Source organism: Paeniroseomonas aquatica (assembly GCF_030409335.1).
GTDB classification, from domain to species: domain Bacteria; phylum Pseudomonadota; class Alphaproteobacteria; order Acetobacterales; family Acetobacteraceae; genus Belnapia; species Belnapia aquatica.
In genome coordinates this window covers 1-55,296 of record NZ_JAUFPN010000020.1, presented here as the reverse complement: position 1 = coordinate 55,296, position 55,296 = coordinate 1, and the positions used below count along the sequence as shown (strand labels likewise).

Sequence of the window (55,296 nt, the reverse complement as noted above, 5' to 3'; positions counted from 1 at the left end):
GCGGTCGAGGCGATGGCGATGCGGGCGCCGGAATCGGCCAGGATGTGGCGGTGGTCGGCCACCGTATTGGTCGTGTAGGTCGGCACGGTGACGGCGCCGATCGCCATCAGCGCGCAATCCGCGATGTTGAATTCCGGCCGGCTCTCGCTGACCAGCAGCACCCGGTCGCCGGGGCTGACCCCGGCGGCGCGCAGCCAGGCGGCAGCGCTGGCGACCGCGAGGGCGAAGTCGCCCCAGCTCAGCCGCTGCCAGGCGCCGTCCCGCCAGTGCCGCAGCATCGGCCGGGCCGGGCGCTTCCGGGCGATGTCCAGCAGCATCCAGGGCAGGCTGCCCCAGGGCGTTCCGCTCCGGCTGCCGGCGGTGATCCGTCCCGACGTCCGCGCAAGCCCCGCCTGCGGCCCCGTTCGGCCTCCGCGTTCCGCCATTCTGCACGCTTCCCCGTCTCTGCCGCTGTTGCCTCGCCCCGGCGGCTTGGCCACGGCCCTTGACGCCATATATGCAGGGACGTGACCCGAGCCGAGCCCCAATCGATCCCCGCATCGAGCCCGTCCCGTGCCGCCGCGGATTCCGCGGCGGCCGGACGACCTGCCGCAGCCCCCTCAGGGCTGTCCTTCTCCCCCCTGGATGCCGGCGCCGGTGAGGCGACCGGGCCGCTGCCCGAATGGGACCTGTCGGATCTCTACGCCTCGCTGGAGGATCCGAAGCTCACCGCCGACCTCGACCAGGCGGAACTCGACGGCAAGGCCCTGGCGGCGCGCTACGCCGGCAAGCTCGGCGGCCTCCCGGGCGACGGGCTGGCCGAGGCGATCGCCGCGCTGGAGCGGATCGAGGAGGTGCTCGGCCGTGCCATGAGCTACGGCCAGCTGGTCTTCGCCGGCGATGCGACCGACCCGGCCAACGGCCGCTTCTACCAGACCCTGCAGGAGCGGGTGACCGCGATCAGCAGCCACCTGATCTTCTTCACCCTCGAGCTGAACCGGCTGGAGGATGCCGAGATCGAGCGCAAGCTCGCCGGCAGCCGGGCGCTGGAGCGCTGGCGCCCCTGGCTGCGCGACCTCCGGGTGTTCCGCCCGCACCAGCTCTCGGACGAGCTGGAGAGGCTGCTGCACGAGAAGGAGGTCACCGGCCGCTCCGCCTGGAACCGGCTGTTCGACGAGACCATCGCCGGGATGACGGTGAAGGTCGGCCCAGCGGGGCAGGAGGAGGAGCTGACCGTCTCCGCCGCGCTGAACCGCCTCTCGGACCGCGACCGCGCGGTGCGCGCCGCCGCCGCCGAGGGCATCTCGGCCGCCTTCGGCAGCCGGGTGCGGCTGTTCTCGCTGATCACCAACACCCTGGCCAAGGACAAGGAGATCATCGACAGCTGGCGGCAGTACCCGCGCCCCGGCTCCTCCCGCAACCGGGCCAACATGGTCGAGGACGAGGTGGTCGACGCGCTGGTGACGGCGGTCCGGGCCAGCTTCCCCAGGCTGTCGCATCGCTACTACGCGATGAAGGCGAAGTGGCTCGGCCTCGAGAAGCTGCAGCACTGGGACCGCAACGCGCCGCTGCCGGACGAGCAGGACCGCAGCATCCCCTGGCCGCAGGCGGTCAAGACCGTGCTCGACAGCTACCGCGCCTTCAGCCCGGAGCTGGCCGAGATCGGCGCCCGCTTCTTCAGCGCCCCCTGGATCGACGCGGCGCTGCGCCCGGGCAAGTCGGGCGGCGCCTTCGCCCACCCGACGGTGCCCTCGGCGCATCCCTACCTGCTGCTGAACTACCACGGCAAGGCGCGGGACGTGATGACCCTGGCGCATGAGCTGGGCCATGGCGTCCACCAGGTGCTGGCGGGACGCCAGGGCTACCTGCTGTCGGGCACGCCGCTCACCCTGGCCGAGACCGCCTCGGTCTTCGGCGAGATGCTGACCTTCCGCGGGCTGCTCGATGCCGAGGGCGACCCCGCCCGCCGCCGCCTCATGCTGGCCGGCAAGGTCGAGGACATGCTGAACACGGTGGTGCGGCAGATCGCCTTCTACCGCTTCGAGACCCTGCTGCACGAGGAGCGCCGCCAGGGGGAGCTGAGCAGCGACCGGATCGCCGAGCTCTGGATGCAGGTGCAGCACGAGAGCCTCGGCCCTGCCTTCGACTTCACCGAGGACTACGGGGTCTACTGGGCCTATATCCCGCATTTCGTGCATTCGCCCTTCTACGTCTATGCCTATGCCTTCGGCGACTGCCTGGTGAATGCGCTCTACGGCGTCTACCGGGATGGCGTGGTGCCGGACTTCCAGCAGAAATACCTCGAGCTGTTGAAGGCCGGCGGCACGCTGCGGCACAAGGATCTGCTGGCGCCCTTCGGCCTCGATGCCTCCGACCCCGGATTCTGGCAGCGCGGCCTCGACGTGATCGCCGGCTTCATCGATGAGTTGGAACAGGATGTCTGAGCGCAATCCCGACAGCACGCTCTTCGGCGAGCTTCGCCGGATGGCGCGGACCTCGGGCGCCGTGGGCGGCATCGCCGCCCGCGTCGCCGGGGAACGCATCTTCGGCGTCAAGACCGACAAGGCGGCGCATGCGGAGGATCTGAAGGCCATCCTCGGCGGGCTGAAAGGCCCGCTGATGAAGGTGGCGCAATTCCTGTCCACCGTGCCGGATGCCCTGCCCGACGAATACGCCGAGGAACTGGCGACGCTGCAGGCCAATGCCCCGCCGATGGGCTGGCCCTTCGTCCGCCGCCGCATGGGCTCCGAGCTCGGCCCGGCCTGGGAGAGCCGCTTCCGGACCTTCGGGCGGGAGGCGGCGGCCGCCGCCTCGCTCGGCCAGGTCCACCGCGCCACCCTGCCGGATGGCCGCGAGGTCGCCTGCAAGCTGCAGTACCCGGACATGCCGAGCGTGGTGGAGGCCGACCTCCGCCAGCTCAAGCTGGCGATGAGCGTCTACCGCCGGATGGACAGCGCCCTCGACAACGGCGAGGTCTACCAGGAGATGTGCGACCGGCTGCGCGAGGAGCTCGACTACCTCCGCGAGGCCGCGCAGATGCGCCTCTATGGCCTGATGATGCGCGGCGCGTCCGATGTCACCATCCCCGCCCCGGTCGAGGAGCTCTGCACCCGGCGGCTGCTGACCATGAACTGGCTGGAGGGGAGGGCCATCGTCAAGCGGCTGGAGGAGGACCCGCCGCTCGAGGAGCGCAATGCCTATGCCAAGTCGCTGTTCCGCGCCTGGTACAAGCCCTTCTACCAGTACGGCGTCATTCACGGCGACCCGCATCTCGGCAATTACCAGGTGCGGCCGGACCGCGCCGGCATCAACCTGCTCGACTTCGGCACGATCCGGGTCTTCCCGCCGAGCTTCGTCGGCGGCGTGATCCTGCTGTACGAGGCGGTGCGCGACAACGACCAGGAGAAGGCGGCCGAGGCCTACCGGATCTGGGGCTTCCGCAACCTGTCGAAGGAGACCATGGAGGTGCTGAGCCTCTGGGCCACCTTCCTCTACGAGCCGCTGGTGCAGGACAAGGTGCGGCCGATCCAGTACTCGGACGACGTGGGCTATGGCCGCAAGATCGCGCAGAAGGTGCACGAGGGGCTGAAGCGGACCGGCGGGGTGAAGATCCCGCGCGAATTCCCGTTGATGGACCGCGCCGCGATCGGCCTCGGCAGCGTCTTCCTGCGGCTGCGGGCGGACATCAACTGGCACCGCGCCTTCATGGAGCTGGTCGAGGAGCATACCGAGACCTCGCTGGCCGAACGCCAGGCGGCGGCGCTGGCCGAGGCCCGGGTCCCGGCCGCGGTGGTCAGGCCGCTCGCGCCCTGACGCCGGGCCGGCCGCCGCGCCCCGGCGCGGCGGCCGGCGTTATGGTCTTGCCTCACCGCTCACGTTTCAGCATGTTCCGGCGCCAAAGGGGGATCCCTGCATGCGCCTAGCAGTCCTGAAGGAACGCCGTCCGGCCGAGACGCGGGTCGCGGCGACGCCCGAGACGGTCAAGAAGTTCATCGCCCTCGGCCTGACCGTTGCGGTCGAGGCCGGGGCTGGGGCCGGTGCCGGCATACCGGACGCCGAATTCACCGCCGCCGGGGCCGAGCTGGCGCCGGATGCGGCGGCCGCCCTGAAGGACGCCGGGATCGTGCTGAAGATCCGCGCCCCGCTCGCCGCCGGCGAGGGCGCGCTCGACGAGCTGGCGCTGATCCCGCGCGGCGCGCTCATGCTGGGCCAGCTGCAGGCGACGCCGGAGATGGCCGCCGCCTATGCCGCCGCCGGTATCGACGCCGGGGCGATGGAGCTGCTGCCGCGCATCACCCGGGCGCAGTCGATGGACATCCTCTCCTCCCAGGCGAACCTCGCCGGCTACCGCGCCGTCATCGAGGCCGCCAGCACCTTCGACCGCGGCTTCCCCATGCTGATGACCGCGGCCGGCACCATCCCCGCCGCCAATGTCTTCGTCATGGGCGCCGGCGTCGCCGGGCTGCAGGCGATCGCCACCGCCCGCCGGCTCGGCGGCCGGGTCTCGGCGACCGACGTCCGGCCGGCGGCGAAGGAGGAGATCAAGTCGCTCGGCGCCAGCTTCGTCGGCCACGAGGACGAGGAAAGCCGCGCCGCCCAGACCGCCGGCGGCTATGCCAAGCCGATGAGCGCCGGCTTCATGCAGAAGCAGGGCGAGGTCGTCGCCGCCCATCTGGCCAAGCAGGACATCGTCATCACCACCGCCCTGGTGCAGGGCCGCAAGGCCCCCACGCTGGTGACCGCGGCGATGGTCGAGAGCATGAAGCCGGGCAGCGTCATCGTCGACATCGCCTCGGACGCCGGCGGCAACGTCGCGCTGACCAAGCCGGGCGAGGCCTTCACCACCCCGGGCGGCGTGACCATCCTCGGCTTCAACAACTGGCCCGGCCGCATCCCGGCGGCCTCCTCGCAGCTCTTCGCGCGGAACCTGCTGACCCTGCTGACCACCTTCTGGGACAAGGAGGCGAAGGTCCCGAAGCTGCCGGCCGAGGACGACATCGTCAAAGGCGTCATGCTGACCCGCGGCGGCGCCGTGGTGCACCCGAGCTTCGCGCCCGCCCAGGCCGCCTGAGGAGATCCGCCCCATGAACCCCACAGACCTGGCCAATCAGGCCAGCGCCACGGCCAACCGCGCCCTCGAGCTGGCCGCCCAGGCGCGGCTGCTGGCCGAGCAGCACGTGGCGCCGGTGGCCGCCGCCGCCGAGCCCTTCCTGCTGCTGCTGACGATCTTCCTGCTCGCCTGCTTCGTCGGCTACTACGTGGTCTGGAACGTGACGCCAGCGCTGCACAGCCCGCTGATGGGCGTGACCAACGCCATCTCCTCGGTCATCGTCGTCGGCGCCATCCTGGCCGCCGGCCTCGGCGAGAGCACCGCGGCGCAGGTCTTCGGCTTCATCGCGGTGACCTTGGCTTCGGTGAACATCTTCGGCGGCTTCCTGGTCTCCCGGCGCATGCTCTCGATGTTCAAGAAGAAGGGGAGCTAGGCCGTGGGGCAGACATTCTCGACCCTGGCCTATCTGGTCGCCTCGGTCCTCTTCATCATGGCGCTGCGCGGCCTCTCGCATCCCGAGACCAGCCGCCAGGGCAATATCTTCGGCATGGTCGGCATGGGCATCGCGGTGGTCGCCACCCTGCTGAAGCCGGGCATGGGTGCGGGCGGCATCGCGCTCGTCATCGCCGGCATCGCCGTCGGCGGGACCATCGGCGCGGTGGTCGCCAACCGCATCCAGATGACCTCGCTGCCGCAGCTGGTCGCCGCCTTCCACTCGCTGGTCGGCCTCGCCGCGGTCTTCGTCGCGGCCGCCGCCTTCTACGCGCCGGAGAGCTTCGGCATCGGCCATGCCGGCGACATCCACGGCAGCTCGCTGGTCGAGATGTCGCTCGGCCTCGCGATCGGCGCCATCACCTTCTCCGGCTCGGTCATCGCCTTCGCCAAGCTCGACGGCCGGATGTCGGGCGCGCCCATCCTGTTCAAGGGGCAGCACTGGCTGAACCTGGCGCTCGGCATCCTCATGCTGGTGCTGGTCATCGCCTTCGTCTCCTCCGGCAGCCCGCTGCTCTTCTGGCTGATCGCGATCCTGGCCTTCGCCCTCGGCTTCCTGCTGATCATCCCGATCGGCGGCGCCGACATGCCGGTCGTGGTCTCCATGCTGAACAGCTATTCCGGCTGGGCGGCGGCGGGCATCGGCTTCACCATCGGCAACCTGCTGCTGATCGTGACCGGCGCGCTGGTCGGTGCCTCCGGCGCCATCCTGTCCTACATCATGTGCAAGGGCATGAACCGCAGCATCGTCAACGTGCTGCTCGGCGGCTTCGGCACCACCGGCGGCGGCGAGGCCGGGCCTGGCGCCGGCGGCGGCGACCGCGCCCCGGTGAAGGCCGGCAGCCCGGAGGATGCCGCCTACATCATGAAGAACGCCCAGAAGATCATCGTCGTGCCCGGCTACGGCATGGCGGTGGCGCAGGCCCAGCAGGTGCTGCGCGAGATGGGCGAGCTGCTGAAGAAGGAGGGCGTGGAGGTCACCTACGCCATCCACCCGGTCGCCGGCCGCATGCCCGGCCACATGAACGTCCTGCTCGCCGAGGCGAATGTCCCCTACGACGACGTCAAGGAGCTCGAGGAGATCAACCCCGAATTCGCCGAGGCCGACGTCGCCTTCGTCATCGGCGCCAACGACGTGACCAATCCGGCGGCCAAGACCGACAAGTCCTCGGCCATCTACGGCATGCCCATCCTGGATGTGGAGCGCGCCAAGACGGTGTTCTTCATCAAGCGCGGCATGGCCAGCGGCTATGCCGGCGTCGACAACGAGCTGTTCTTCCGCCCGAACACCATGATGCTCTTCGGCGACGCGAAGAAGGTGACGCAGGAGATCGTGCAGGCGCTGCAGCGGTAGCGCCGCGGCGCAGGCAGGGGTGAGGGGGGCGGGGGATCGCATCCCCCGGCCCTTTTTCAGGCGTTGCCCAGCAGCGCCGCCCGCAGCTCGGCCCCGGTGGTCAGCCAGCCGAAGAAGGCCTGGACGTTGAATTCCGTCGCCTCCTGCGCCCCCGGCCCGGCCGCCATGGTGGCGTCGGTGATCATCACGGGGAAGAACTCGCGGTGATAGGCGTCGCGGATGGTGCTCTCGACGCAGACGTTGGTGGCGACGCCGGCGACCAGCACCGTGCGCACCCGCCGCGCCGCCAGCAGCTGCTCCAGCCCGGTCCCGGCGAAGCCGCTGTAGCGCGCCTTCGGCACCAGCAGGTCGCCCGGCTGCGGCGCCAGCCCATCGACGATGGCATGGTCCCAGGTGCCATGGGTGATGAGCTTTCCGGCATAGGCCTCGTTCGCCCGCATGAATTTCAGCGCATTCGACTTGTGCCAGACCGGCGCCGCCGGCCCCGGCGCCTCCCGCAGATCGGCCGAGAAGCCGTTCTGCAGGAAGATGACCGGGATGCCCGCCGCCCGGCAGGCGGCGACCACCTGCCGGGTCTCCTCGATGACCGGCGCGGCGCCCGAGACGTCGAAGCCGCAGAGGTCGAGGTAGCCGCCCTTCGAGCAATAGGCGTTCTGCATGTCGACCACGATCAGCGCGGTTTCCTCCGGGACCACGCGGATGGGCTCGGGCCGGGCGGCGATCTCGATGCTGCGGGACATGGCGGGCTCCTTGCGCGGGGTGGCTGTCGGCGAAGCACGCGGCATGCCAATACCGCGGTGTAACCGACCCCGGGCCGGGTCTGCCCTGCCGCCATGGCACCCCCGACCGACCGCTTCCGGACCGAGCCGACCGAGGCACCGCTCGCCCGGCTCGGCGCCACCGCCCGGGGCCTCGACACCCGGGGGAGGCCGCCCGCCGCCTCGCCGCCACCGGCGCCGGTGCGGTGGGCGAGCCGCCGGGCCGCCGCCTGCTGCGCAAGCTCGGCCGGCGGCTGGCGGAGCCGCTGGTCGACATCCTGCTGGTCGCCGGGCTGGTCTCCGGCCTGTCCGGGGACTGGCCGGGCTTCGTTATCATCTCCTTCGATGCGGTGGACGAGGCCGACCCGGCCCGCCCGCACGCCTGGGACATGCGGGCGGTGCTGCGCTTCACCCTGGTGATGCGGCCGCTCTCCCCGGTCGTCGACCTCGCCACCTCGCTAGGCTTGGCGCTTGGCCCGCTGGCGCCGCTGCTCGGCTTCCCCCCGCTGCCGGGGGCGCTGCCCGGGGCCATCCTGCTGCTGGTGCTGGCCTACCTCGGCATGGCCAAGAGGCTGAGGCGCCTGACGGCCTCAGAAACAAAAATGTAACGATCTGTGGCTGCAACACATTCACATCCGCGTTGCCTACCTAGTCGTTTAATGACGTCCAGGCGTCTGAATAGTATTGAAATTGGGACACCGCGTCAAAAGCAGGTCCCCGATGCCTCTTGAACCTCTACGGCAGGACCCTGCCGTGGCTACAGGATTGCTGCGCCCAGGCCTGCCCGCGGTCGACCTCGCAACCGGGCCGGGCGGCGGCGGCAACCCCGTCTGGGCGATCGGGCTGGCGGCCCTCCTGCTGACCTGGCCGGCGATGTGGAACGGCTATCCCCTGGTCTTCGCCGATACCGGCACCTACCTCGGCCAGGCCCTGCTGGTCTATGTGGCTGGGACCGGCCGCCCTTCTACAGCCTCTTCCTGCATGCGGTGCACTGGCGCCTGTCGCTCTGGCCGGTGGTCGCGGCGCAGGGGCTGCTGGTCGCGCATCTGCTGCATCTGGTGCTGCGGGCGCAGGGCCATGCCGGGACGGCGCCGCTGCTGCTGACCGCGCTGGCGCTGGCGATGCTGACCGGCCTGCCCTTCATCGTCGCGCAGCTGCAGCCGGACCTCTTCACCGGCGTCGTCGTGCTCTGCGCCTGGCTCATCGGCTTCCGCAACGCCGCCCTGTCCCGCATCGAGCGCTGGTACGTCCTCGGACTCGCCTGCCTCGCCGTCGTCGTCCACCAGAGCCACGTGCCGCTGGCGCTGGGCCTGGCGATGGTCGGCTTCCTGCTGGCCCTCGGGCAGGGGCTGCGGCCGGCGCTGCGGGTCCTCGGCCGCATGGCGGCGCCGCCGCTGCTGGCGGCGCTGGCGCTGCTCGCGGTCAATGCCGCCGTCCACCGCGCCCCGGCGGTCTCGCCCTACGGCTCGGTCTTCCTCGCCACCCGCATGCTCTTCGACGCCTCCGGCCAGGCCTGGCTGGACCGGCATTGCCCCTCGGAGGAATTCCGGATCTGCGCCGTGCGCTGGGAGCTCGGCATTGGTCACAACCACTTCCTCTGGGACCCGTCGGGGCCGCTGCACACCCGGCTCGGTGGGCCCAAGGCCTGGGCGGCGGAGGCCTCGAGCATCATCCGCGACGTGATCAGGGAGGATCCGCTCGGCGTGCTGCACGCCGCCATCGGCAACACGCTGCTGCAGCTCACCCAGATCGACACCGGCGACGGGCTTGGCCCCTGGCTCGGCACGCCGGGGCCGGAGCCGCTGATCGAGCGCTTCTTCCCGGCCGAGCATGCCGCCTTCCTGGCCGCCCGGCAGCAGCGCGGCACCCTGCTGCCGATGGTGGAGCGGCTGGCCACCCTGCATGCCGCCATCTTCTACGGCACGCTGGTGCTGCTGCTGGTGGCACTGGCCTGGCCGCGCGCCGAGCAGCCGGGGGCGACCGCCGAGGCAACTTCGGCCCCCGGGCGGCCGGGACAGGGGCGCCGGCACGGGCCGCGCGGCGTGGTGCTGACCGCGCTGGTGCTGGCGGCGCTGCTCGGCAATGCCGCCATCACCGGCGCGCTCTCGGGCCCGGCCGGCCGCTACCAGGCCCGCATCACCTGGCTCGGCCTGATCGCCGTCGTCGCCGTGCTGCTGCCGCGGCGGCCGGCGCTGGTGCCGGCCGCGGCCCGGCCCGGCGGCCAGGTCACCCGCTAGGGCGGGGCCCCCGCCTCAGAGGTGCTTGCCGCCATCCACCAGGATGACGCTGCCGGTGGTGAGCCGCAGATGCGTCACCGCCGCCATGATGGCCAGGGCCACGTCGTCCGCCTCCGTCACCGTCCGCAGCGGCGAGGCGCCGGCCGCCTTCTCCACCGCCGCCCGGCTGCGGCCGGGAACGAAATCCGTGGCGACCGCCGAGGGCGAGATCGAGACCACGCGGATCTCGGGCGCCAGCACCCGCGCCAGCGACAGCCCCATGGTGTCCAGCGCCGCCTTGGAGGCGCCGTAGATGATGCTGCTGCCGGTGCCGGTGATGGCGGCGAGCGAGGAGATGTTGACGATGACGCCGTCGCCGCCGCGCTTCAGCAGCGGCGCGAAGGCGCGGACGGTGGCGAAGGGGCCGCGCACGTTGGTGACCAGCACCCGGTCGATCAGCGCATCGTCCAGCGCCTCGAGGTCGGCATGCGGCACCGCCCGGGTGGTGGCGGCGGAGTTCACCAGCACGTCGCAGCGTCCGAGCCTGGCCTCCACCTCGGCGGCGGCGGCGCGCAGCGCGGCGCTGTCCTCCATCGGCATGCGCAGCGCGAGATGCCCGCGCCCGGGCAGTTCGGCGGCCAGCGCGGCGGCGCGCTCCGCGCCGGTATTGTAGCCGATGCCGAGGATTGCACCCGCCGCGGCCAGCCGCCGGGCGGTGGCGGCGCCGATGCCGTTGCTGCCGCCGGCGATGACCGCGACCTTCCCGGCCAGGGCATACTCGCCCAGGTTGCCTGCTCTGACGTCGCTCACCGGCCTACTCCCCCGCGGTCCATCCGGCGGGGGGCGATCGCGTCGCCTCCCGCAGGAGCGGGACACTAGACCAGGATCGGCCCGGCGGAAGGCCTCCTTCGCGGGGCCGGCAGCCGGGTGGCGTCAGTCCTCCAGCGCATGCGGCAGGGCGGGCATGCCCTCGCCGCCGTGCCGGCGCTGCGCGGCGATGCCGACGCCGGCCGCGGTGGCGCCAAGCAGAGCCAGCGTCAGCACGGTGCCGACCGGCATGGCGAAGGACAGGGCGAAGGCGGCGAGGATGGTCGCCGCCTGGGGCGCCCAGGAGAGCGGCATGCGATCGGCCTCGGGGATGAGGGTCGAGGTGATGGTGGTCATGGTGCGGGTCGCTTCCACGAATGTTGCAAAGCAGCATGTCGGTGCGCCGCAGCATAAATCTCATGTAATTTCCACGGGTCCTGCCGGCATCGCCATGCACGTCCCGCATGGCCTAGGGCCTTGTCCCACCGTGGCGCATGGCCGGGCCCGGAAGCCCGGCCCCGGAGGCCCGGCGGTGACGATCGCGCCAGCCCTGCGCCCGGCGGGAACGGGGCTCGGCGTTCCGGCGTTCGGCCCGGGAAATGACCCCTTTCGATGCGGCGAGCGCCGCCTTGCCGCAGGCTGCTGCGCCCCGCGCCATCATCGCCATCCCGGCCCATGACGAGGCGGCGCGGCTGCCCGCCTGCCTCGGCGCCCTCGGTGCCCAGCACCAGCTGGGCGGCTACGGCGAGACCGCGGTCCTGGTGCTGGCCAACAACTGCAGCGACGACACCGCCGGCATCGCCCGGTCCCTGGCGCCCACCCTGCCGTTCCGGCTGCTGGTCCAGGAATGCCGCCTGCCGCCCGCGCTGGCCCATGCCGGCGGCGCCCGCCGCACCGCCATGGAGGCGGCCGCCGCCCTGGCCGGGCCCCGCACCACCCTGCTCTGCACCGATGCCGACGCGCGGCCGGAGCCCGGCTGGCTCGCCGCCAACCTGGCCGGGCTGGCGGCCGGGGCGGATGCGGTCGCCGGCACGATCCGGCTGGACCCGGCCGAAGCGGCGCTGCTGCCGCCGACCCTGCGGCGGCGGGAGGCGCTGGAGGCCAGCTACACCGCCCGGCTCGAGGCCCTGGCGGCCCTGCTCGACCCCCTGGCGCACGACCCCTGGCCCCGCCACGGCACCCATTCCGGCGCTTCCATCGCCCTGACCCTCGACGCCTACCGCGCCATCGGCGGCGTCCCCGCGGTGCCGGTGGGGGAGGACCGGGCGCTGTTCGCCGCGCTCGCCCGGCTCGATGCCCGCATCCGCCACTGCCCCGCCGCCCGGGTCGTGGTGTCCTGCCGGCTCGACGGCCGCGCGGCGGGGGGCATGGCCGAGACCATGCGGCGCCGCCTCGACGATCCCGAGGCGCCGCTCGACGCCCGGCTGGAGGCGGCGGTCCCGGCGCTGCTCCGGCTGCGCTGCCGCCGGCTGCTGCGCCGGCTGCGCTCGGGCGAGGCGCCGCTGCGCGGCACCGGCTGGCTGGCCATGGCCCTCGGGATCATGCCGCAGGCGCTAAGGGCGGCGCTCGAGGCACCGGGCTTCGGCCTCGCCTGGGACGCGCTCGAGGCGGCGGCGCCGCTGCTGCGCCGCCGGCCGCTGCGGCCGGCGGCGCTGCCGCAGGAGATCGCCCGCGCCGAGGCGATGCTGCGGCTCTACGGCCCGGCGATCAGCCCGGAGCCGCCGGCCGATGCAGGATGTCGAGCCGGTATGCCGCAGCTCGCTCCTGCCGGGTGAGGTCGAGCCGGCCGGCGCTGCCGGCGATCACCAACTCGGCTGCGGCGTCGCCGCTCAGCGGGTAGTCGGTCTCCCCGGTCCAGTGCACCAGCACCAGGTCGCCTCCCGGGGCGAGGGCGGCGTCGAGCCGCGCCACCAGCCGGGCGACGTCGGCGCGGTCGAGGTAGTAGACCACCTCCGACAGCATGATCAGGTCGAACCGCCCCTCGGGCCAGGCGCCCGGCACCGCCATGCGGCGGAACTCGACGCCCTCCAGGCCACGGCAGCGGGCGCGGGCGGTCGCCAGCGCCGCCTCCGCCACGTCCAGCGAGAGCAGCCGGTCGCAGCGCGGCGCCAGCAGCGCCGTCAGCACGCCGATGGAGCAGCCGACCTCCAGCGCCCGGGCATAGCGGGGCTGCGGCAGAGCGGCGAGGGTGGCGGCGTACTTGCCGCGCTCGTAGTCGCTGCCCTCGAAGTCCCAGGGGTCCGGGGCGGCGGCATAGAGCGCCTCGAAGTAGCCGGCGGGCAGGGATCCCGGCTCGGTCATGGCGCGCACTCCAGCAGGATCTCGAAGGGGCGGTCGGCGAGGGCGAGGGCTTCCGGCGGCAGGGTGAAGCCGCCGGCGAGCTGCCCGGTCTGCGAGGCATGCGCGGCGATGGCCGCCCGCTTGGCCGGCAGCCAGTGCGCCATGGCGAAGCGGTGGCCGCGCGGCGGCACCGGCAGCCAGGGCGGCGGCGGCAGCGGGAAGCCCGGGATCGGATAGGCATGCGCCCAGCCCCAGACCGGATAGGCCAGCAGCCGCGCCCCGGTCGCCCGGGCCAGCGCCGCGGCGATGGCGAAGGTGGCGGTATGGTCGCCGTGCGGGTCGTGCTCCCAGGTGGCGAGGATGGTCGAGGGCGCGCCCTCGGCCAGCAGCGTCGCCACTGCCGCCGCCAGCCCGGCGCCGCTGCCCGGCACCGCCTGGTCCGGCAGGCCGAGGAAGCCGAGGGCGGCCGGCGGCAGCCCCAGCGCGGCGACCGCGGCCCGGGTCTCCGCCGCCCGCAGGCTCCGCAGCACGTCCCGCGGCAGCCGCGGGTGGGAGCCGGCGCCGTCGCTGACCACCCGCACCCGCAGCGGCAGCCGCGCCTCGGCCGCCGCCGCGATCAGCCCGCCGCAGCCGAGCGATTCATCGTCCGGGTGCGGCGCCAGCACCAGGCTGGGCCCGTCGCCCAGGACCACCCGCGGGTCCCCGGTCTCCGGCAGCGCCTCGGCTGCCCGCAGCCAGTCGCCGGCGTACATGCCGCTCACCGGCCCGCACCGGTGGCGGCCCAGAGGTCGCCGAAGGCGCCGGGCGCGGCCAGCACATGCGCCGCGGCCGAGGCCAGGGCGCGGTCCGGCCCCGGCTGGCGCAGGTAGGTCGCCAGGTCGCGCGACAGCCGCTCGGCCGGGTGGGGCCGCAGGAAGGCGGTGAGGCCGATGGAACGCTGCACCAGCGTCAGCGCCTCCAGCGCCGCCCGCTCGACCGCCAGCCGGGCGAGGTTGACGAAGGCCACGCTGTCCTCCGCCCCGGCCTCGGCACGCACCGCGGCGGCCTCGACCCAGAGCCGGGCGCCGGCGGCGGCGGTCGCCACCTCGCCCAGCCGGGCGGCCTGGTAGGGGTCGCCACCGCGCTCGGTGCGGCGGAGGTGGTCGCGCAGCGCCTCGGCCAGGGCCTCGATGCCGCCGGCCTGCACCGCGGCGAAGCGCCAGGCGCCAGCGGAGAAGTCGGGCTGGGCCTCATAGGCGCCGGCCGGGCCGATCAGCGCCGTGGCGGGCAGGTCGAGGCCGGTGAAATCGACCGCGCCGGTGGCCGAGGCGCGCATGCCCTGCGCCGTCCAGCGCGCGAGGTCCGCCCGCTCCCCGGGCGGCAGAGGCACCAGCACCATCTGCGGCAGGTCGCCGGGCCGGGCGCGGGCGGTGACCAGGGCGCGGTCCACCCGCCCGGCCCCGGAGCAGAGGATCTTGCGCCCCTGCAGCCGGATGCCGCCGGCGCGGGGCTCGAGCCCCAGGATCTCGCCGGGGACGTCGGTGTTCCAGACGCCGAAGAAGGCGCCGTCCCGGGCATCGGCGGCGGCGGCGGCGGCCTGGGCCGCGTCGCCGTGCCGGAGCACCAGCCGCAGCGCGTTCACATGGCCTTCGTAGAGCCGGCCGAGCGGCAGGCTGGCGCGGCCGACCAGCCGCAGCGCCTCGGCCAGCGCCGCCGGGTCGGTGCCGAGGCCGGCGCCGCCGTGCTCCGGCGGCAGCGGCGCCGCCAGCAGGCCCGCCTCGCCGAGCGCGGCGACATCCTCCGCCGGGAAGGCGCCGTCGACGTCGAGCGCCGGGGCGCGGGCGGCGATCGCCGGCAGGATGCGGCGGAGGGCGTCGAGGCAGCGGGAGGCATCGTGGCTGGGGGGCATGGGGGGTTCCGGCGTTTCGCCACTGGAACACCCCCGGCCAGCCGGGGTTGCCGCTAGCCCGCGGTGATGCCGCGGGTCTTGATCACCGCCGCCAGCGCCGCCGTCTCCCGCGCGATGCTGGCGGTGAAGGCCTCCGGGCTGGTCACGTCGGGGACCATGTCCGGGGTCATGCGGGCGGTCACCGCCTCGCTGGCGATGGCGGCGGCGAAGGCGGCATGCAGCCGGGCGACGACCGGCGCCGGGGTGCCGGCCGGCACCGCCAGCCCGTGGCAGTAGAGGAAGGTCAGCGCCGGCACGCCCAGCTCGGCGAAGCTCGGCACCTCCGGCAGGGCGGCGATGCGCCGCGCCGTGCTGATCGCCAGGATCCGGATGCCGCCCGCCCGGTGCTGCTCCAGCGCCGGCATCAGGCTGCCCATGAAGCCGGGAATGGCGCCGCCGAGCATGTCCTGCACCACGGTCGCCTCGGTGCGGTAGACCGCGTTCTCGAAGCGGCCGCCGGTCTCCCCGGCCAGCATCTCCATGAGGATATGCCCCGGCCCGCCGCGGCCGACCGTGCCGTAGGCGACCGGCCGGTCCCGCGACAGCGCCACCAGCTCCGCCAGGCTCCGCGCCGGCACGTCCCGGGCCACCGCCAGCACCTGCGCCGCGCGGAAGATGGCGGTCAGCAGCTGGAAGTCCTCGATCCGGTAGTTCAGCGCCTGGCCCAGCGCCGGGCCGGTGACCAGCGAGCCATAGGCCATGTAGCCGACCGTATAGCCGTCCCGGGCCGCGCGGGCGACGTGCTCGGTGGCGATGACGCCGTTCGAGCCGGGACGCGGGTCGATCACCACGCTCTGGCCCAGCAGCGGCCGGGCCTGCTCGGCGATGAGCCGGGCCAGGGTGTCGGAGACGCCGCCGGGGCCGAAGGGCAGCACCAGCCGCAGCGGGCGGTTGGGGAACGCCTCCTGCGCCCGGCCCAGGCGGGGCGCGGCCAGGCCGGCGAGAAGCGCGCCGCGCCGTGTCATCCGGTACCGCATGGCGGATCGGCCTCCCCCGTTGGTCTTGCCCGATCGAAACGGCTGCCGGGCGGCAGCGTCAAGCGGAATCGCCGTCCTGGTTGACCCGGCGCCGCCGACCGCGCAGCATTTGCGCAAGCCCGGCCGAGCCCGGGCAGGAGGATGACGGGATGCTGCAAAGCCCGGCGGTCGGCCCGATCGACGTCGACCTGCACCCGGCCTTGCCCGGCTGCATGACCCTGCTGCCGCACCTCGACGCGCATTGGCGGGAGGTGATCACCGGCCGCGGCCTCGATGACCTCGACCTCGCGCTCTATCCGCGCGGCGCGCCGCTGACGGCGCGGGCGGACTGGCGGCCGGCGACGGGCCATCCCGGCGGCACGGTCGAGGCGATGCGGCGCGAGGCCCTCGACCCCTTCGGCACCGCCATCGGCATCTGCAACCCGCTGTTCGGGGCGCCGGCGCTGCACAACGTCGACCTCGCCGCCGCCTTGTGCCGGGCGGCGAACGACTGGATGGCGGCGAATTGGCTCGACCAGGACCCGCGGCTACGGGCCGGCATCCTGGTGCCGGTCGAGAACCCGGAGCTGGCGGTGGCGGAGATCGAGCGCCGCGCCCCCGACCGCCGCTTCGTCCAGGTGCTGCTGTTTGGCGCCGGCGAGACGCTGCTGGGCCGGCGGGTGAACTGGCCGATCCTGGCGGCGGCCGAGCGCCACGGCCTGCCCATCGCCCTCCATGCCGGCAGCGCCACCCGCCACTCGCCGACCGCCAACGGCTGGCCCACCTACCTCATCGAGGACCACGTCACCTTCGCCCAGACCTTCCAGAGCCAGCTGCTGAGCCTGATCGGCGAGGGCGCCTTCACCAAATACCCGGCGCTGAAGGTCGTGCTGCTCGAGAGCGGCTTCGGCTGGGTGCCGAATTTCCTCTGGCGCGGCGTCAAGATGTGGCGGGCGATGCGCAAGGAGATCCCCTGGGTCGACCGTTCCCCGGCGGAGATCTTCCGCGAGAACGTGCGCATCTCGATCCAGCCCGGCGATGCGCCGGAGGATGCGGAGGGGATGGAGGCGCTGCTCGAGATGATCGGCTGCGACGCGCTGCTGCTGTTCGCCACCGACTACCCGCATGCCCGCTTCGAGGGCACCGACGCGCTGCCGCCCGGCCTGCCGGCGCGGCTGCACCGGCGGGTGCTGCGGGACAATGCCCTGGCCTTGTATCCGCGTCTGAGGGAGACCGTCCAATGAGCGCCTCCACGCTGCCGCGCCCCGAGGTCCGGGCGACATCGCGCCTCAAGCTGATCGATTGCGACATCCATCCGGCGCCGCGCGACATGGCGGTGCTGGACCGCTACCTGCCGGAACGCTGGCGCCGGCACCGCCGCGAATACGGGCTGCGGCTGCGCCAGCCCTTCACCAATACCTATCCCTATCCGAAGGCGACGCCGGCGCTGTCGCGCTTCGACAGCTGGCCGCCGGGCGGGGGCCCGCCGGGCTCCGACCTCGCCTTCGTGCAGCAGCAGCACCTCGACCCGCTCGAGATCGAATACGGCATGCTGCAGCCGCTGGCCGCGCGCGGGATGGACGAGCGCAACCCCGGCTATGCCGCCGCCGTCAGCACCGCGGTGAACGCGTGGATGCGCGAGGACTGGACCGCGAAGGAGCCGCGGCTGAAGGCGACCATCGCCATCCCCGGCGAGGATGCGGCGGCCTCCGTGAAGGAGATCGCACGCTGGGCCGGGCAGGGGGACTTCGTGCAATTGGCGATGGTGACGCGGGCGCTGGAGCCGCTGGGCCGGCAGCGCTACTGGCCGATCTACGAGGCGGCCGAGCATTACGGCCTGCCGCTCGGCCTGCACAGCCTCGGCACCAGCGGCCATAGCGTCACCGGCGGCGGCTGGCCGAGCTTCTACTTCGAGGAGCACCAGGCGGTCGGGATGAGCATGGCCGCGCTCTGCGCCAGCTTCATCCTGGAAGGCACCTTCGAGCGCTTCCCCAAGCTCAAGGTCGTCATCATCGAGGGCGGCTTCGGCTGGGTGCCGGCGCTGGGCTGGCGGATGGACGGGATGTGGAAATCCCTGAAATCCGAGGTGCCGCATCTCCGCCGCAAGCCCTCCGAGTACCTGAAGTCCAATATCTGGTTCACGACCCAGCCGGTGGAGGAGCCGGAGAGGCCCGAGCACCTCCGCCAGCTGATCGACTGGATCGGCTGGGACCGGCTGCTGTTTGCCACAGACTACCCGCACTGGGACAGCGACGACCCGCGCTACGCCTTCAAGTTCCAGATGAGCGAGGCCGAGCGCCGCATGATCTTTGCCGAGAACGCCCGGGCGGTGTACGGCTTGGCCTGAGACTTTGAGGGAGTAGACGGCGCATGCCCGGACCGCTCGCGGGCATCCGCGTTCTCGACCTGACCACCGTGCTGGTCGGCCCCTACTGCACCCAGATCCTCGCCGAGATGGGCGCCGAAGTGACCAAGGTCGAGGCGCCCGAGGGCGACGTGGTGCGCCTGATCGGCCCCGGCCGCCATCCCGGCATGGGCTGCATGTACCTCACCATCAACCGCGGCAAGCGCAGCCTGGCGCTCGACCTCAAGCGCCCCGAGGGGCGGGCGGTGCTGCTGCGGCTGGCGGCGACGGCGGATGTGCTGGTCACCAACATCCGGCCGCAGGCGATGGCCCGGCTCGGCCTCGGCTACGCGGCGCTGCGCGAGGCCAATCCGCGCATCGTCTATGCCAGCGTGCTCGGCTACGCCCAGGGCGGCCCCTATGCCCCGCGCCCGGCCTATGACGACCTGATGCAGGGCGGCGCGCTGGTCGCCTCGCTCAATGCGCGCGTGGGCAACGGCGAGCCGCGCTACGTGCCGCTGGCGATGGTCGACCGCATCACCGGCCTCGCCGCGGTCGGCGCCATCAACGCCGCGCTGGTCCACCGCGAGCGCCACGGCGAGGGCCAGCAGGTCGAGATCCCGATGTTCGAGACCATGCTGACCTTCGTGCTCGGCGACCACCTCGGTGGCCGCGTCTTCGACCCGGCGCTGGATGCCGGCGGCTACGGCCGGCTGCTCTCGCCCGACCGCAAGCCCTACCGTACCAGCGACGGGCACGTCTGCACCATGATCTACAACGACCGGCAGTGGCGCTCCTTCTGCGCCGCGGTCGGCTGGCCCGACCTGGTCTCGACCGACCCGCGCTTCGCCAGCCACGCGACCCGCACCACGCACATCGACGCGGTGCTGGCGATGCTGTCGGCGGAGTTCGTCAAGCGCAGCACCGCCGAATGGCTGACCCTGCTGGCCGCGGCCGACCTGCCGGTGACCCCGGTGCATAGCCTCGAGAGCATCTTCGAGGACCCGCACCTGCTGGCGACGGAGTTCTTCACCACCGAGGAGCATCCGACCGAAGGCCCACTGACCCGCATGGCGGTGCCCACCCGCTTCTCCGCCAGCCCGGCCGGTGAGCGCATCCCGGCGCCGCGGCTCGGCGAGCACAGCGCCGAGATCCTGGTCGAGGCCGGCTACGGCGCCGCCGAGATCGCCGCGCTGCTCGAGGGCGGCGCGGTGCGCGCCGCCTAGACCGGCGCCTCGCCGACGATCTGCACCCGCCGCATCACCCGCCGGTAGGGCCCGGCGTCGTGCAGCGCCAGGTGCTTCACCGCCCTGTTGTCCCAGAAGGCGACCGAGCCCGGCCGCCAGCGGAAGCGGCAGGTGAATTCCGGGCGGTGGCCATGCTCCAGCAGGAACCCGAGCAGCGGCCGGCTTTCGGCCTCGGTCATGCCCTCGAGACCGATGGTGTAGCTGTGGTTGACGAAGAGCATCCGCCGTCCGGTCTCCGGATGGGTGCGGACCACGGGATGCAGGCTGGTCGTCTCCTGCCACGCCGCATCCTCGCGCACCTTGGTGGCGCGGCGGGCATTCATCCCCGAGGCCGGCCCGGCCACCCTGCGGTCCGAATGCACCGCGCGCAGCCCGCCGATCAGCCGCTGCATCCCCGGCGACAGCGCCTCATAGGCGGCGCCCTGGCTGGCGAAGAGGGTGTCGCCGCCGAAGGGCGGCACCTCCTCGCCGTAGAGGATCGCGCCCATCGGCGGCGCCGCGCACATGGTGGTGTCCGCATGCCATTCCTCGCCGACGATCGAGGCGTCGCCCGGCTCGCGGCGGATCACAACCACCTCCGGATCGGCGCCGCTGCCCTTGAAATTCGGGTGGACGAAGATCGGGCCGAAGCGCCGCGCCAGCGCCTTGTGCTGCGCGGCATCGAAGCGCTGCTCGTGGAAGAAGACCACGCCATGCGCCAGCAGCGCGGCGCGGATCTCGGCGATGGTCCCGTCGTCGAGCGGCCCGGCCAGGTCGACGCCGCCGATCTCCGCGCCGACCGCGCCGGCGATCCGCTCCACCCGGATGCGGCTGTCGCGCATGCTGTCCCTCCCGCCGTTCCTGCCTGCGGGAATGCTCCGCCCGGCGTCCCGCCCTGTCAAACCGCGGCCGGCGGGGGCGAACCGCAGCGTTGCGCCGGCGTTGCGGACGGCATGACCCGTATCCTTCCCGCTGGCCTGCTCGGCTCCCTCCTGCTGCTCGCGGCCTGCGGCAGCGAAGCCGCGCTCCGCAGCCCCGCCACCACCCCGCCGCCGGCGCCGAATACCGGCCTGCTGCGCCCGTCGCTGGAACTCGACCCGGGCATCCGCGCCCCGGTGCCGAACGACGCCCCGGCCACCACGCCGGTCATCCCGCCCAACCCGCGCCTCGACGCTCGCTGATCCGCCCGCCGGCCCGGCGGATTGACCTGCCCCGGCAGCGGCCGATGATGCCGCAGCAGGGGAGGCCGGGATGGACGCTTTGGCAGGCCGGTCGGGCCGCGCGGGGATCGCTCAGGACGAGGTGGGGCTGGTGCTGCTGAACCGGGACCGCGGCGGCCGGCGCGCCTGCTTCCCCGTGGCGGAGTGCGCCACATGACCCGGGGGCCGCTCTCGGGTGTCAAGGTGCTCGACCTCACCGCGGTCGTGGTCGGGCCGAGCTGCACCCTGACGCTCGCCGAGCAGGGCGCCGAGGTCATCAAGCTCGAGGCGCCCGAGGGCGACCTGCTGCGCAGGCTCGGCGGCCCGGCGCCCTCGCCGGACATGTCACCGAAATTCATCCACTTCAACCGCGGCAAGCGCAGCATCGCGGTCGACCTCAAGTCCGAGGCGGGCCGGGCAGTGCTGGCGCGGCTGGCCGCGCAGGCCGACGTGCTGGTGACCAACATGCGCGGCGCCGCCCTGGCCCGGCTCGGCATCACCTGGGAGGCGCTGCGGCCGCGCAACCCGCGCCTGGTCCTGTGCGTGATCGCCGGCTTCGGCAGCCGCGGCCGCTACCACGACAGCCCGGCCTACGACACCATCATCCAGGGCATGTCGGGCTTCGCCGCGGCGCTCGGCAAGGTCACCGGGGAGCCGCGCTACGCCCCCTTCGTGCTGTGCGACCACATCACCGGCATCATCGCCAGCCAGGCCATCACCGCCGCCCTCTACGCGCGGGAGCGGTCGGGCGAGGGCCAGGCGATCGAGGTGCCGATGTACGAGAGCATGGCCCATTTCGTCCTGACCGAGCACATGTTCCGCCGCACCTTCGACCCGGAAGGCCCGACCGGCGACCCGCGGGTGATGAACCCCGATGCCAAGCCGATCCCGACCGCCGACGGCTACATCGCGGTCTCCGCCAATACCGATGCCCAGGCCTTCGCCTTCTTCGACTGCATCGGCCGGCCGGAGCTCAAAACCGACCCGCGCTTCGACAGCGTCGCCGCCCGCTTCCGCAACGTCGACGCCTATTTCACCCTGCGCGCCGAGGCGCTCCGCGCCCGCCCCACCGCCGAATGGGCGACGATCTTCCGCCGGGCGGACATCCCCGCCATGCCCTTCGCCACAATCGACGCGCTGCTCGACGACCCGCACCTCCGGGAGGTCGGGCTGCTGCGCCAGGAAGTCCACCCGACCGAAGGCGCCATGACCGGCCTCGGCCGCCCCGTCACCTTCTCCGCCGCCGGCCCGGACGAGCTGCCCCTGGCGCCGCGGCTCTCGGCGGATGCGCGGGCGGTGCTGGCGGGGGCGGGCTACACCGCGGCGGAGATCGAGGCGCTGCTGGGCCGGGGGGTGTCGGCGCCGCCGCAGGGCTGAGCGGCCCTCACCGCCGCCCCGCCCGGAAGCACGGGTTGGCTTCGGCGAAGGCGCGCAGCCGCGGCGGCAGGGGCGCCACCTCGTCCCGCTCGGCCAGCGTCCGCCGCCCCGCCGCCGACCACTGCGCCGGCCGGATGCTCGGACTGGCGAAGGACCCGCTGACCCGCACCGGGATATCGAGCGCGAAGGTATCCGTCGTCTCCCGCAGGCTGCCGATCACCAGATCCACCTGCCGGCGGTTGAGGTCGAAGCTGCCCAGCCCGCCGATGGTCCCGGTGGCGGCGCGGATCCGCAGCGGCGCCAGCGTGCCGACCCCGCCCCGCATGTCGAGCACCCCGAGCAGGCAGCTCACCGGCGTGGTGCCGCGGGCGTCGCGGAACAGCAGCCGCAGGTCGAGCGAGGCCATCTCCACCACCTCCCGCGCGATGCGGCCCTGGCGCATCGCCACCACCGCCGAGACCCGCGCCTCCCGCGCCGCGGCATTCAGGCTGCGTCCCTCGGTCGCCACCGAGACCTCCCCGGTCAGCCGCCCCGACAGCGGCAGGTCGCGCAGCCCGAGGTCGCGGCGCAGCGCGTCGAGGTCGGCATCCTCCATCGTCACCTCGGCGCCGATGCGGGCGCCGCCGGCATGGTCGAGCGCCATGCCGGCGGCGCTGACCCGGGCGCCGGAGGTGGTCAGCGCCAGCTCGTCCAGCGCGATCCGCCCGGGCTGCAGCGCGACCGCCAGCCGCACGTCGGTGGCGCGCAGCCGGGCATAGGCCAGGGTGCCGAAGGCGAGCTTCGCCGAGATCTCCGGGTCGGGCGCCGGGTCGAGCTGCAGCGGGATGTCGGCGTCGCCGCCACGCCCCGGCCGCTGCGCCCCCAGCACCTTGTTGAGGTCGGCCCGTTCCAGCCCGAGGTCGGCGGTGATGGCATCCGGCCGGCCCCCGCCGCCCTCGACCAGCCGCAGCAGCGCGGCGGTCAGCGGGATGCCGTCGAGCAGCCCGGTCGCGTCCCGCCATTCCCAGCGGTCGCCCCGCCGCTCGAAGGGGCCGGCCAGCTCCAGCGAGGCATCCCACTCCGCCCGGGTCCCGGCGATGGCCAGGATCGCCGCCGGGTCGGGCGCCCGCAGCGCCAGCCGCCCGGCGGCGCCGTCGACGTCGAGCGGCGCGGTCATGCCGCCGCTGAAGTCGAGCCGCGTCTCGCCAGCCTTAAAGTGCAGGTCGGTGGGGAAGGGGTGGCCGGCCTGGCGCAGCGCGGCGATGCTGCCGAGCGTGGCCTCGAGGGTGAGCGCCATGCCGTTGTAGCTGGCCGCCGCCTCCAGCCGGAGCGGCGCCTCGGCGCCGGTGGCGGTCAGCTGGCCGGCCTCGATCCGGCTCCGCAGCAGCTTGCCGCCGGTGGTGCGGAAGACCAGCTCGCTGTGGCTGACGCGGGTCTCGAGCAGGGTCGGGAGCCAGGCGCGGTCGGCCGGCGCCTCCGGCCGCTCCGCCGGCGCGGCCGGGCCGAAGCGCCAGTTCGGCCGCCGCCCCGGCGCCCGCTCGAGCAGCACCTGCAGCCCGTCCACCGAGAGCCGGCGCACCACCACCGGCCCGCGCAGCAGCGAGAGGAGATCCACCTCCGCCTCCAGCCGGCCCAGCTCGGCCATGGCCGGCGCGGTGCCGCCGTCGATGTTGCCCAGCCAGCCGCCCTCGAGCTGGAGGCCGATCCAGCGCCCGGGGGTCACGCGCAGGCTGGCGAGCCGCACCTCCCGCCCCAGCGCGGCGCTGGCGCGGGCCGCGGCGAAGCCGCCGAGGTCGACCCGGCCGAGCAGCAGGATGCCGGCGGGCACCGCCACGGCCAGCAGCGCGAGCAGCACCACCAGGGCCTGCCGGAGGCGGATGAGCATGCGGTGATCCCCGGATGGAAGCCCGCCATATGGCCGCTGCCGCCGCCGCGGCATAGCCGGGCGGCCGCTCGTTCCGGCAGGAGGCCCGCCTGCCGGTCCGCGGCCTTGGCTTTACCCGGATATCGGCCAAGGCTGGGGCCCCGCCCGCCAGGAGGCACCATGTCCCCGCTCACCCTCACCCCGATCGGCCATCTCGAGACGCCCTGGCCGACGCCGGAGGATTGCCCCCGCAACGGCCGCCAGCCCGACCCCCGCCCGCTCTGCCGCGCCGTGGTCCTGCCGGAGTACCGCGCCGGGCTCGACCAGCTCGACAGCTTCTCCCACCTCATCCTGCTCTACTGGATGCACCTGTCCGGGCCGGCGCCGCTGGTCATCGCCCCGCGCTTCGCCGCCGGGCCGCGCGGCGTCTTCGCCACCCGCGCCCCGGTGCGGCCCAATCCGATCGCCCTCTCGGTGGTCGCCTTCGCGGGCTTCGCCGCGCCGGGCGTGCTGCTGGTCCGCAACCTCGACTGCGCCAGCGGCACGCCGCTGCTCGACATCAAGCCCTACCTGCCGACGGTCGATGCCGAGCCGGGCGCGACCATGGGCTGGCTGGCGCCGCGCTGAGCGCCGGCCCGGCAACCCTGTGCCCGGGCATGCGCTAGGGCTGGATGACGCCGGTCATCCTGGTCTTCGCAGCGCATGCGGCCGTGGGCTTCGTTCTGGCCTCGGGCCTGGTCGCCGCGGTGCTGCTGGCCGACCCGGGCGGGCTCGGCACCCTGCTGCGGCTACCCTCCAGCGGCCCGCTGCCGCTGGTCCTGCTCTGGGGCTTCAGCGGCCTGACCTTCGGCGCGGTGCAGTTCGGCGCCGCCCTCTGGCTGGCCGCCGAGGATTGAGCGCCGGCGGTGCGGGGCGAGGGGGCTCAGGCCCCGCCGCAGCCCTTGGCCCGCAGCGCCGCCACCACCCAGTCGCGCTCCCAGCGGCCGCTGTCGATCGCCGCCTGGGCCTCGACCTCCTTTGCATTGTGCGCCTCGCCCGCCGCCACCGCCGCGGCGGCATCGGCGGCCGGCAGCACCACCACCCCATCCTCGTCGGCCATGATCAGGTCGCCCGGCATCACCACCTGGCCGCCGCAGGAGACCGGGTAGCCGATCTCGCCCGGCCCGTCCTTGTAGGGGCCGGAGGGCGTCACGCCGCAGGCCCAGACGCCGAGGTGCATGGCGCCGAGCTGCGCCACGTCGCGCACCGCGCCGTCGACGACGACGGCGGCGATGCCACGCTTCGCCGCCCAGCCCATCATCAGCTCGCCGGTGATGGCGATGGCGAGGTCGCCGCCGGCATCCACCACGATGACGTCGCCCGGCTCGGCCATGTCGATCGCCCGGTGCAGCATGAGGTTGTCGCCCGAGCGCGCCCGCACGGTGAAGGCCGGCCCCGCCACCTGCCTCCGGCCGCCGAAGGCGCGGAAGCCGCCGCGCATGGTCTGGATGCGGTTCACCACGTCGCCGAGGTTGGCCGCCGGGACGCGGGCGGCGCGGGCGCAGAGCGCCGGATCGACGCGGGTGGTCACCGGCCGGATGCGGAAGCCGAGTGTCATGGTCTGTTCCCCCTGGAGTGCCGGCGCATCATGCCCGCGCCGGCGGCGGTGTCGAGGCTTCCCCGGGCGGCGCGCACAGGATGCGGCGCCCTGCGCAGCACAACCCAGGGTCGCAGCAAGACGAAATGTATACCGGCCAAGAACACAACTGGAGGTTTTGGGAACGATCTTTTAACAAATCCTATTGTTCCTTAACGGCATCGTGTCCCCATCGCCGCGAATCAGGTATTGTGCGGCGTCAGGGACAAAGTATTCATCCAATAGGTTGAAAACTCGCGCCTATGCCAGCAACCGAGTGGACAGCCCGCAGCAGTTCTCCCCCCGACCGGAGGCCCCATGTCCACCCCCCGCCCCATCCTGATCATCGAGGACGATCCCGATCTGCGTGTCACCCTGGCCGAGCAGCTTGCCCTCGGCGGTGACTTCACGGCCGACGTGGCCGCGAGCGCAGGGGCGGCGGAGGCCATGCTTGCCGCGGCCAATGCCCGCTACGACGCCATCATCCTCGACATCGGCCTGCCCGATGCCGACGGCCGCGACTTCTGCGCAAAATTGCGGCGGGACGGGCGCCGGATGCCGGTCATCATGTTGACCGGCGCCGATGCCGAGGAAGACGTGGTCCGCGGCCTCGATGCCGGGGCGAACGACTACATCGCCAAGCCCTTCCGGCTGTCGGAACTACTGGCGCGGGTCCGGGCGCAACTTCGCATCTACGACAATTCCGAGGATGCGGTCTTCGCCGTCGGCCCCTACATGTTCCGCCCCAGCGTCCGGCTGCTCCAGGAGCCGGCCCGCAACCGCAAGGTCCGGCTGACCGACAAGGAATGCTCGATCCTGAAATTCCTCTACCGCGCCGGCGGCAAGCCGGTGCCGCGGCAGATCCTGCTGAACGAGGTCTGGGGCTACAACAGCGCCGTCACCACCCACACGCTGGAGACCCATGTCTACCGCCTGCGGCAGAAGATCGAGCCGGACCCGAGCCATGCCCGGCTGCTGCTGACCGAGACCGGCGGCTACAAGCTCGCCGCCCAGGCCCTGGTCGCCGCCCACGCCTGACCCACGCCATGGCCGCCTGCCTCCCCCGGGGAGGCGGCCATTCGGGCTACCGGACCATGGCCGCCCCACTCCCCCCCGGGGCGGCCCGGCCCGGTAGCCCACCCCCTTCGGTCAGGAGGCGGTCAGCGGGCGGCGGCGGCGGCCACCGCCCGCACCAGCGCATGCGGGTCGTCGTGCAGCGCCGCGACGCCCACCTCGGCCAGCGCCGCCGCGGCCTCGGCCATCGAGTAGCCGCGCAGCGCCGCGTGGCCGGCGGCGATGCCGGCGAGGAAGGGCTTCTGCGGCGGCCGGGCCCGCAGCGCCGCCGCCAGCGCCGCAACCCGCGCCTGCAGCCCGCGCGAGGCGAGGGTGGTGAAGAACATCACCGCCTTCACCTCCGGCCGCTCGGCCAGCTCGAAGGCCAGGGCCAGCCGGTCCGGCATGGTCTCGGCCGGCCCGCCGTTGGCGTTGTCCATGAAGCAGGCGGCAGGGCAGCCGGCATCGGCCAGCAGGTCGAGCATCAGCATCCCGAGCCCGGCCCCGGCGGTGATCATCGCCACCGTGCCGCCCGGCAGCTCCACCAGCTGGAAGCCCAGCGCCCGCGCCCGCCGCTCCAGCGGCGTCAGCGCCGCCGCCTCCAGCCCGGCCGAGAGCGCCGGGGCGGCATGGCGGAAGCCGGCGCTGTCGTCCCGCACCGCCTTCGCGTCCAAGGCCAGCAGCCGGCCGTCCGGCAGCACCGCCAGCGGGTTGATCTCGAGCAGGTCGAGATCCTCGGCCCGCATCACCCGCGCCAGCCGCACCGCCAGCCGGGCCAGCCGCGCCGCCAGCGCCGGCGGGAAGCCCGGCCGCAGGATGATGGCATGGGCATCCTCCAGCGCCCCGGCGGCCTCCGGCTCCAGCGGCCCGCGCAGCAGGCTCCCGGCCGCCTCCACCTCGACGCCGCCGTCGGGGGAGCAGAGCAGCTCGATTCCCTGGGCGGTGCCGTCGATCCGCAGCGCCAGGTAGACCTCCCGCGCCGGGGCCACCGCCTCCTCGAGCAGCAGTGGCGCCGCGGCGTCGCCCAGGATCTCCCGCATCGCCGCCGCCGCCGCCGGCGCATCCCCGGTCGCCACCCGGCGGACCAGCCCGCGCTTGCCGCGGCCGCCGGCTAGCAGCTGCGCCTTCAGGACGCCATCCGCCGCCGCCTCCGGCAGGCCGGTGAGCAGCCGGCCCGCGGGCGTGGCGATGCCGTGTTGGCGCAGCAGCGTCTTGCCATCATGCTCTGCCAGCCGCACCGTGCTCTCCTCATGATGATCCCGTTCCTCGCCAGCTTCCCCCGCCGCGTCGCGGTGTTCAACCCGACCGGCCGCTACGCCGCCGCCCAGGTCGCCGCGATGCGGGAGGCCGGCACCCGGCTGGTCGGCGGCATCGCCCTCGGCCGCGGCGGCGAGGCGCTGGACGGGCTGCCGCTGTTCGACGACGTGCGGGCGCTGCCCGAGCCGGCCGATGCGGCGGTGATCTACACCCCGCCCGAAGGCGTGCTCGACGCCGTGCGCGCCGCCGCCGGCATCCCGAGCATCGTCGTCGCCGCCGAATACGTGCCGGTGCACGACACGCTGCTGGCCGCCCGCGCCGCGCGGGCGGCGGGGTCCTGGATGGTCGGGCCGAACACGCTCGGCCTCTGCGTCCCGGGGGAGGGGCTGCTCGGCTCCATCGCCCCCGCCTTCTGCACCCCCGGCCGGGTCGCCGTGCTCTGCCGCAGCGGCACCCTGACGCTGACCATGGCCCGGCTGCTGACCGCCGCCGGCATCGGCCAGCGCGCGGTGATGCACATCGGCGGCGACAGCATCTGCGGCCGCAACCCGCATGACTACCTGGCGGCGCTGGCCGAGGATCCCGCCACCGACGCCATCCTCTATTGCGGCGAGATCGGCGGCGACAAGGAATACGCCCTCGCCGAGGCCGTCCGCGGCTGCGCCAAGCCGCTCGTCGCCATGCTGGTCGGCCGCCATGCCCCGGCCGAAACGCGCATGGGCCATGCCGGCGCGCTGGTCGGCGGCGAGCGGGAATCGGCGGCGGCCAAGCTGGCGGTGCTGGCCGAGATCGGCGCCCATGTCGCCCGCGATCCCGCCGCCGCCATCGCCATCCTGAAGGACCTCGGCTCATGAGCGACCTGCCGACCGCCGCCGACATGGCGGAAATGACCGACGCCGCCGCGCCGCCGCCGCCCGAGGTGGTGATCTGCGAATGCTTCGCCCGCGACGGGCTGCAGCACGAGGCGACCATCGTCCCGGCCGAGGCCAAGATCGCGATGATCGAGCGGATCGCCGACGCCGGCTTCCGCCGGATCGAGATCACCAGCTTCTCCCACCCCGAGCAGGTCCCGCAATTCGCCGATGCCGAGGTGGTGCTGCGCGGCGTCCGCCGCCGCCCCGGGGTGCTGTTCAAGGCGACCTGCCCGAACCCGCAGGCGGTGCGCCGGGCGCTGGTCGGGCTCGACGGCGGCTGGGGGCCGGAGGAGATCTCGCTGCTGGTCTCGGCGAGCGAGGGCCACAGCCAGCGCAACCTCCGCCGCTCCCGCGCCGAGCAGTGGGAGAACGTCGCCGCCATGGCCGCGCTCGGGCGCGACAATTTCACCATGGTCGGCACCATCAGCGTGGCCTTCGACTGCCCCTTCGACGGCCCGACCACGCCGGAGCGGGTGCTCGAGGAGGCCCGGCGCTTCGCCGAGCTCGGCGTCACCCGCATCGCCATCGGCGACACCATCGGCAGCGCCACGCCGCCGCGGGTGCGCGACCTGATCGGCTGGCTGCACGGCGCGCTGCCGACCGCCACTTTCATCGCCCATTTCCACGACAGCCGCGGCACCGGCATCGCCAATACCCTGGCCGCCATCGAGGCCGGGCTGACCCATGCCGATACCGCGCTCGGCGGCACCGGTGGCCACCCCGCGTGCATCGCCTATGGCGAGGGCTTCACCGGCAACACCGGCACCGAGGATTTGGTCACCGCGCTGGAAGCCATGGGCTACGGGACCGGCCTCGACCTGGCGAAGCTGCGCGCGGCCGGCCTCGCGGCGGAGGCGCTGCTCGGCCGGCCGCTCGGCAGCCGGACGCTGCGCGCGGCCGAGGCGGCTACTCCGGCCGGATCCCGGCCCGCTCCCGCACCTGCCGCCGCAGCGCCGCCTCCGCCCGCAGGCGCTCGGTGCGCGGCTGCGGCCGGTGACCCGCGGCTCGCCGCCGCCCCCGGCGATGCGCGTCGCCGGCACCGGGCCGGCGCGCAGCGGCGCGATCACCTCGACCAGCCGCGCCGCCACCGCGGGCGGCGTGCCGCGCGGGCCGCCGAGCAGGTACCAGATCGACATCGCGTAGCCGGGGCCTCCGGCACCCGCTGCGCCGGCGTCACCGCGAGCAGGCGGGACCGGCCGTCCCGCACATGCGGCAGCAGCAGGCCGAGATCGCCCATGTCGAGGTCGATCTCGCCGGTATGGAGCCCACCCACCGCCTGCCCGGCGCTGCGATAGGGGACGTGCAGGAATTCCAGCGCGACCCCACCAGCGAGATCGGCACGATATCGGCGAAGAGGTCGAAGCCGGGGTTCCTCTGCAGCGCCGGCACCTCCACCGGCCCGCCCGGCGCGAAGGGCACCACGAAGCGGACCGGGCGGCTCGGCCAGCGCGGCTGGCGCGGGCCGCCGCTGGCAGGGCGAGGGGCAGGCGAGGCCGGCGGGCAGGCGGCGGCGGTGCATGCGGGGGTGCCTCATTCGGCGCGGATGCCGGCGGCCGCGGCCACCTGCTTCCACCGGGGCACCTCCCGTGCCAGCCGCGCCGCCAGCGGCCCGGGCCCGTCCAGCAGCAGTTCGATCCCCGCGGCGGCCATCCGCGCCGCCAGGGCACTGCCGTCCCGCAGCGGCGCCACCGCCGCGGCGATGCGCGCCACCACCTCGGGCGGCGTGCCGCGCGGTCCGAGCATCGCGTACCAGATGGTGATGGCATAGCCGGGCACCCGCTCCGCCGCCGCCGGCACCGCCGGCAGCAGCGGCACCCGCGCCGCCGAGGTCACCGCCAGCGCCCGCAGCCGGCCCTCGCGCAGGTGCGGCATCGCCTCGCCGAGCCCGGTGACCATCAGCGCGGTGTCGCCGGCATAGAGCGCGTTCACCGCCTGCGCCGCGCCGCGGTAGGGCACGTGCAGCAGCTCGATCCCGGCCATGCTGCACAACAGGGCGCCACCGAGATGGGTGGTGGAGCCGGCCCCGGAGGAGCCGTAGCTGATCCGCCCCGGCGCCGCCCGGGCCTGCGCCAGCAGGTCGTCGAGGTCGCGGATCGCGGTATCCGGCCGGGCCAGGATCACCATCGCCCCGTCGGTCACCAGGGTGATCGGCGTGAGGTCGCGCAGCGGGTCGAAGCCGGGGTCGCGCACCAGCGCCGGCAGCACGGCGACGGCGCTGGTGGTGACCAGCAGGGTATGCGGGTCGTTCGCCTGCACCACGGCCTGGATGCCGAGCGCCCCGCCGGCCCCCGGCCTCGCCTCGACGATGACGGCCTGGCCGAGGATCGGCGCCAGCTGCTCGGCGATGAAGCGGGCGGGGATCTCGACCGGCCCGCCCGGGGCGAAGGGCACGATGAAGCGGATGGTGCGGTTCGGCCAAGGGGCCTGGGCCAGGGCAGGGGCGGCGAGCGGCGTGGCGAGCAGGGCCCGGCGTGTGGCCTTCATCGGTGTTCCCCCGGTTGCGTTGACAGCATCCCCCCTGCGGCTAGCCTCGGGAAGCCCGGAAGGAACCGCCACTTGCCCCTGCTCACCGAGACCCGCGGCCGGGTCCGCCTCCTCACGCTCAACCGGCCGGAGAAGCGCAACGCGCTGAACAACGCCCTGGTCGGCGCCATCGTCGAGAGCCTGAGGGCCGCCGATGCCGACCCGGATGTCGCCGCCGTGGTCATCGCCGCCGCCGGCCCCGGCTTCTCCGCCGGCGCCGACCTCGGCGAGCGCGCCATCCTGATCGCCGACCCGGAGGCCCGCGTCGCCCGCGCCGCGCTGTCCGATGCGATGCTCGCGGCGCCCGGGCTGATGGGCAAGCCGGTCGTCGCCGCCATCCATGGCGCGACGGTCGGCGCCGGCGCCTCGCTCGCGCTGTCCTGCGACCTCGTGCTCGGCGCCGAGGACCTGCGCTTCGCCTGGCCGGAGGCGAGGCACGACATCTACCCCGCGCTGGTGCTGCCGATGCTGCTGCGCCACCTCGGCCCGAAGGACGCCTTCGAGCTGGTCGCCACCGGCCGCCCGGTGCTGGCGGCCGAGGCGCTGGCGCGGCGTCTGGTCAACCGCGTGGTGCCGCGCGAGGCGCTGCTGGAGGAGGCCTGCGCCCTGGCCGGACAGGCGGCGCAATACGGCGCGGAGTCGCTCCGCCGCATCAAGGCGGCGATCAACGCCTCCGGCGTCGCGCCGTGAACGAGACCATCCGCTACGCCGCCGCCGGGGGCGTCGCCACCCTGACCCTGGACCGGCCGCGGGCCCGCAACGCGCTGAACCTCGCGCTGGCCGAGGCGATCACGGCCGCCTGCCGCCGCGCGGTGGCCGAGGCCGCGCGGCTCGTGGTGATCCGCGCCGCCGGCCCGGTCTTCTGCGCCGGCGCCGACCTCAAGGAGCGCCAGGGCATGACCGATGACCAGGTCCGCGCCCGCCGGGTCAAGGGCTTCGCCGCCTACCACGCGATCGAGGGCCTGCCGATGCCGGCCATCGCGGTGGTCGAGGGCCCGGCGGTCGGCTCCGGCTGCGAGATCGCCGGCGCCTGCGACTTCATCATCGCGACCCCCGCCGCCAGCTTCCGCACGCCCGAAGCGCTCTGGGGCACCGTCGGCGCCACCCAGCGGCTGCCGCGGGTGCTGGGCAAGCGGCTGGCCAAGGATCTGATGTTCACCGGCCGGACCCTCTCGGCCGAGGAGGCGCTGGCGCATGGCCTCGTCACCCGCCTCGTCGCGCCCGAGGCGCTGGAGGCGGCGCTGGCCGAGGTCACCGCCATCATCGGCAAGGCGCCGCCCGGGGCGCTGCGCATGGCCAAGCGCTGCATCGAGGAGGGCCTCGACCGCGACCCCCGCGGCGCCCTGGCGACCGAGCTGCTGGCGATCGAGGAGAGCCTCGCCGCCGCCGAATGGCAGCAGGCGATGGCCGGCTTCGGCCGCGGGCCATGACGCGCCGGCCCACCGAGCTGCTGACCCCGGCCGAGATGGGCCGGGCCGATGCCCTGGCCGCCGCCGCCGGCATCCCCGGGGCGCGGCTGATGGCCGCCGCCGGCCGTGCCGTCGCCCGGGCGGCGCAGCGCCGCTTCCGCCCCTGCCGCACGCTGGTCCTGGCCGGGCCGGGCAACAACGGCGGCGACGGCTATGTCGCCGCCCGGCTGCTGGAGGCGGCCGGCTGGCCGGTCGCGGTCGCGGCACTGGCGCCGCCCCGCCCCGGCTCGGACGCCGCCGCCGCCGCCGCCCGCTGGCGCGGCCCGATGCTTCCCTTCGCCCCGGCCGAGGCCGCCCGCGCCGGCCTGGTCATCGATGCGGTCTTCGGCGCCGGGCTCAGCCGCCCGGTGGAGTGCCTGGTCGCCGCGACGCTGGCGGCCGCGACCGCGCCGATCCTGGCGGTCGACGTCCCCTCCGGCCTCGACGGCGGCAGCGGGCAGCCGCGCGGCCAGGTCGCCGCGGCGGCGCTGACCGTCACCTTCTTCCGCCTGAAGCCCGGCCACCTGCTGCTGCCCGGCCGCGAGCTCTGCGGCGAGACCCTCCTGGCCGACATCGGCCTGCCCGCCGCGGTGCTGGAGGCCATCGCGCCGCGGGCCCGGGCCAATGCCCCGGGGCTGTGGCTGCTGCCGGCGCTGGCCGCCGGATCGCACAAGTACACCCGCGGCCACCTGACCATCCTCGGCGGCGCGGCGATGACCGGGGCGACCCGGCTCGCCGCCGGCGCGGCGCACCGGGCGGGGGCCGGGCTGGTGACCATCCGGGCGCCGGATGCCGCCGCCGCCGCGCTCTACCGGGCCGGCGACCCCGGCAGCATCGTCACCGAGGAGCCGCTCGAGGCGCTGCTCGGCGACGCGCGGCGGCGCTGCTGGCTGATCGGCCCCGGCCTGCCGCCGGATGCGGCGACGCAGGCCATGCTGCGCCGGCTGGTCGGGGCCGGCCGGCAGGTGGTGGCCGATGCCGGGGCGCTCGGCGGCGATCTCAGCGGGGCCGCCGTGCTCACCCCGCATGCGGGGGAGTTCGCCCGCGCCTTCGGCGCGCCGGGCCCGGACAAGCCCGCCGCCGCCCGCCGCGCCGCCGCCGCCACCGGGGCGGTGGTGCTGCTGAAGGGCGCCGATACCGTGGTGGCGGCGCCGGACGGCCGGGTCATCGTCAACCACAACGCCGCGCCGGAGCTTGCCACCGGCGGCAGCGGCGACGTGCTGGCCGGCACCATCGCGGCGCTGCTGACCCAGGGCATGCCCGCCTTCGAGGCCGCGGCGGCGGGCGCCTGGCTACAGGGCGAGGCGGCCCGGCTGCACGGGCCGGGGCTGCTGGCGGAGGATTTGATCCCGCTGCTGCCCCGGGCCGCTTGCAATGCGGCGGCACAGGCGCTATAGGAATATAGTCATTGGCCGGCCTGCGCGGGTCTTGCAGGCAGCCGGTGCCTCAATTCTAAAATTTCCCCGCCGAAATCGCCTGATATCAACGGGTTGGTTTGCTGGAGTTGAGGGGATTTGAGGCGAATTGAGCCGAATTTTACGGAATTGAGCCCGATTTAGGCCAGGGCGAAACGGATCGACACCTCCGTCCCGCCCGGCCCCGCCGCCTGGGTGACCACCCCGCCGACGCTGCCCGCCAGCACCTCGACGATCCGCCGCCCGAGCCCGGTCCCGCCCGGCGCCCCGGTGCCGGCCCCGGTGCCGACGCCCTCGTCCTGCACCGCCAGCACCCCGGCGCCATCCTCCCGCCGCAGCCGGACCCGGATGGGCCCGTCCTGCCGGTCGGGATAGGCGTATTTCAGCGCGTTGGTGACCAGCTCGGAGACGATGACGCCGAGCGAGACCGCGCGGTCAGGCGGCACTTCCATCGGCTCCGCCGCCAGCTCGATCGCCCGGCCGCCGACCGACCGGCCGATCTCCTCGAGCAGCCCGCCGAGGTAGTCCTGCAGCGCCACGCTGCGGACGTCGTCCGAGGTATAGAGCCGCCGGTGCACCTGGGCGACCGCGGCGATCCGGTTGCGCATGGCGGCCAGCGCCTCCCGCGCTGCCGGGTCGCGCACCGCGCCCTCCTGCAGCCGGGTGAGCGAGGCGATGAGCTGCAGGCTGTTGGCGACGCGGTGGTTGACCTCGCGCAGCAGCATGGCCCGCTGGGTGGCCAGCTCCTCGGCCCGGTCGCGCGCCTCGCGCACCGCCGCCTCCGCCCGCTCATGCGCCAGCCGCAGCCGCGCCCGCTCGATCGCCCCGTCGATCGCCGCCCGCAGCAGCACCAGGAAATGCCCGCCGGCCTCCTTGATGACGTAGTCCACCGCGCCCGCCCTGAGCGCCGCCACCGCGATGCGGCCCTCGTCCGAGCCGGTGACGTAGATGATCGGCGGCAGCCCGGGCAGGGCGCGCAGCGCCTCCAGCGTGTCCAGCCCGTCCTGGCCGGGCATGTAGTGGTCGAGGCAGATGGCGTCGAAGCCGCCGGCCGTCGCCATCGCCACCCCGGTCGCCCCTTCCGCCGCGGTCGCCACGGTATAGCCATGCCGCTCCAGGTCGCGCTGCACCAGGCGGCGCAGGCCCGGCTCGTCGTCGATGTAGAGGATGCGGCGGGGCGAGTTCATGGCGTGGGCGGCACCTGGATGACCGCGAGGAACAGCCCGAGCTGGCGCACCGCCTGGGCGAAGGTCTCGTAGTTCACCGGCTTGGTGATGTAGACGCTGCAGCCCAGCTCGTAGCCGCGGCGGATCTCCCGCTCGTCGTCGGTGGTGGTCAGCACGATCACCGGCGCGGCGCGGAGCTGCGGGTCCGCCTTCAGCTTCGCCAGGATGTCGAAGCCGCTCATGTCCGGCAGGTTGAGATCGAGCAGCACCAGCAGGGGCCGATGCTCGGCGCGGCCGGCGCCAACCAGGAAGTCCAGCGCCGAGGTGCCGTCGCGGAAATGCTTCACCTCGTTGAAGACCCCGGCGCGCTTGAGGTTCTTCTCGATCAGCCGCGCATGGCCCTCGTCGTCCTCGACCATCACGATGGTCACGGCCAGGGGCGATGCGGTCGGGGTGGCGGCGCTCATCTGCGGGTCTCCTGGCGGCTGGGGGTTGGCGGCGTCACGCGGGCTCCTCGGCGATGGGGGCGGGATGGTCCGGCGCCGCCAGCGCCAGTGTCACCCGGAAGGTGGAGCCAATGCCAGGGGTGGAACGGCATTCCACCTCGCCGCCCAGCCGCCGCGCCAGGGCCCGCACATGCGCCAGGCCGATGCCCTCGCCCGGCCGGTCCTGCCGGCCGGAGCGGCGGAACAGCTCGAAGATGCGGCCGTGGTCGCGCGGGTCGATGCCGCGGCCGTTGTCCTCGACCTCGACCACCGCCTGGCCACCGGCCACCCGGCCGCGCAGCACGATCCGGCCCGGGCGGGCCGGGTCCAGGTAGTTCACCGCATTGTCGATCAGGTTGCCGAAGATCTGCTCCAGCGCCAGCCGGTCGCTGTGGACCACCGGCATCCCCGGCGCCACCTCGAGCCTGGCCCCCGCCGCCTCGAGCTGGTGCCGCACCGAGGCGGCGAGGCCGGCGAGCAGGTCGCCGAGCGCCACCGGCTCCGGCTGCAGCGCCCGCCGCCCCTCCCGCGACAGCCGAAGGATGGCGTTGATCAGCCGGTCCATCCGCTGGGTCGAGGAGCGGATGAAGCCGACCGCCTCGGGGATGTCCTCGGCCACCGCCGCCCGCGCCTCGGCGGTGACGAGGCCCGGCGCGGCGGCGTCGGCGGCCGCGATCAGCGCCGCCAGCGGCACCACGGCGGCCTCCAGCTCGGCGGTGAAGCCCATGACGTTCACCAGCGGGGCCCGCAGGTCGTGCGAGACGATGTAGGCGAAGCGCTGCACCTCGTCATTCGCCGCGGTCAGCGCCGCGGTGCGCTCGGCGACGCGCTGCTCCAGCCCGGCATTGGCCGAGCGCACCGCGGCCTCGGCGGCCTCGAGGTCGCGGGTGTAGCGCAGCGCCAGGGCGCCGGCGCCGAGGCTGACCGCGAGCATCAGCAGCAGGGCGGCGCCGGCCCCGAACAGCAATTGCCGGCCGCTGCGGTCGAGCCCCTCGCTGCGCCGGTCGAGCCGCGCCGCGGCGCGGGCCTCGATGCCGCGCACCACGGCGCGGATCGCATCCATGCCGACCTTGCCGCGGTCGGTCCGCACGATGGCCAGCGCGCCGTCGAGCTGGCCGGCCTCGGCCAGGGCGATGGTTTCGGCCAGCTCCTGCAGCTTGGTCGCCACCATCTCCGCCAGCAGCCGCGGCGGCGCCGGCTGGCCGCCGTCCTCGACGATCAGCCGGGTCAATTCCGGCAGCTCGCGCGGCAGCGCCTCGATGGCGGCCAGGTAGGGGTCGAGGTAGCTGCGCTCCCCGGTCAGCAGGAAGCCGCGCTGGCTGGTCTCGGCATCCTGGACCAGGGCCAGCACCTGGCCGGCGGCCACCCGGACGACCTGGCTGGAGGTGACCCCGCCGGCGAAGCTGCGGGTCGATTCGACCAGCCAGACCAGGCCCGCCCCGGTCGCCAGCAGCGCGGCGAAGCCGATCGCCATGAGCAGCAGCGACAGCCGTCCCAGCATGGTCTTGGTCATGGGCATGGGGCGGCCTGTCGCTCTCCGGCGGTCGGACGGCCCGGGGAGGCAACCCGCCCGGACACCCTGCCCAAACCGCGACGCGGCCGCAACCGGCGGCCGCCCCGCGGGATCAGGCCGGGCCGCCATCCGGGCGGTCCGGCCCGGCGGTGGCGAGCGCCGGCTCCGCGGGGCTGCCGGCCGCGTCCGTCTCGCCGAGGACGCGGGCCAGCGGCACCGTCACGGTGCAGCGCAGCCCGTCGGCCCCCCAGCGCAGCTCGGCATGGCCGCCGAGCTGGTGCCGCAGGGTGGTGTCGAGGACGCGGGTGCCGAAGCCGCGCTGGTTGGGCGCGCCGGGCACCGGCGGGCCGCCGGTCTCGGTCCAGTGCAGCCGCAGCTGCCCGGCCGCGGCATCCAGCAGCCAGCTCACCAGCACCCGGCCTTCCGGCACCGCCAGCGCGCCATGCTTCACCGCATTGGTCGCCAGCTCATGCACCGCCATGGACAGCGGCTGCGCCGCGGTCGGGACGATGAAGACCCGCGGGCCCTCCAGCTCGACCAGCGGGCCGCGCAGGGTGCCGGCGCCCTGGGGCGGGGCGAGGAAGGGGGCCAGCTCGCCCTCCAGCAGCACCCGCAGGTCGGCCCCGGCCCAGCGGCCGCGCGCCAGCACGGTCTGGGCCCGGGCCAGCGCCGCGACCCGGCCCTCGACCGCGGTGACGAAGTCCTGCCGGCTGCCCGCCCGGGTCAGCCGGATCACCGCCTGCACCACCGACAGCGCGTTCTTCGCCCGGTGGTCGATCTCCTGCATCAGGAAGCGTTGCCGCGACTCGGCCTCGCGCAGCGGGGTGACGTCGATATGCGCCCCGACCCAGAGCCGCGGCCGGCCCTCCGGGGCACCCGGCGCCAGCGCATCCTCCACCGGGGCATCCGCCCCGGGCGCCTCCGGGACCGGGGCGGCGCGGACCAGGCAGTGCCGCCAGCCGCCGTCGCGGTGCCGCAGCCGCAGCTCCGCGGCGTAGCTGCGGCCAGCCACCGTCGCCGCCTGCCAGCGCTCGGCCGCCGCCTCCCGGTCGGCCGGATGGATCGCATCCTGCCAGCCGAAGCCGCGGTACTGCGAGGGCGTCTGGCCGGTGAAGGCCTCCCAGCTCGGCTGCGGCGCCGCCATGGCGCCGGTGTCGAGGCGCGACCAGACCACGTCGGCGGCGACCTCGCTCAGGGTCCGGTAGCGCGCCTCGCTCGCGCGCAGCGCCGCCGCGGCGGCCGAGCGCACCGCATTCTCGGCCAGGGCGGCGCGGTCCGTCGCGTCCCGCCGGGCCCGCTCCACCGCCAGCCGGCCCAGCGCCAGCAGCGCCACCAGGGCCGGCACCGCGATCGCCAGCTGCAGCGCCATCAACGAGGCCCATTCGAACAGGATCGCGCCGCGGCTGCGCCCGGCGGCGGCATAGACCGGCCAGCCCTCGAGCTGCCGGTAGGCCGTCAGCCGCCAGACCCCGTCGACGGCGGAGATGCCGGTGGTCACCCCGCGCGGGCTGCCCGCCTGCATCGCCGCGCGCAGCGGGTTGTCGGGCCGCAGCTCCTGGCCCGGCCGCCGCAGCACCGGCACCCGGGCCAGGATGGTGCCGTCGCGGCGGATCATCGCCACCGTGTCCTGCGGCGCGGCGAGGAGCCGGGCCAGGCCCTCGCCGATCGCCGCCGGGTCCACCGAGATGTTGACCACGCCGTCGAAGCCGTCCGCGGCCGGCGGATTGCCGCTGCCGCTGCGCCGCTGCGCGACCGCGAAGAAGAGCGCGCCGTCGACCCGGCCCTGGTAGACCTGGCCGACGAAGGTCCGCGGCGCCCCGGGCGCGCGCAGCCCGGCGAAGAAGTCCCGGTCGCCGAAGCGCATGTCGTGCGGCACCGGCATGACGTTGCCACTGAGCAGCGGCATCCCCTCGCGGTCCAGCAGGTAGCCGGTGACGAGCAGCGGCAGGCCTTCGAGCAGCGTGGCGAGGCGGGCGTGCAGCTCGGGCTCGCGGGCGCGGATCTCGGCATCGCTCAGGCCGCGCACCAGGTCGTTCAGCCGCTCGACCATGAGCTGCTGGCTCTCCAGCACCCGCAGGGCGAGCTCGGCCGAGGCGTCGGCGGAATGCAGCATGTCGCTCGCCGCCTGGCGCCAGACCGCGCGCCAGGACATCCAGCCGCCGGCCAGCAGCAGCAGCAGCGGCAGGCCGAAGACCGCGAGGGTCAGCCGCCGCGAGCGGAACAGCAGCCCCCCGGTGCCCGGCTTGCCGGTTGCTGGCGAGCCGGCCAGATCCGGCGCCATCCTAGCCGCGACATGCCTGGCCAAACCATTCCCTTTCCCGGGGTGAGCGCGGCCCATATGGAGGGGAATGGAAGCGCGGCGTCTGCACCCCGGGGCGGCCTAAAGGGCCCCGCGCCTCCCACGAATGCGTGTGCGGAGCACTCGCAGGTGCCGGCGTGGCCGGCGGGATACGCCGGCGGGCCGGTCCCGGGCGCGCCGCCGGCCCTTGCCGGCGGGTGCCCTCCCGGGCCAGATGCGGCGTCCAGTATTGCGGGAGTGGCCTGAATGAACATCGTGACGAGCAACGGGGCCAACCTCGTGCAGGCCGACCGCCAGGCCGAGCCCGAGCGGCTGCGCCGGATGCATGCCATCGAGCGCAAGCTGCTCTGGCTCTCGGCCTGGATGATCCACCATGCCAACCATGTCCGGCCGAACCGGGACGGGCTGAAGGTCGGCGGGCACCAGGCCTCCTGTGCCTCGGTCATCTCGATCATGACGGCGCTCTACTTCGAGATCCTGAAGCCGCAGGACCGGCTGGCGGTGAAGCCGCATGCCGGCCCGGTCTTCCATGCGGTGAACTACCTGTTCGGCCGGCAGACCAAGGAGAAGCTGGCGACGCTGCGGCAATTCGGCGGCATCCAGCCCTACCCGAGCCGTGTCAAAGATGGCGCCGAGGTGGATTTCTCCACCGGCTCGGTCGGCCTCGGCGTGGCGCTGACCAGCTTCGGCGCGCTGGTGCAGGACTATGTCCGGCTGCATGGGCTGGGCCGCGAGGACATCGCCCCGGGCCGCCATATCGCCATCGTCGGCGATGCCGAGCTGGACGAGGGCAACATCTACGAGGCCCTGCTGGAGGGCTGGAAGCACGACGTCCGCGATGTCTGGTGGATCATCGACTACAACCGCCAGAGCCTCGACAGCGTGGTGCAGGACCGGCTCTTCGGCCGGATCGAGGGCCTGTTCCGCGACATGGGCTGGAACGTCGTCACCCTGAAGTACGGCCGCAAGCTGGAGGCGGCCTTCGCCCGCGAGGATGGCGACCACCTCCGCCGCTGGATCGACGACTGCCCGAACAGCCTGTACTCGGCGCTGACCTTCCAGGGCGGCGCCGCCTGGCGGGCGGTGCTGCTGACCGACCTCGGCCGCATCGAGGGCATCCGCGCCATCATCGACCCGCTCTCCGACGAGGAGCTGGGCGCGCTGATGACCAACCTCGGCGGCCATGACGTGGCGACGCTGCTGGAGGCCTTCCGCGCCCAGGATGCCGCCGGCGACCAGCCGACCTGCTTCATCGCCTATACCATCAAGGGCATGGGCCTGCCGTTTGCCGGCCACAAGGACAACCACTCCGGGCTCATGAGCCGCGAGCAGATGATTGGCTTCAAGGCCGAGATGGGCATTCCCGACGGCGCCGAATGGGATCGCTTCACCGGCCTCGACATCCCCGAGGCCGAGCTGCAGGCCTTCATCGACAGCGTGCCCTTCGCCACCCCGATCGCCGCCGAGGGCCGCCGGCTGGACAGCCCGGTGGTGCCGGTGCCGGAGAACTTCCCCCGCCCCAAGGTGCCGGCCGGGCGCAAGCTCTCGACCCAGGCGGCCTTCGGCGAGGTGCTGGCCGAGCTCGGGCGCGGGCAGGGGGCCTCGGCCGCCATCGCCAGCCGCATCGTCACCACCAGCCCCGACGTCACCGTCTCGACCAACCTCGGGGCCTGGGTGAACCGCCGCGGCGTCTTCGACCGGCACCTGAAGAACGACGTCTTCCGCGATGCCAAGCTGGCTTCGGCGCAGCGCTGGGGCATGTCGCCGGAGGGCCAGCACATCGAGCTCGGCATCGCCGAGCAGAACCTCTTCCTGCTGATGTCGGCGCTCGGCCTGTCGCATTCGCTCTATGGCGCGCGGCTGCTGCCGGTGGGCACGGTCTACGACCCCTTCGTCAACCGCGGCCTCGATGCGCTGATCTATGCCTGCTACCAGGATGCCCGCTTCATGCTGGTCAGTACCCCCTCCGGCCTGACCCTCGCCCCGGAGGGCGGCCAGCACCAGTCGGTGAACACGCCGCTGATCGGCATCGCCCAGGACCGGCTGGCCAGCTACGAGCCGACCTATGCGGATGAGCTCAGCATCCTGATGCGCTGGGGCTTCGAGCACATGCAAAAGCCGGACGGCAGCGCGGTCTGGCTGCGGCTCTCGACCCGCGGGCTGGAGCAGCCGGCCCGCAGCCTGGACCCGGCGGCGGTGATCGCCGGCGGCCACTGGATGGTGGCGCCCGCCGCGGGCGCCCGCATCGCCATCGCCTTCCAGGGGCCAGTGGCGCCCGAGGCGATCGCCGCCTTCGAGGAGCTGCGGACCGAGGAGCCCGGCGCCGGGCTGCTCTGCATCACCAGCCCGGACCGGCTGCATGCCGGCTGGCTCGAGTCCAAGCGCAAGGCCCGCGGCGGCTTCGGCGCGCCGAGCTGGGTGGAGGAGCTGCTGGCGCCGCTGGCGGCCGATGCGGCGATCGTCACGATACTCGACGGCCATCCGGCGGCGCATGCCTGGCTGGGCGCGGTGCGCGGGCAGAAGGTGGTGCCGCTCGGCGTCGACCACTTCGGCCAGTCCGGCGACATCCCCGACCTCTACCGGGAATACGGCCTCGATACCGACAGCATCCTGGATGCCTGCGCCCAGGCCCTTTTGGGGTAGCGCCTTGGGGTAGCGCTGGGCGGGCCAAGCCGGAACGGCAGCGCCTGGGCGGTGTTGTTCTTCCGGAGGCTTGAATGGGCAAAGACGACAAGGGACCGGATCTGACGCAGGGGGTGTCGTTCGCCGCCCTGTCGGCGAAGGGCATGGTCGCGGGCCGGGTCGGCGCGGAGGCGGTGCTGCTGGTCCGCCGCGGCGAGGCGGTCTTCGCGGTCGGCGCCACCTGCCCGCATCTCGGCGCGCCGCTGGTGGATGGGCTGGCGGTCGGCGAGACCATCCGCTGCCCCTGGCACCACGCCTGCTTCAGCCTGCGCAGCGGCGAGGCCCTGGCGGCCCCGGCCTTCGACGCGCTGGGCACCTGGCACGTCGAGCGCGACGGCGACCGGATCTGGGTGACCGAGAGGCTGCCGCCGCCGCCGCCGCGCGGCATCGGCGCCGGGGCGCCGGGGCGGATCGTCATCCTCGGCGGCGGCGCGGCCGGCTTCGCCGCGGCCGAGCGGCTGCGGCGGGAGGGCTTCGGCGGGACGGTCACGCTCCTGAGCGACGACACCGAACAGCCCTACGACCGGACCCTGCTCTCGAAGGACTACCTGATCGGGCGGGTGCCGGAGGCTGGGCTGCCGCTGCGGCCGGACGGGTTCTACGAGGCCAGCGGCATCGAGCTGCGGCTCGGCATCACCGCCACCCGGATCGATGCCGCGCGCCAGCGGCTGCACCTGGCCGGCGGCGAGGTGCTGCCCTTCGACCGGTTGCTGCTGGCGACCGGGGCGGAGCCGGTGCGGCCGAAGCTGCCCGGCGCGGCCGACCCCGCGGTGCTGGTGCTGCGCACCGCGCGGGACTGCCGGGCCATCATCCAGCGGTCGGCGGCGGCGCGGACGGCGGTGCTGGTCGGTGCCGGCTTCATCGGGCTGGAGGTGGCGGCGGCGCTGCGCGAGCGCGGCCTGCGGGTAACCGTCGTCGCGCCGGAGGCCGAGCCGCTGGCCAGGATTTTGGGCCCGGACCTCTCGGCGCTGGTGCGGCGGGAGCACGAGGCGAAGGGCGTGGTGTTCCGGCTGGGCGCGAAGGTCGCCTCGCTCGGCGCGACCGGCGTGGTGCTGGAGGGCGGCGAGGTGCTGGTGGCGGACCTCGTGGTGATCGGCGCCGGGGTCACCCCGCGTACCGCCCTGGCCGAGGCGGCGGGGATCAGGACCGAGGATGGGCTGCTGGTGGACGAGTACCTCGAGACCAGCGCGCCGACGATATTCGCCGCCGGCGACGTGGCCCGCTGGCCCGATCCGCACAGCGGCGAGCGCATCCGGGTCGAGCATTGGGTGGTCGCTCAGCGCATGGGGCAGGTGGCGGCGCTGAACATGCTGGGGCGGCGGAAGCCCTTCGACGTGGTCCCCTTCTTCTGGAGCCGGCATTTCGACGCGCTCAACATCGGCATGATCGGCCATGCCCCGTCCTGGGACGAGATCGCGGTGGAAGGCGAGGTGGCGGCCCGGCGGGCAGTGGTCCGCTACCGCCGGGAGGGGCGGATGCTGGCCACGGCGACTGTCGACCGGGACCTTGACAATCTTCGTACCGAGCAGGCCATGGAGGCGGCGCTGGAGCCCGGGCCCTAGCGGCAACCCGCAGCCGGGCGGCCCGTTCGCAGGGGAGACCCCCCGCGGAAGGACCTCCCCATGCCTGCTGATTCCGATCCCCCGACCCGGCGCGGCCTGATCCGCGCCGGCGGCCTGGCCGGGGCCGCCATCGCCACCGGGGCGGCCGGCGTGCCCGGCTATCCGCCGCCGTCGCCGATCGACGCCGGCGGCGTCACCGACGGCAAGGTGGAATTCCCGAATTGGCGATCCCCGGTGGAGCCGCCGGGCGGCGCGCCGCCGCAGCCGCTGCCTCCCGGCGAGCGCATCGGCTTCGCCATCATCGCCCTCGGCCGCATCGCGCTGGAGGAGGTGCTGCCGGCCTTCGCCGAATGCCGCTCGGCCCGTCCGGTGGCGCTGGTCAGCGGCAGCCCGGAGAAGGCGCGGCTGGTCGCGGCGCAATACGGCATCCCCGAGACGGCGGTGCACGGCTACGAGGATTTCGAGCGGCTGCGCGACAACCCGGCGGTGCAGGCGGTCTACATCGCCTTGCCGAATGCGATGCATCACGAGTTCACCCTGCGCGCCGCGGCCATCGGCAAGCACGTGCTGACCGAGAAGCCGATGGCCAATTCGGCCCGCGAATGCCGCGAGATGATCGCCGCCTGCGCCGAGGCCAAGGTCCGGCTGATGGTCGCCTACCGCTGTCAGTACGAGCCCTATAACCGTGCCGCCCGGGCGCTGGTGCAGGGGGGCAGGCTCGGGCGGCTGCGCTTCATCGAAGCGACCAACCTGCAGGCCAATGGGCCGGGGCCGCAGTGGCGCTACAGCAAGCGGCTGGCCGGCGGCGGGGCCTTGCCGGACATCGGGCTCTATTGCCTAAATTCGGCGCGCTTCATGTCGGGGGAGGAGCCGGAGGAGGTCTTCGCCACCATCGCCACACCGCCCGGCGACGAGCGCTTCCGCGAGGTGGAGGAGAGCGTCTCCTTCCTGCTGCGCTTCCCCTCCGGGCTGGTCGCCAATTGCCTCTCGAGCTACGGCGCCTTCCAGTCGAAGTCGCTGCGGCTGCACATGGAGGCCGGCGGGATCGAGATGCCGGATGCCTTCGCCTACCGCGGCCAGCGGCTGGTGGTGGAGCGGCGCGAGGGCCAGTCGCCGGCGCGGGAGGAGCGGCTCATCCGCCCGCGGAACCAGTTCGCGCTGGAGATCGACCACTTCGCCGCCTGCGTCCGCGACGGCCGGGTGCCGCATACCCCGGGCGAGGAAGGGCTGCAGGACCAGATCATCATGGAGGCGATCTACCGCTCCGCCGCGGAGCGGGTACCGGTGCGCCTGGAGCAGCCGGCGAAGCCGCCGCGCGGTCCCGAGCCGGCCTGATGCACGGATGGGGAGGCCGCGCCGCGGCCTCCCCGGGTGGCGTCAGCCGCGCAGCTTCGGCGCCAGTTCACGCTGGAAGAAATCGATGAACTCCGCCTGCTGCGGCCCGACCTGGGTCAGGATCAGGTGGTCGAAGCCGGCCTCGCGGAACTTGCCGAGGTTGGCGAGGAAGCGCGACGGATCGGGGCCGCAGGCGACGTTCTCGGCGACCATCTCCGGCGTGACGTGCTTGGTCGCGGCGGCGAAGGCCTCGACGCTCGGCAGCTCCATCTGCACCGGCCAGCCGGTGACCGACCAGCGGAAGTAGTGGTGCGCGGTCCGCTGCGCCTCCGCCTCGCTGGCGGCCCAGCAGACCGAGACCTCGGCATAGCAGGGGCCGGTGCCGCCGGCCCCGCGATAGGCCTCGATCAGGTCGCGGCGCGGCTCGGTGGCAATCAGCCCCTCGGACTTGCGGGCGGCCATGCGGGCGGCCTCGGGGCCGCCGGCGGCGAGGATGACCGGCACCTTGCGCTCCGGCCGGTCGAACAGCTTCGCATGGTCGAGCTGGAAGTGCTGGCCGCGATAGTTGGTGATCTCGGCGCCGAGCAGCCCCTGGATGATCTCGATCGCCTCCGAGAGCCGCTCGTGCCGCTCGGCGGTGCCGGGCCAGCCGGCGCCGGTGACATGCTCGTTCAACCGCTCCCCGGCGCCGAGGCCGAGGGTGAAGCGGTCGTCGCTCAAGAGGCCGATGGTCGCGGCGCCCTGGGCGATGATGGCGGGGTGGTAGCGCTGGATCGGGCAGGTGACCGCGGTCATCAGCCCGATGCGGCTGGTCGCCTGGGCGAGGGCGCCGAGCACCGACCAGGCGAGGGGGGCATGGCCCTGCTCCTCGATCCAGGGCGAGAAGTGGTCCGAGATGGCGGCGAAGTCGAAGCCGGCCTCCTCGGCGCGCTGGAGGTTCCGGACCAGGGCCTTCGGGCCATGCTCCTCGGACATCAGCTTGTAGCCGAGCTTCACCATGCGGGCTGCCTCCGTATCGGCCATGGCCGGGGCGGCCCGGATGGCGGTTGTGCGGGGGCAACGCGGAGGCCGCGGCCGGGTTCGGGGGTTTCGCGCCTTTCCGCCGGGGCCCGGCGGAGCCGGCCGGGCGCTCGGGCGTTCAACCGCCTGCCGGTCCTGGCCGGAGTCCTCCACTGGCCATGAAGCATGACCCGGCCCGGCCGGGCGCGGGATCGATTTGGAAACCTTCGAGCTGCTGCTGACCCTGCTGGGCGCCTGCGTCGCCCTGGCCGTCCTGGCCCGGGCGCTGGACCTGCCGCTGGCGGTGACGCTGGTGCTCGGCGGGATGGGGATCGCCTTCATACCCGGCCTGCCGAGCCTCGTGCTCGACCCGGAGCTGGTGCTGGCGCTGTTCCTGCCGCCGCTGCTGCAGGTCAGCGCCTACCGCACCGACTGGCCGGCCTTCCGCGACAACCTCCGGCCCATCCTGATGCTGGCGATCGGCGCGGTCTTCTTCACCGCGGGGCTGATCGCCGTCACCGCGAAGCACTTCGTGCCCGACATGCCCTGGTGGGCGGCGATCGCCCTCGGCGCCATCGTGGCGCCGCCGGATGCGGTCGCCGCCGCCGCCATTCTGAAGCGGTTCCGGCTGCCGAAGCGGATCGTGACGGTGCTCGAGGGCGAGAGCCTGATCAACGACGCCTCCTCGCTGGTGCTGTACAAATTCGCGGTCGCGGCGGTCGGCATCGGCGCCGTGGACTACACCGACGGCGCCCTGCAATTCGTCGCGGTCGCGGCCGGCGGGGCGCTGATCGGCTGGCTGGTCGGGCTGGCGGCGATGTGGGTCTTCACCCATCTCGGGGATACGCTGCTCGACCTCACCATCAGCATCCTCGCCGGCTTCGCCGCCTATCTGGGGGCCGAGGCCTGCCATGCCTCCGGCGTGCTGGCCGCGGTCGCCTGCGGCTTCGTGCTCGGGCGGCAGCAGCATGCCGAGTTCACCGCGCGGACCCGGATCGAGCTGGTGGCGGTCTGGGGCTTCCTCGAGTTCGCGCTCACCAGCCTCGTCTTCATGCTCATCGGGCTGCAGCTGCGCGACATCGTTGGGCGCTTGGCCGCCTATGACCTCGGCCAGCTGGCGCTGCTGGCGGCGGCGATGTCGACGGTGCTGATCCTCAGCCGCTTCGCCTGGGTCTTCGGCGCGGCCTGGGTGCCGCGGCGCCTCTCGCCGTCGCTGCGGCTGCGCGACCCAATGCCGCACTGGAGCCATTCGGTGGTGATCTCCTGGACCGGGATGCGCGGCGTGGTCAGCTTGGCCGCGGCGCTGGCCCTGCCCGAGCATTTCCCCGGCCGCGACCTGATCCTGTTCCTGGCCTTCTGCTCGATCTGCGCCACCCTGGTGTTCCAGGGGACGACGCTCGGCTGGGTGGTGCGCCGGCTGGGCGTGGTCGACGAGCGGACGGTGCTGCCGGAGCCCGAGACCGCCGAGGCGCGGGCCGAGATCGCCACCGCCGCGCTGGAGGCGGTGCGCGACCAGCTCGACTATCCCGAGACCACCGCGCAGGCGGCGGCGGCGGCCGAGCTGGTGCAGGAATACGAGCTCCGGGCCGAGCGGGCCAGCATCGAGGGGCAGGATTTGGCGGCGAAGGGCCAGCAGCTCGAGGCCCAGCTCCGGCTGCGGCTCGTCGCCATCGAGGCGGCGCGCGAGCACCTCGCCGAGCGGGCCGATACCATGGATGCCGAGGCCCACCGCACCCTGGGCGACGAGCTGGACCTGGAGGAGCACCAGATCCGCCGCGCCCTCGACGACTGAGCGGGGCTCAGCCCTCGACGCGGACCGCGGCGGTGGTGATCGCCCCTTCGGCGGCGCCGGGCGCCTCGATCCAGACCCGGGGCTTCTCGGCCTCGAAGGCGCCGAAGGGGGAGGCGAAGGCGACCTCGGCGGCGTCGCGGCCGATGCCGATCCGCACCAGCCCGTTCGGCGCCGCCTTGCGGGTGGCATCGAAGATGTACCAGGCGCCGCCGGTCGGGCCCTGCAGCCAGGCCTCGAAGACCGCGTGGAAGTCCGGCGGGTCGAGCCGCCAGGCATAGGCGCTGACGTAGCGGGCGGGGATGCCCATGGCCCGGCAGCAGGCAATGGCGAGGTGGGCGAAGTCGCGGCAGACCCCGGCCCGGTCCAGGATGGTGTCCATGGCCGAGCTCTGCTCGTCCGAACTGCCCGCGCGGTAGTCGACGTGGTCGTGGATCCAGTTGCAGATGCCGTTGACGCGGGCATAGCCGCCCGGCAGGCCGCCGAAGGTGCGCTGGGCGAAGGGGGTCAGCCGGTCCGCCTGGCAATAGCGGCTGGGATAGAGGTGCGGATAGACCGCGAAGGGCAGCTCGCCGGCCGGCACCTCGGCGATGCCGGCGGGGTCGTCGAGCCCGGGCGCGAGGGAGACGGTCGCCTCGTAGTGCAACACGAAGCGACCGGGCGGCGCCACCACGCGGAGGTAGCGGTTGCCGCTTTCCGGCTGCAGCCAGGCCTCCTGCGGCAGGGCGGGGGTGAAGGCCAGGGCCTCGTGCCGGATTGCCTGGATTGGCGTCCGGGCGACCTCGACATTGAAGAGGAAGGGCGTGGGCTGCTGGAGCTGGTAGGCCAGTTCGCAGCCAAGTCGAAACTCCATCGCAGCGGTCTCCCGATATGCCTGCGGCGTAGCAAGCGGTATGCCGGAGGCGCCGCCGGAAGATGCCCGCGGGGCGCCGTCGCCGGCGCCCCGCGAGGGACCTCAGCCCATGTTCACCATGATGGTCTTCTTGTGGGTGAAGTGCTCCAGCATCGCCTCGAGCGAGGCCTCCTTGCCGAGGCCGCTCGACTTGACGCCGCCGTAGCTCAGGTTGGCCTGGACCACGAGGTTCTGGTTGATCTGCACCAGCCCCGCCTCCAGCCGGTGCGCCAGGTCGAGCCCGACCTTCAGGTTGTTGGTCCAGAGGCTGGCGGCCAGGCCGTACTCGCTGTCGTTGGCCTCGGCCAGCACGGCCTCCGCATCGTCGAAGGGCGCCATGACGGTGACCGGTCCGAAGATCTCCTCCCGCACCAGCCGGCTGTCCGGGCCGAGGCCGGTAAAGATGACGGGCTGGATGAACAGCCCCTTCTTCAGCGCCGGGTCGGAGGGCATGGCCGAGCAGACATGCGCGGTGGCGCCGGCGGTCGCCGTCCCCTCCTCGATGAAGCCGCGCACCTTGGCGAGCTGGTCCTGGCTGACGATGGTGCCGATGTCGGTCTTCTCATCCAGCGGGTCGCCCATCACCATGGCATCGACCGCGGTCTTCATGGCGGTGACGAAGCGGTCGAAGATCGGCCGCTCCACGTAGATGCGGCTCGCCGCCGTGCAGCTCTGGCCCTGGCGGGTGAAGCGCATGGAGGTCAGCGCGCCGGAGACGGTCTTGTCGAAGTCGCAGTCGGCGAAGACGATCATCGGCGACTTGCCGCCGAGCTCGAGCGTCACCGGGATCAGCTTGTTGGCGGCCGCACGCGCCACGATCTTGCCGGTCTCGACGCTGCCGGTGAAGGTCACCTTGCGGACCAGCGGATGCTCGACCAGCGGCGCGCCGCATTCCGGGCCGTAGCCCGAGACCATGTTGAAGACGCCCGGCGGCAGGACGCGGTTCATCAGCTCGCAGATCCGCAGCACCGCGAGCGGCGCCTCCTCGGCGGATTTCACCACCACGGCGTTGCCGGCGACCAGGGCAGGGGCCACCTTCAGCGCCATCAGCAGCATCGGCACGTTCCAGGGGATGATCGCCCCGACCACGCCGAGCGGCTCGCGTACTGTCACGGAAAGGACATTCGGGGCAAAGGGCACGCTCTCGCCCTTCAGCTCGCTGCCCAGGCCGCCGAAGAATTCGAAGACATCGGCGACGACGCCGGCCTCGACCCGGCTCTCGGTGCGCAGCGCCTTGCCGGTCTCGAGCGCGATGAGGCGCGAGAGCTCCTCGACATGGTCCTTCAGCAGGGCGGCGCAGGCATGCACCATGGCGCCGCGCTTGCGCGCCGGGACCTTGGCCCAGGCCTTCTGGGCCTTGGCGGCGGACTGCACCGCGGCATCGACGTCGGCGGCATCGCCCTCGGCGGCGCGCGCCACCTCGATGCCGGTCGCCGGATTGACCACGGCGAAGGTCGCACCGTTGCGGCCCGGCACGTAGCCGCCGTCGATGAAGTGGAAGCCGGACAGCGCCTTGGCCAGGGCGAAGGGGTCGAGGCTGGGGTCGACGGGGGTGTGCTGGGGCCGGTCGAGCATGGATTTCCTCCCATGGTGGCTGCGCATCGGGACCGGCAGACCATGGGCCGGCGATCTCCTGCGGACAAGACGGAGGGGAATACGGGGAGCAGGCCCGGGTCGGCAAGGCGGCCCCGCTGGCCGGCCCGCTGGCTGGATGGTGAGAGCGCAGCGGGCGATGGCACGCTTCCGGCGCCCCCCCACCCGCTGGTAGGATGCGGCACGGGCAATTCCAGGAGACCGATCCCGAATGGCAGGCACAGTGTCGACGGCGGCTGCTTCCCGCGGCTGGCTGGAACGGGTCTGGTCCACGGTGGCCGATCGTGGCCGCCCCTATGCCGACGTCCCCGCCGCCGGACTGCCGCCCCTCGACCGTGCGACGCGGCTGGCGGAAGCGCTGCTCTCCGAGCGCGGCGAGGCCTCGGGCGCGGCGGTGGCGCGGGAGCTGCACGACAGCATCGCGGCGCTCTCGGCCGAGGACCGGCTGGCGTTCCTGACCATGCTCTCCGAGGGCTTCGGGCCGGATGCCGGCAAGCTGCGCACGGCGGCCGAGGCCTGGCTGGCGAAACCCGGGCCGGAGACCGTGGCGCGCCTGGCGGAGGCCGCGGAGCCGCCGCGGCAGGAGCTGATCCGGCGGATGAACATGGCCCCGGGCGGCACCGCCTGCCTGGTCAAGATCCGCGAGGAGCTGGCCACGCTCGGCCGGCAGCATCCGGCGCTGCGGGTGCTCGACGCGGATCTCAAGCATCTCTTTGCCTCCTGGTTCAACCGCGGCTTCCTCGAGCTGCGGCGGATCGACTGGCAGACGCCCGCGGCGGTGCTGGAGAAGCTCATCGCCTACGAGGCGGTGCACGAGATCGCCGGCTGGGAGGACCTCCGGCGGCGGCTGGCGGCGGACCGCCGCTGCTTCGCCTTCTTCCACCCGGCCCTGCCGGGGGAGCCGCTGATCTTCGTCGAGGTGGCGCTGGTCTCGGGCCTTGCCAGGGCCATCCAGCCGCTGCTGGGGCGCGACGCGCCGGCAAGCGATCCGGCCCAGGCGGATACCGCGATCTTCTACTCCATCTCCAACTGCCAGGAGGGGCTGCGCGGCATCTCCTTCGGCAATTTCCTCATCAAGCAGGTGGTCGAGGAGCTGAAGGCCGAGCTGCCGCAGCTGACCCAATTTTCCACCCTGTCGCCGGTGCCGGGCTTCCGCCGCTGGCTGGAGCGGCAGCTGGCCACGCCGCCGGAGGGCGGGGTGTTCCGCCCGGAGGAGGCCGCCGCCCTGGGCGCCGCCGCCGGGACCGAGGATGCCACGGCCGGCTTCCGCACCCTGGTGAACGACGGCTGGTGGCACGACCCGGCGCTGGAGGCGCTGCTGCGGCCGTTGTTGCTGCGGCTGGCAGCGGCCTACCTGACCCGGCCGAATACCGGCATGGGGGGCATCGATCCGGTGGCCCGCTTCCACCTCGGCAACGGCGCGCGGCTGGAGCGGGTGAACTGGCTGGGCAATACCGCGCCGCGCGGCATGCGGGAAAGCCATGGAATCATGGTGAACTACCTCTACGACCGCGACACCATCGAGGAGAACCACGAGCGCTTCGTGCGCTCGGGCCAGGTCGCCCGTTCGGCGGCGGTGGATGCGCTGCTGGCGCCGCCGGCGGCGCCGAAGCCGAGCAGCGGCCGGCTGACCTCGCGCCTGCCGCGGCTGCTGGGCGGCGAGGACAAGCCGGCGCCGCGGCCGGCCTGATCGCACCGGCCTGCCTCACTAGCCCCGGGGCGGTGCTTGGTGCATGACGGCATCCGCATTCGCCGCGGCAGAGGGAGACGAAGAGATGCAGGAACCGACTGGACCGCTGAAGGGCCTCCGGGTGCTCGATCTGACCCGGGTGCTGGCCGGGCCCACCTGCACCCAGATGCTGGGCGACCTCGGCGCCGAGGTGATCAAGATCGAGCGGCCGGAAGCCGGCGACGACACCCGCGGCTTCGCCCCGCCCTTCGTGCCGAACACGCGCGAGAGCGCCTATTTCGTCGGGGTGAACCGCAACAAGAAGTCGGTGACGGTCGACATCTCGAAGCCCGAGGGCCAGGCGATCATTCACCGGCTGCTCGAGAGCTGCGACATCCTGGCCGAGAATTTCAAGGTGGGCGCCCTGGCCAAGTACGGGCTGGGCTGGGAGCAGCTGTCGCAGAAGTACCCGCGGCTGATCTACTGCTCGATCACCGGCTTCGGCCAGACCGGCCCCTACGCGCCGCGCCCCGGCTACGACGCGCTGATCCAGGCGATGGGCGGCGTCATGTCGCTGACCGGGGAGCCGGACGGCTCGCCGCAGAAGGTCGGCGTGCCGGTCGCCGACCTCTTCGCCGGGCTCTACGGCTGCATCGGCATCCTGGCGGCGGTGAACCACCGCCACGCCACCGGGCAGGGGCAGCAGATCGATATCGGCATGCTCGATACCCACGTCGCCTGGTTGGCCAACCAGGGCATGAACTACCTGGCGACCGGGGAGAACCCGCCGCGGCTCGGCAACCAGCATCCGAACATCGCGCCTTACCAGGAATACCCGACCAAGGATGGCTACATCATCCTGGCCGTCGGCAATGACCCGACCTTCGAGCGCTTCTGCAAGGCCAATGGCCTCGAGCACCTGTTGCGCGACGAGCGCTTCTCGACCAACCCCAAGCGCGTCGCCAACCGCGCCCTGGTGACCGAGACCCTGACGCCGGTGATGAAGTCGAAGACCACCGCCGAGTGGATCGACGCGCTCGAGGCGCTGAAGATCGGCTGCGGCCCGATCAACACGCTGGAGCAGGTCTTCGCCGACCCGCATGTCATCGCCCGCAACATGACGGTCGAGATGCAGCATGCGAGCGGCGAGACGGTGACGGTCATCGCCAACCCGGTGAAGCTCTCGGCGACGCCGCCGGACTACCGCAGCCCACCGCCGGTGCTGGGCCAGCACACAGACGCGATCCTGGGCGGGTTGCTGGGCATGCCGGCGGCGGAGATCGCGGCGCTGCGGGAGAAGGGCATCCTCTGACAGCGGGTCGGGGAGGGGGCTCGCGGGGCGGCGGTAACGGCCGCCGCGGTCAGGCGTTGTGCCAGGCATGATCCCTTCCCACGCGCCCTTCTCCCCGCGGCCGCCCTGGCTGGGCGGCACCCTGCAGACCCTGCGTGCCCTGCGCTGGCCCTTCGCGGCGCGGCTGACGCCGGGACACCGGCTCTGGCTGCCCCTGGCGGACGGCGACGCGCTGGCGGCGATGCTGCACCTGCCGCCGCTGGTCCTGGAACCCGCGCGGCCCCTGGCGGTGCTGGTGCATGGGCTGACCGGCAGCGAGGAGGACCCCTACCTGCGGGACGCGGCGGCGGGGCTGCTGCGCCGGGGCTTCCCGGTGCTGCGGCTGAACCTGCGCGGCAGCGGCCCGAGCCTCCCGCGCAGCACCAGCCACTACCACCTCGGCCGCGCCGGCGACCTGCAGGAAGCCCTGGCGGCGCTGCCGGCGATGCTGACGGGTCAGGGGGTGGTGCTGGCCGGCTGGTCCCTGGGTGGGGCGCTGGTGCTCAACCTGCTGGGCCGCGACACGGCCGGCCTGCCGCCGGTGCTGGGCGCGGCGGCGATCGGCCCGCCGCTGCAGCCGGAGCTGGCGTTCCGGACGATCGATGCCAATCCGCTCTTCGGCCGTGCGCTGCTGGCGCTCTATCGGCGGGAGGTGCTGGCGGTGCCGGCCGTCGACCTGCCCGAAAGCCTGCGCCAGGCGGCACGGCGGGCCTCGTCGCTGGTCGAGTTCGAGGCGACGGTGACGGCGCCGCGCTTCGGCTACCCGTCCTATGCGGTCTATTGCGAGGTCAACCGGCCGGCCGCGGCGCTGCCGCAGATCCGGGTGCCGACCCTGGTGGTCATGGCGGCGGACGATCCCTTGGTGCCGATCGAATCCCTGGCGGGGATCGACTGGGCCGCCTGCCCGGCGGTGGCGCCCCTGGCGGTGGAGGGTGGCGGTCATTGCGGCTTCTACGACCGGCGGCAGGACGAGCCCCTGTCCCTCCGTGCCATGGCGGCCTTCTTCGAGGGGCTGCGCAAGGGCTGAAGCCCTTGCGGTGCCGGGCGCATGGGCCCCGGCCTGCGTCCGGTGAGAAGGCCGGTCCGACCCCGGTTCCGATCCGCGACCGCATGAAAATGTGGCCCATCTGTCACGGCAGGGCTGGAACCTGCCGCAGGTGGCTTTAGCCGGATTGCCGGTGAGTAATCCCACAGACATAAGGGGAAGTGCCTCGATGGGTCCAAGCGGACCCGTACGGGGATAGTCACGACCTCGGCCTGGATAGTATCCATGCCTGGAACACGGCCAGGAATTCTCAGTTTTTCTACAAAAATAAACGAAGCCCGGCGAGAGCGAGGATTGCCGTAAGCGTCAGCCCACAGCCACGGCTTGAGCTTCTGGTCTGAGGTTCCACGGCAGTAGGTCATCGATCCTGCTGGCGAGATGCCCCTTCGCCATCCGGTCGAGCACGGAGGTGATGTAGGCCTCCGGGTTGTGGCCGTTGAGCTTGGCAGTTTCGGCGATGGTGTAGATGATGGCGGCACGTTCGCCGCCTGCGTCGCTGCCAAGGAACAAAAAGTTCTTCCTCGTCACGGCAATGCCGCGCAGCAGCCGCTCCGCCAAGTTGTTGTCGATCGAGAGCCGGCCGTCGTCCAGGTAGCGCATCAGCGCATCCCATCGGCCGAGTGCATATTGCAACGCCTTGCCCAGGTCGGACTTGCCGGACAGCCGACGCCGCTGCGTCTCCATCCAGTCCTGCAGTTCCGCGAGCAGCGGTTTGCTGCGGGCCTGACGTTCGGCGTGGCGGTGCTCCGGCGGCAGGCCGTTGATCTCCGCTTCGATGGCGTAGAGCGCCTGAATCTGCCGCAGGCCTTCCTCGGCGATCGGCGACTTGGTGCGCTCGAACTCGTCGAACAGGTAGCGTCTGGCATGGGCCCAGCTTGCGTCAGGAAAGTCCTGGGAAGGAGGA

The 55,296-nt window shown here is 73.5% G+C and carries 50 protein-coding genes and 1 pseudogene (1 of these 51 only partly in view); 29 read left to right on the top strand and 22 right to left on the bottom strand.

Features of this window, described 5'->3' with window-relative positions; genetic code table 11:
• Window positions 1-425 carry the 5' end (the start) of an AMP-dependent synthetase/ligase gene (locus QWZ14_RS02420; protein ID WP_290314970.1) on the bottom strand. 1,393 nt of this gene lie to the left of the window's left edge, so only the first 425 of its 1,818 coding nucleotides appear in the window; the start codon lies at window positions 423-425; the stop codon falls past the left edge of the window.
• A 180-nt stretch (window positions 426-605) separates the two neighbouring features.
• On the opposite strand from QWZ14_RS02420, the gene QWZ14_RS02415 reads away from it, so the two are divergent.
• The 5 genes from QWZ14_RS02415 (at window position 606) to QWZ14_RS02395 (ending at window position 6,875) form a co-directional block, all read left to right on the top strand.
• Window positions 606-2,423: a M3 family oligoendopeptidase gene (locus tag QWZ14_RS02415; protein WP_290315035.1), complete on the top strand. Its 1,818-nt coding sequence runs from the start codon at window positions 606-608 to the stop codon at window positions 2,421-2,423.
• Entirely contained in the window at window positions 2,416-3,792 is a 1,377-nt protein-coding gene (locus tag QWZ14_RS02410; protein WP_290314969.1) for an ABC1 kinase family protein, read from the top strand. Before QWZ14_RS02415 ends, QWZ14_RS02410 begins: the two co-directional genes overlap by 8 nt.
• A gap of 100 nt (window positions 3,793-3,892) precedes the next feature.
• Window positions 3,893-5,050, top strand: a complete 1,158-nt coding sequence (locus QWZ14_RS02405) for a Re/Si-specific NAD(P)(+) transhydrogenase subunit alpha (RefSeq protein ID WP_290314968.1) — start codon at window positions 3,893-3,895, stop codon at window positions 5,048-5,050.
• Between the two features lie 13 nt (window positions 5,051-5,063).
• The gene (locus tag QWZ14_RS02400; RefSeq protein ID WP_290314967.1) at window positions 5,064-5,462 is read left to right on the top strand and encodes an NAD(P) transhydrogenase subunit alpha; all 399 of its coding nucleotides are present in this window, start codon (window positions 5,064-5,066) and stop codon (window positions 5,460-5,462) included.
• Window positions 5,463-5,465: 3 nt separating this feature from the next.
• Window positions 5,466-6,875: an NAD(P)(+) transhydrogenase (Re/Si-specific) subunit beta gene (locus QWZ14_RS02395; RefSeq protein ID WP_290314966.1), complete on the top strand. Its 1,410-nt coding sequence runs from the start codon at window positions 5,466-5,468 to the stop codon at window positions 6,873-6,875.
• Window positions 6,876-6,931: 56 nt separating this feature from the next.
• Here the strand turns inward: QWZ14_RS02395 and QWZ14_RS02390 are convergent, their stop codons facing one another.
• The gene (locus tag QWZ14_RS02390) at window positions 6,932-7,615 is read right to left on the bottom strand and encodes an isochorismatase family protein (RefSeq protein WP_290314965.1); all 684 of its coding nucleotides are present in this window, start codon (window positions 7,613-7,615) and stop codon (window positions 6,932-6,934) included.
• Window positions 7,616-7,839: 224 nt separating this feature from the next.
• Between QWZ14_RS02390 and QWZ14_RS02385 the strand changes: the two genes are divergently transcribed.
• Both QWZ14_RS02385 and QWZ14_RS02380 read left to right on the top strand, forming a co-directional pair.
• Window positions 7,840-8,241 carry a hypothetical protein gene (locus tag QWZ14_RS02385; RefSeq protein ID WP_290314964.1) on the top strand — a complete coding sequence of 134 codons (402 nt, stop codon included), beginning with the start codon at window positions 7,840-7,842 and terminating at the stop codon, window positions 8,239-8,241.
• A 378-nt stretch (window positions 8,242-8,619) separates the two neighbouring features.
• Window positions 8,620-9,870 carry a hypothetical protein gene (locus QWZ14_RS02380; RefSeq protein ID WP_290314963.1) on the top strand — a complete coding sequence of 417 codons (1,251 nt, stop codon included), beginning with the start codon at window positions 8,620-8,622 and terminating at the stop codon, window positions 9,868-9,870.
• A gap of 15 nt (window positions 9,871-9,885) precedes the next feature.
• Here QWZ14_RS02380 and QWZ14_RS02375 read toward each other — a convergent pair whose 3' ends face one another.
• Together QWZ14_RS02375 and QWZ14_RS02370 are read right to left on the bottom strand one after the other, a co-directional pair.
• Window positions 9,886-10,659, bottom strand: coding sequence for an SDR family NAD(P)-dependent oxidoreductase (locus QWZ14_RS02375; protein WP_290314962.1), 774 nt, complete (start codon window positions 10,657-10,659; stop codon window positions 9,886-9,888).
• Window positions 10,660-10,782: 123 nt separating this feature from the next.
• Window positions 10,783-11,013, bottom strand: coding sequence for a hypothetical protein (locus QWZ14_RS02370; protein ID WP_290314961.1), 231 nt, complete (start codon window positions 11,011-11,013; stop codon window positions 10,783-10,785).
• Between the two features lie 242 nt (window positions 11,014-11,255).
• On the opposite strand from QWZ14_RS02370, the gene QWZ14_RS02365 reads away from it, so the two are divergent.
• Entirely contained in the window at window positions 11,256-12,431 is a 1,176-nt protein-coding gene (locus tag QWZ14_RS02365) for a glycosyltransferase (protein ID WP_290314960.1), read from the top strand.
• Here QWZ14_RS02365 and QWZ14_RS02360 read toward each other — a convergent pair.
• From QWZ14_RS02360 to QWZ14_RS02345, 4 genes are read right to left on the bottom strand one after another with little or no spacing between them, the layout of a single operon-like run.
• Window positions 12,364-12,957 carry an SAM-dependent methyltransferase gene (locus tag QWZ14_RS02360; protein WP_290314959.1) on the bottom strand — a complete coding sequence of 198 codons (594 nt, stop codon included), beginning with the start codon at window positions 12,955-12,957 and terminating at the stop codon, window positions 12,364-12,366. The genes QWZ14_RS02365 and QWZ14_RS02360 overlap by 68 nt on opposite strands.
• Window positions 12,954-13,688, bottom strand: coding sequence for a PIG-L deacetylase family protein (locus QWZ14_RS02355; RefSeq protein ID WP_290315034.1), 735 nt, complete (start codon window positions 13,686-13,688; stop codon window positions 12,954-12,956). Before QWZ14_RS02355 ends, QWZ14_RS02360 begins: the two co-directional genes overlap by 4 nt.
• 5 nt (window positions 13,689-13,693) lie before the next feature.
• On the bottom strand, window positions 13,694-14,824 hold the full coding sequence (locus QWZ14_RS02350; RefSeq protein WP_290314958.1) for an acyl-CoA dehydrogenase family protein: 1,131 nt from the start codon (window positions 14,822-14,824) through the stop codon (window positions 13,694-13,696).
• 53 nt (window positions 14,825-14,877) lie between these two features.
• On the bottom strand, window positions 14,878-15,828 hold the full coding sequence (locus tag QWZ14_RS02345; protein ID WP_290314957.1) for a Bug family tripartite tricarboxylate transporter substrate binding protein: 951 nt from the start codon (window positions 15,826-15,828) through the stop codon (window positions 14,878-14,880).
• A gap of 161 nt (window positions 15,829-15,989) precedes the next feature.
• Between QWZ14_RS02345 and QWZ14_RS02340 the strand changes: the two genes are divergently transcribed.
• From QWZ14_RS02340 to QWZ14_RS02330, 3 genes are read left to right on the top strand one after another with little or no spacing between them, the layout of a single operon-like run.
• Window positions 15,990-17,063, top strand: coding sequence for an amidohydrolase family protein (locus QWZ14_RS02340; protein WP_290314956.1), 1,074 nt, complete (start codon window positions 15,990-15,992; stop codon window positions 17,061-17,063).
• Window positions 17,060-18,166 (top strand): amidohydrolase family protein, encoded by a 1,107-nt coding sequence (locus QWZ14_RS02335; RefSeq protein WP_290314955.1) that lies wholly within the window; start codon window positions 17,060-17,062, stop codon window positions 18,164-18,166. The genes QWZ14_RS02340 and QWZ14_RS02335 overlap by 4 nt, the downstream gene beginning before the upstream one ends.
• A gap of 23 nt (window positions 18,167-18,189) precedes the next feature.
• On the top strand, window positions 18,190-19,389 hold the full coding sequence (locus QWZ14_RS02330; RefSeq protein ID WP_290314954.1) for a CaiB/BaiF CoA transferase family protein: 1,200 nt from the start codon (window positions 18,190-18,192) through the stop codon (window positions 19,387-19,389).
• On the opposite strand, the gene QWZ14_RS02325 is transcribed toward QWZ14_RS02330, so the two are convergent.
• Window positions 19,386-20,231, bottom strand: a complete 846-nt coding sequence (locus QWZ14_RS02325) for a TauD/TfdA dioxygenase family protein (RefSeq protein ID WP_290314953.1) — start codon at window positions 20,229-20,231, stop codon at window positions 19,386-19,388. The genes QWZ14_RS02330 and QWZ14_RS02325 overlap by 4 nt on opposite strands.
• Window positions 20,232-20,342: 111 nt before the next feature.
• Here QWZ14_RS02325 and QWZ14_RS02320 point away from each other — a divergent pair, with 111 nt between their 5' ends.
• The 3 genes from QWZ14_RS02320 (at window position 20,343) to QWZ14_RS02310 (ending at window position 21,965) form a co-directional block, all read left to right on the top strand.
• Window positions 20,343-20,570 (top strand): hypothetical protein, encoded by a 228-nt coding sequence (locus QWZ14_RS02320; RefSeq protein WP_290314952.1) that lies wholly within the window; start codon window positions 20,343-20,345, stop codon window positions 20,568-20,570.
• Between the two features lie 70 nt (window positions 20,571-20,640).
• Entirely contained in the window at window positions 20,641-20,766 is a 126-nt protein-coding gene (locus QWZ14_RS02315) for a hypothetical protein (protein ID WP_290314950.1), read from the top strand.
• Window positions 20,763-21,965, top strand: a complete 1,203-nt coding sequence (locus QWZ14_RS02310; protein WP_290314948.1) for a CaiB/BaiF CoA transferase family protein — start codon at window positions 20,763-20,765, stop codon at window positions 21,963-21,965. Before QWZ14_RS02315 ends, QWZ14_RS02310 begins: the two co-directional genes overlap by 4 nt.
• 7 nt (window positions 21,966-21,972) lie before the next feature.
• Here the strand turns inward: QWZ14_RS02310 and QWZ14_RS02305 are convergent, their stop codons facing one another.
• Entirely contained in the window at window positions 21,973-23,829 is a 1,857-nt protein-coding gene (locus QWZ14_RS02305) for an AsmA family protein (protein ID WP_290314947.1), read from the bottom strand.
• A gap of 159 nt (window positions 23,830-23,988) precedes the next feature.
• Between QWZ14_RS02305 and tsaA the strand changes: the two genes are divergently transcribed.
• Together tsaA and QWZ14_RS02295 are read left to right on the top strand one after the other, a co-directional pair.
• Window positions 23,989-24,435 (top strand): tRNA (N6-threonylcarbamoyladenosine(37)-N6)-methyltransferase TrmO, encoded by a 447-nt coding sequence (gene tsaA, locus QWZ14_RS02300; protein WP_290314946.1) that lies wholly within the window; start codon window positions 23,989-23,991, stop codon window positions 24,433-24,435.
• A gap of 44 nt (window positions 24,436-24,479) precedes the next feature.
• Window positions 24,480-24,704 carry a hypothetical protein gene (locus QWZ14_RS02295; protein WP_290314944.1) on the top strand — a complete coding sequence of 75 codons (225 nt, stop codon included), beginning with the start codon at window positions 24,480-24,482 and terminating at the stop codon, window positions 24,702-24,704.
• A 26-nt stretch (window positions 24,705-24,730) separates the two neighbouring features.
• Here QWZ14_RS02295 and QWZ14_RS02290 read toward each other — a convergent pair whose 3' ends face one another.
• Window positions 24,731-25,405, bottom strand: a complete 675-nt coding sequence (locus QWZ14_RS02290) for an RraA family protein (protein WP_290314943.1) — start codon at window positions 25,403-25,405, stop codon at window positions 24,731-24,733.
• Window positions 25,406-25,741: 336 nt separating this feature from the next.
• On the opposite strand from QWZ14_RS02290, the gene QWZ14_RS02285 reads away from it, so the two are divergent.
• Window positions 25,742-26,461 carry a response regulator transcription factor gene (locus tag QWZ14_RS02285; RefSeq protein ID WP_290314942.1) on the top strand — a complete coding sequence of 240 codons (720 nt, stop codon included), beginning with the start codon at window positions 25,742-25,744 and terminating at the stop codon, window positions 26,459-26,461.
• 122 nt (window positions 26,462-26,583) lie between these two features.
• Here the strand turns inward: QWZ14_RS02285 and QWZ14_RS02280 are convergent, their stop codons facing one another.
• Window positions 26,584-27,714 carry an ATP-grasp domain-containing protein gene (locus QWZ14_RS02280; RefSeq protein ID WP_290314941.1) on the bottom strand — a complete coding sequence of 377 codons (1,131 nt, stop codon included), beginning with the start codon at window positions 27,712-27,714 and terminating at the stop codon, window positions 26,584-26,586.
• 12 nt (window positions 27,715-27,726) lie between these two features.
• Between QWZ14_RS02280 and QWZ14_RS02275 the strand changes: the two genes are divergently transcribed.
• Window positions 27,727-28,587 (top strand): succinate--CoA ligase subunit alpha, encoded by an 861-nt coding sequence (locus tag QWZ14_RS02275; RefSeq protein WP_290314940.1) that lies wholly within the window; start codon window positions 27,727-27,729, stop codon window positions 28,585-28,587.
• A pseudogene (locus tag QWZ14_RS02270) lies at window positions 28,584-29,540 on the top strand (hydroxymethylglutaryl-CoA lyase); the annotation flags it as partial. The gene QWZ14_RS02275 and the pseudogene QWZ14_RS02270, both read left to right, overlap by 4 nt.
• Window positions 29,541-29,710: 170 nt before the next feature.
• Here the strand turns inward: QWZ14_RS02270 and QWZ14_RS31905 are convergent.
• Both QWZ14_RS31905 and QWZ14_RS02265 read right to left on the bottom strand, forming a co-directional pair.
• The gene (locus QWZ14_RS31905; RefSeq protein ID WP_353959259.1) at window positions 29,711-30,166 is read right to left on the bottom strand and encodes a tripartite tricarboxylate transporter substrate-binding protein; all 456 of its coding nucleotides are present in this window, start codon (window positions 30,164-30,166) and stop codon (window positions 29,711-29,713) included.
• Between the two features lie 11 nt (window positions 30,167-30,177).
• The gene (locus QWZ14_RS02265) at window positions 30,178-31,131 is read right to left on the bottom strand and encodes a tripartite tricarboxylate transporter substrate-binding protein (RefSeq protein WP_290314938.1); all 954 of its coding nucleotides are present in this window, start codon (window positions 31,129-31,131) and stop codon (window positions 30,178-30,180) included.
• Window positions 31,132-31,203: 72 nt separating this feature from the next.
• Between QWZ14_RS02265 and QWZ14_RS02260 the strand changes: the two genes are divergently transcribed.
• Genes QWZ14_RS02260 through QWZ14_RS02250 form a run of 3 tightly spaced genes read left to right on the top strand, consistent with a single transcriptional unit; the run spans window position 31,204 to window position 34,015 of the window.
• Window positions 31,204-31,860 (top strand): enoyl-CoA hydratase/isomerase family protein, encoded by a 657-nt coding sequence (locus QWZ14_RS02260; protein WP_290314937.1) that lies wholly within the window; start codon window positions 31,204-31,206, stop codon window positions 31,858-31,860.
• The gene (locus tag QWZ14_RS02255; protein ID WP_290314936.1) at window positions 31,857-32,600 is read left to right on the top strand and encodes an enoyl-CoA hydratase/isomerase family protein; all 744 of its coding nucleotides are present in this window, start codon (window positions 31,857-31,859) and stop codon (window positions 32,598-32,600) included. Before QWZ14_RS02260 ends, QWZ14_RS02255 begins: the two co-directional genes overlap by 4 nt.
• Window positions 32,597-34,015, top strand: coding sequence for an NAD(P)H-hydrate dehydratase (locus tag QWZ14_RS02250; RefSeq protein WP_290314935.1), 1,419 nt, complete (start codon window positions 32,597-32,599; stop codon window positions 34,013-34,015). The genes QWZ14_RS02255 and QWZ14_RS02250 overlap by 4 nt, the downstream gene beginning before the upstream one ends.
• 158 nt (window positions 34,016-34,173) lie before the next feature.
• Here the strand turns inward: QWZ14_RS02250 and QWZ14_RS02245 are convergent, their stop codons facing one another.
• From QWZ14_RS02245 to QWZ14_RS02230, 4 genes are all read right to left on the bottom strand, one after another.
• Entirely contained in the window at window positions 34,174-35,220 is a 1,047-nt protein-coding gene (locus QWZ14_RS02245) for a sensor histidine kinase (protein WP_290314934.1), read from the bottom strand.
• The gene (locus tag QWZ14_RS02240) at window positions 35,217-35,666 is read right to left on the bottom strand and encodes a response regulator (protein ID WP_290314933.1); all 450 of its coding nucleotides are present in this window, start codon (window positions 35,664-35,666) and stop codon (window positions 35,217-35,219) included. Before QWZ14_RS02240 ends, QWZ14_RS02245 begins: the two co-directional genes overlap by 4 nt.
• 34 nt (window positions 35,667-35,700) lie before the next feature.
• Complete coding sequence (locus QWZ14_RS02235) at window positions 35,701-37,203, bottom strand: sensor histidine kinase (protein WP_290314932.1); 1,503 nt, start codon at window positions 37,201-37,203, stop codon at window positions 35,701-35,703.
• 106 nt (window positions 37,204-37,309) lie between these two features.
• Window positions 37,310-39,478 (bottom strand): HWE histidine kinase domain-containing protein, encoded by a 2,169-nt coding sequence (locus tag QWZ14_RS02230; RefSeq protein WP_290314931.1) that lies wholly within the window; start codon window positions 39,476-39,478, stop codon window positions 37,310-37,312.
• A gap of 264 nt (window positions 39,479-39,742) precedes the next feature.
• Between QWZ14_RS02230 and QWZ14_RS02225 the strand changes: the two genes are divergently transcribed.
• From QWZ14_RS02225 to QWZ14_RS02215, 3 genes are all read left to right on the top strand, one after another.
• Window positions 39,743-42,139, top strand: coding sequence for a 1-deoxy-D-xylulose-5-phosphate synthase N-terminal domain-containing protein (locus QWZ14_RS02225; protein ID WP_456307211.1), 2,397 nt, complete (start codon window positions 39,743-39,745; stop codon window positions 42,137-42,139).
• Between the two features lie 74 nt (window positions 42,140-42,213).
• Window positions 42,214-43,740 (top strand): FAD-dependent oxidoreductase, encoded by a 1,527-nt coding sequence (locus tag QWZ14_RS02220; RefSeq protein ID WP_290314930.1) that lies wholly within the window; start codon window positions 42,214-42,216, stop codon window positions 43,738-43,740.
• A gap of 60 nt (window positions 43,741-43,800) precedes the next feature.
• Window positions 43,801-45,075, top strand: a complete 1,275-nt coding sequence (locus QWZ14_RS02215) for a Gfo/Idh/MocA family protein (RefSeq protein WP_290314929.1) — start codon at window positions 43,801-43,803, stop codon at window positions 45,073-45,075.
• 42 nt (window positions 45,076-45,117) lie between these two features.
• On the opposite strand, the gene QWZ14_RS02210 is transcribed toward QWZ14_RS02215, so the two are convergent.
• On the bottom strand, window positions 45,118-46,098 hold the full coding sequence (locus QWZ14_RS02210) for a TIGR03557 family F420-dependent LLM class oxidoreductase (protein WP_290314928.1): 981 nt from the start codon (window positions 46,096-46,098) through the stop codon (window positions 45,118-45,120).
• Window positions 46,099-46,291: 193 nt separating this feature from the next.
• Here QWZ14_RS02210 and QWZ14_RS02205 point away from each other — a divergent pair, with 193 nt between their 5' ends.
• Window positions 46,292-47,866, top strand: a complete 1,575-nt coding sequence (locus tag QWZ14_RS02205) for a Na+/H+ antiporter (RefSeq protein WP_290314927.1) — start codon at window positions 46,292-46,294, stop codon at window positions 47,864-47,866.
• Between the two features lie 7 nt (window positions 47,867-47,873).
• On the opposite strand, the gene QWZ14_RS02200 is transcribed toward QWZ14_RS02205, so the two are convergent.
• Both QWZ14_RS02200 and QWZ14_RS02195 read right to left on the bottom strand, forming a co-directional pair.
• Entirely contained in the window at window positions 47,874-48,716 is an 843-nt protein-coding gene (locus tag QWZ14_RS02200) for a transglutaminase-like domain-containing protein (RefSeq protein ID WP_290314926.1), read from the bottom strand.
• Between the two features lie 102 nt (window positions 48,717-48,818).
• On the bottom strand, window positions 48,819-50,330 hold the full coding sequence (locus QWZ14_RS02195) for an aldehyde dehydrogenase family protein (protein ID WP_290314925.1): 1,512 nt from the start codon (window positions 50,328-50,330) through the stop codon (window positions 48,819-48,821).
• Between the two features lie 229 nt (window positions 50,331-50,559).
• Here QWZ14_RS02195 and QWZ14_RS02190 point away from each other — a divergent pair, with 229 nt between their 5' ends.
• The 3 genes from QWZ14_RS02190 to QWZ14_RS02180 all read left to right on the top strand — a co-directional run bounded on the left by QWZ14_RS02190 (window position 50,560) and on the right by QWZ14_RS02180 (window position 54,374).
• Entirely contained in the window at window positions 50,560-52,038 is a 1,479-nt protein-coding gene (locus tag QWZ14_RS02190) for a malonyl-CoA decarboxylase (RefSeq protein WP_290314924.1), read from the top strand.
• 85 nt (window positions 52,039-52,123) lie between these two features.
• A complete protein-coding gene (locus QWZ14_RS02185) occupies window positions 52,124-53,329 on the top strand; it encodes a CaiB/BaiF CoA transferase family protein (protein WP_290314923.1) in 1,206 nt (401 codons plus the stop codon).
• Window positions 53,330-53,396: 67 nt separating this feature from the next.
• Entirely contained in the window at window positions 53,397-54,374 is a 978-nt protein-coding gene (locus QWZ14_RS02180; protein WP_290314922.1) for a YheT family hydrolase, read from the top strand.
• Between the two features lie 324 nt (window positions 54,375-54,698).
• Here QWZ14_RS02180 and tnpC read toward each other — a convergent pair.
• Window positions 54,699-55,296, bottom strand: a 598-nt coding sequence (gene tnpC, locus QWZ14_RS02175; RefSeq protein WP_290314921.1) for an IS66 family transposase, incomplete at its 5' end; no start/stop codon positions are given.

Coding starts and splice junctions, on each gene's coding strand:
- QWZ14_RS02410 (WP_290314969.1), top strand. CDS start 2,416: ATGTCTGAGCGCAATCCCGACAGCACGCTCTTCGGCGAGCTTCGCCGG.
- QWZ14_RS02405 (WP_290314968.1), top strand. CDS start 3,893: ATGCGCCTAGCAGTCCTGAAGGAACGCCGTCCGGCCGAGACGCGGGTC.
- QWZ14_RS02400 (WP_290314967.1), top strand. CDS start 5,064: ATGAACCCCACAGACCTGGCCAATCAGGCCAGCGCCACGGCCAACCGC.
- QWZ14_RS02390 (WP_290314965.1), bottom strand. CDS start 7,615: ATGTCCCGCAGCATCGAGATCGCCGCCCGGCCCGAGCCCATCCGCGTG.
- QWZ14_RS02370 (WP_290314961.1), bottom strand. CDS start 11,013: ATGACCACCATCACCTCGACCCTCATCCCCGAGGCCGATCGCATGCCG.
- QWZ14_RS02365 (WP_290314960.1), top strand. CDS start 11,256: ATGACCCCTTTCGATGCGGCGAGCGCCGCCTTGCCGCAGGCTGCTGCG.
- QWZ14_RS02360 (WP_290314959.1), bottom strand. CDS start 12,957: ATGACCGAGCCGGGATCCCTGCCCGCCGGCTACTTCGAGGCGCTCTAT.
- QWZ14_RS02355 (WP_290315034.1), bottom strand. CDS start 13,688: ATGTACGCCGGCGACTGGCTGCGGGCAGCCGAGGCGCTGCCGGAGACC.
- QWZ14_RS02350 (WP_290314958.1), bottom strand. CDS start 14,824: ATGCCCCCCAGCCACGATGCCTCCCGCTGCCTCGACGCCCTCCGCCGC.
- QWZ14_RS02345 (WP_290314957.1), bottom strand. CDS start 15,828: ATGACACGGCGCGGCGCGCTTCTCGCCGGCCTGGCCGCGCCCCGCCTG.
- QWZ14_RS02340 (WP_290314956.1), top strand. CDS start 15,990: ATGCTGCAAAGCCCGGCGGTCGGCCCGATCGACGTCGACCTGCACCCG.
- QWZ14_RS02335 (WP_290314955.1), top strand. CDS start 17,060: ATGAGCGCCTCCACGCTGCCGCGCCCCGAGGTCCGGGCGACATCGCGC.
- QWZ14_RS02330 (WP_290314954.1), top strand. CDS start 18,190: ATGCCCGGACCGCTCGCGGGCATCCGCGTTCTCGACCTGACCACCGTG.
- QWZ14_RS02325 (WP_290314953.1), bottom strand. CDS start 20,231: ATGCGCGACAGCCGCATCCGGGTGGAGCGGATCGCCGGCGCGGTCGGC.
- QWZ14_RS02320 (WP_290314952.1), top strand. CDS start 20,343: ATGACCCGTATCCTTCCCGCTGGCCTGCTCGGCTCCCTCCTGCTGCTC.
- QWZ14_RS02315 (WP_290314950.1), top strand. CDS start 20,641: ATGGACGCTTTGGCAGGCCGGTCGGGCCGCGCGGGGATCGCTCAGGAC.
- QWZ14_RS02310 (WP_290314948.1), top strand. CDS start 20,763: ATGACCCGGGGGCCGCTCTCGGGTGTCAAGGTGCTCGACCTCACCGCG.
- QWZ14_RS02305 (WP_290314947.1), bottom strand. CDS start 23,829: ATGCTCATCCGCCTCCGGCAGGCCCTGGTGGTGCTGCTCGCGCTGCTG.
- tsaA (WP_290314946.1), top strand. CDS start 23,989: ATGTCCCCGCTCACCCTCACCCCGATCGGCCATCTCGAGACGCCCTGG.
- QWZ14_RS02295 (WP_290314944.1), top strand. CDS start 24,480: ATGACGCCGGTCATCCTGGTCTTCGCAGCGCATGCGGCCGTGGGCTTC.
- QWZ14_RS02290 (WP_290314943.1), bottom strand. CDS start 25,405: ATGACACTCGGCTTCCGCATCCGGCCGGTGACCACCCGCGTCGATCCG.
- QWZ14_RS02285 (WP_290314942.1), top strand. CDS start 25,742: ATGTCCACCCCCCGCCCCATCCTGATCATCGAGGACGATCCCGATCTG.
- QWZ14_RS02275 (WP_290314940.1), top strand. CDS start 27,727: ATGATGATCCCGTTCCTCGCCAGCTTCCCCCGCCGCGTCGCGGTGTTC.
- QWZ14_RS31905 (WP_353959259.1), bottom strand. CDS start 30,166: ATGCACCGCCGCCGCCTGCCCGCCGGCCTCGCCTGCCCCTCGCCCTGC.
- QWZ14_RS02265 (WP_290314938.1), bottom strand. CDS start 31,131: ATGAAGGCCACACGCCGGGCCCTGCTCGCCACGCCGCTCGCCGCCCCT.
- QWZ14_RS02250 (WP_290314935.1), top strand. CDS start 32,597: ATGACGCGCCGGCCCACCGAGCTGCTGACCCCGGCCGAGATGGGCCGG.
- QWZ14_RS02245 (WP_290314934.1), bottom strand. CDS start 35,220: ATGAACTCGCCCCGCCGCATCCTCTACATCGACGACGAGCCGGGCCTG.
- QWZ14_RS02240 (WP_290314933.1), bottom strand. CDS start 35,666: ATGAGCGCCGCCACCCCGACCGCATCGCCCCTGGCCGTGACCATCGTG.
- QWZ14_RS02235 (WP_290314932.1), bottom strand. CDS start 37,203: ATGCCCATGACCAAGACCATGCTGGGACGGCTGTCGCTGCTGCTCATG.
- QWZ14_RS02230 (WP_290314931.1), bottom strand. CDS start 39,478: ATGGCGCCGGATCTGGCCGGCTCGCCAGCAACCGGCAAGCCGGGCACC.
- QWZ14_RS02225 (WP_456307211.1), top strand. CDS start 39,743: ATGAACATCGTGACGAGCAACGGGGCCAACCTCGTGCAGGCCGACCGC.
- QWZ14_RS02220 (WP_290314930.1), top strand. CDS start 42,214: ATGGGCAAAGACGACAAGGGACCGGATCTGACGCAGGGGGTGTCGTTC.
- QWZ14_RS02215 (WP_290314929.1), top strand. CDS start 43,801: ATGCCTGCTGATTCCGATCCCCCGACCCGGCGCGGCCTGATCCGCGCC.
- QWZ14_RS02210 (WP_290314928.1), bottom strand. CDS start 46,098: ATGGCCGATACGGAGGCAGCCCGCATGGTGAAGCTCGGCTACAAGCTG.
- QWZ14_RS02200 (WP_290314926.1), bottom strand. CDS start 48,716: ATGGAGTTTCGACTTGGCTGCGAACTGGCCTACCAGCTCCAGCAGCCC.
- QWZ14_RS02195 (WP_290314925.1), bottom strand. CDS start 50,330: ATGCTCGACCGGCCCCAGCACACCCCCGTCGACCCCAGCCTCGACCCC.
- QWZ14_RS02190 (WP_290314924.1), top strand. CDS start 50,560: ATGGCAGGCACAGTGTCGACGGCGGCTGCTTCCCGCGGCTGGCTGGAA.
- QWZ14_RS02185 (WP_290314923.1), top strand. CDS start 52,124: ATGCAGGAACCGACTGGACCGCTGAAGGGCCTCCGGGTGCTCGATCTG.
- QWZ14_RS02180 (WP_290314922.1), top strand. CDS start 53,397: ATGATCCCTTCCCACGCGCCCTTCTCCCCGCGGCCGCCCTGGCTGGGC.